Consider the following 57,671-nt stretch of genomic DNA (forward strand, 5'->3'; position numbering starts at 1 on the left):
AAATTGGAAACGTCCAAAACTAGAAGTAGACTTTTTAATGAAGCTTCCTGAAGAATTTTTGAACATCTACCTGCCTGAACTCATCGAGGAAAATGTCCGTGTGCGCTTAACAGGTGATCCAGACGGCCTCCCGCAGCATACGAAAAGAGCGGTAGAGAACGCAGTAAAGAGTACGGCGAATAACGACGGACTCGTTTTGAATTTTGCGCTCAACTATGGAGGGCGCACAGAAATCGTCTCCGCATGCAGACAAATTTCTGAAAAAGTCAAAGAAGGTAAGCTTCAAGCAGAAGACATCACAGAAGAGATGTTTTCAGCTTATTTAATGACAGAATCTCTTCAAGATCCGGATTTGCTTATTCGCACAAGTGGAGAAATTAGATTAAGTAACTTTATGCTTTGGCAAATTGCATACAGCGAGTTTGTCTTTACGGATGTGCTTTGGCCTGACTTTTCTGATGAGCATCTTATAGGCGCTATCGGAGAATACCAGCGCCGCGGCCGGAGGTTCGGTGGAATTTAGAGGGTGGTGCAGATGAAACAAAGAATTTTGACGGGTGTTTTGGCAGCTGCAGGCTTTTTACTTGCGGTTATATATGGACAGATGCCATTTACCCTGCTGATTTACTTAATGGGAAGTGTCGCTCTCTTTGAGCTTCTAAGAATGAAAAAGATATCGATTTTCAGCTTTCCTGGTATTGTCAGCTTAATATTGCTTTGGCTTTTAATGGGCGGAGAGAACAGCTTCTTCCCGAACGTAGACGCATCAAAAATGCAAATTGCTTTATTTGCAGTCTTAATCCTTTTAACTTATACAGTGTTGAGCAAAAACTCTTTCACATTCGATGAGGTTGCTTTTGTTGTATTAGCGACATTATATATTGGCGTCAGTTTCTATTATTTCATCCAGATTAGAGGCTTATATGGCATGAGTGCGATCTTCTTCGCAGCAGTGATTATTTGGTCCACTGACTCAGGTGCTTACTTTATTGGGAAATCTATGGGGAAACGAAAGCTCTGGCCAGAGATCAGTCCAAACAAAACAGTAGAAGGATTTATCGGCGGAATCGTCACAGCGGTCGTGTTGTCATTTGTGTTTCAGGCGGTTACAGGATTTTTGCCATCATATCTGCTTGTTATGTTTATTACTCTTTTGCTCAGTATCTTTGGACAGCTTGGCGACCTTGTGGAATCTGCTTTAAAGCGTCATTATCACGTAAAGGATTCAGGGACAATTCTCCCTGGACATGGCGGGATTTTGGACAGGTTTGACAGCTTTTTGTTCGTTCTGCCGTTTTTATATTTACTGCTCGCAACGTTTGCCAGCTAACCTCATAGAAACTTATTGAACGAGAGAAGGAGTGGCAATTTGAAATATATTTCGCTATTAGGCGCAACAGGATCAATCGGAGAACAAACATTAGATGTGATTAGGCAGCACCCAGACAAATTTAAGCTGAAAGCCATGACATTTGGCCGAAATGTAGATAAGGCCGTTCCAATCATAGAACAGTTTCAGCCTGAATTTGTCGGATGTTTAAGTGAAGAGACTTATCAGACGCTAAAAGGTCATTCATTTGAATACGATGTCAAGATGGCTGCTGGTGATGAAGCCAACATCGAGGCAGCGACCTATGATGCAGTGGACGTTGTGGTCAATGCACTTGTAGGAAGTGTTGGGCTTGTTCCAACATTAAAGGCCATTGAACAAAAAAAGACGATTGCACTCGCAAATAAGGAAACACTTGTCACAGCTGGTCATATAGTAAAAGAGTACGCGAAAACATATGATGTACCTTTACTTCCTGTCGATAGTGAGCATTCCGCTATTTTTCAATGCCTGCAAGGTGAACAAGCTAAAAACATTGAACGCTTAATCGTGACAGCTTCAGGTGGTAGTTTCCGAGATAAAAAACGAACTGAACTTGAAGGTGTTACGGTTGAAGAAGCGCTGAACCACCCAAACTGGTCAATGGGAGCGAAAATTACCATTGATTCAGCGACGATGATGAATAAAGGGCTCGAGGTGATTGAGGCACATTGGTTGTTTGATATACCTTATGAACAAATTGATGTGCTGTTACATAAAGAGAGCATTATCCATTCGATGGTGGAATTTCACGACAAAAGCGTCATGGGTCAGTTAGGGACACCTGACATGAGAGTGCCGATTCAATATGCACTCACATACCCTGACAGGGCGCCATTACCAGAAGCGAAATCATTGAACCTTTGGGAGATTGGACAATTGAATTTCCAAAAAGCGGATTTTGACAGGTATCGCTGCTTACATTTTGCTTATGAATCAGGTAAAATAGGAGGGACAATGCCTGCTGTGCTCAATGCAGCAAATGAAATGGCAGTTGATGCATTTCTGAAAGGCAAAGTAACGTTCCTGCAAATTGAAGAATTGATTGAAAAGGCACTAAATAGACATCATGTGATTTCAACGCCTAGTTTGCAAGATATCCATGAAGTGGACAAAGATACACGAGACTTTGTTCAATCAATCCTCACATAAGGTGGTATGTTCGTGAATACAGTGATTGCGTTTATTATTATTTTTGGAACGCTCGTTTTTTTCCACGAGCTTGGCCATTTAATTATGGCGCAGCGAGCGGGGATTTTATGCCGCGAGTTCGCAATTGGTTTTGGGCCGAAGATTTTCTCCTTTAAACGAAAGGAAACCGTTTATACCATTAGACTTCTCCCTATTGGCGGATTTGTTAAAATGGCAGGAGAGGACCCTGAAGTCATTGAAATTAAACCAGGTCATACAGTGGGGCTCTTATTCAATGAGCAAAATGAAGTAGAAAAAATCATTTTAAATGACAAAGAAAAATATCCTGATGCACTTGTCATCGAAGTTGAGCAGATTGATTTAGATCATGCCATGAGAATCTCAGGATATGAAGCTGGAAATGAAGATACTTTGACTGGCTACAATGTCAGTCAAACAAGCTTTTATATTGCAGATGGTGAAGAAATTCAAATCGCACCATACAATCGTCAATTTGGATCAAAAACGGTATGGCAGCGTATTAAAGCGATCGCAGCTGGACCGATTATGAACTTTATCCTGGCGTATGTGATTTTGGTTGCTTTAGGCTTTATTCAAGGGGTAACCGTTGATGATCCTGTACTCGGCAAGCTGACGAAAGACGGCCGAGCGGCAGAAGCTGGACTCATGCAGGGTGACCACATCGTGTCCATTAACGGGGATAAAATGAATTCTTGGACAGACGTCGTTCAAACCGTTCAAAAGAACCCTGAGAAAAAAATGAATGTCGTCATTGACCGAGACGGCAAAGAAAGCACTGTGCAGGTTGTACCAGAAGCTGTGAAAGCAGACGGAAAAAGCATTGGCCGTTTCGGATCTTATCCGCCAACGGAAAATGGATTTCTGAAGGTTATTTCATCCTCAGGAACGACTGTGATTTCAACAGCAGGACTGATTTTAACGAACTTGCAAAAAATTGTCACAGGACAATTTTCACTAGATATGTTAGCGGGTCCTGTTGGGATCTATGACATGACAGGAGAAGTAGCCAAGCAAGGTGTGTTAACATTAATGCAGTTTGCGGCGTTCCTTAGTATCAACTTAGGCATCGTGAATTTATTACCGATTCCTGCACTAGACGGAGGACGTTTACTATTCTTGTTTGTTGAAGCCATTCGTGGTAAACCAATTAATCGTGAGAAAGAAGCACTTGTTGTCTTTATCGGTGTTGCATTCCTCATGCTGTTAATGCTAGTGGTTACGTGGAATGACATCCAGCGATTATTTTTATAAAAACCAATGTCTCTTGTTTCTCATTACGGGAAACAAGAGTTTTTGTGAGAAGTCCTATTTCATAAATGAGGTGTAACGACATGAGACAATCCCTGACTTTCATTCCAACTCTTCGAGAGGTGCCGGCAGATGCTGAGGCAAAAAGTCATCAGCTCTTAGTAAGAGCTGGGTTCATTAGACAAAATACAAGCGGAATCTATCATTATCTGCCGCTTGCTCATAAAGTCATCCAGCATATTCAATCCATTGTTCGCAAGGAAATGGAAAAGGCAGGAGCAGCTGAGCTGTTAATGCCAGTGCTGCAGCAGGCAGAAATGTGGCAAGAGTCAGGAAGATGGTATACATACGGTCCAGAATTGATGCGTATGAAAGATCGTCATGGCCGCGAGTTCGCACTTGGCCCAACGCACGAAGAGGTGATCACATCACTCGTACGCAGCGAAGTAAAATCGTATAAGAAGCTTCCTTTAACTCTTTATCAAATTCAATCAAAATTCCGCGATGAACAGAGACCGCGTTTTGGGCTGCTGCGCGGACGTGAATTTATTATGAAGGATGCGTACTCATTCCATTCTTCACCAGAAAGCCTTGATGACACATACAACAAGATGTTTACAGCTTACTCCAATGTATTCTCAAAAGTAGGTCTTAATTTTAGACCAGTCATTGCAGATTCTGGTGCAATGGGAGGAAAAGATACACATGAGTTTATGGCACTGTCAGAAGTAGGAGAAGATACAATTGCATACTCTGACACATCTTCCTATGCTGCGAACATTGAAATGGCTGAAGCTGTTTATCACGGAGAAGAAGCAAATCCTGCGGACTTCAAAGAACTTGAAAAAGTCCACACACCGCAAGTAAAAACGATTCAAGACATCGCTGGATTTTTAGAAGTTGATCCTTCTCTTTGTATCAAGTCTGTTTTGTTTAAAGCAGATGATGCGTATGTTCTAATCCTGACTAGAGGCGACCATGAAGTAAATGATGTGAAAGTGAAAAACTTGGTAGGAGCACAGCTTGTAGAGCTTGCTACTCGCGAAGAAGTACTAGAAGTCATTGGAACAGAGCCTGGATTTGTTGGTCCAGTGAAGCTGGAAGCAGAAGTCGATATTTATGCCGACCTTGCGGTTAAAGGCATGACAAATGCTGTCGCAGGTGCAAACGAAGCGGATTATCACTATGTCAATGTCAATCCTGCGCGCGATGTGTCAGTGAAAGAATTCACAGACCTTCGTTTGATTCAAGAAGGAGACGTTTCTCCAGATGGAGAAGGCACAATCCAGTTTGCTAAGGGGATTGAAGTAGGACAAGTCTTTAAACTAGGCACTCGTTATTCTGAGTCAATGGATGCGACGTACCTGGATGAGAATGGTCGAGCGCAGCCAATGATTATGGGCTGCTATGGTATCGGTATCTCCAGAACACTTTCAGCGATTGTTGAACAGCATCACGATGAGAAAGGAATCATTTGGCCGGAAGCTGTTGCGCCATATGATCTTCATCTCCTTGCATTAAATATGAAAAACGATGCTCAAAAAGAGCTCGCTGAAACGTTATACGAACGATTAGAAAATGAAGGCTTTGACGTACTTTTCGATGACCGCCAGGAGCGTGCCGGAGTGAAATTTGCAGACAGTGATTTAATTGGGCTGCCAATTCGCATTAGCTGCGGAAAACGTTCAGAAGAAGGCATTGTTGAAGTGAAGTTTAGAAAATCAGGTGAATCACATGAAGTATCTGTTGATGAGCTGATTTCATTTATACGCCAAGCATAAAAACGAACAAAAAAATGAAGGTACCTCCTGTAGAAAAGAGGTACCTTTCTGATTGACAAAAGGAGGGTCCTGTCTTGGATGAACAATTACCGATCACACGGCGGCAATTTCATATATTACTCAATCAGATTCAAATGACAGATGATGACCTCAGTCGTTACTTTGAAGAAGGAGAAATCGTCAAATTGACGGTGCATAAGGCGACGAAAACGTGGCATTTCCTTTTTAAATTTAAGGCGCTTCTGCCTTACAAGGTATATGCCATGTTTCTCAGCAGGCTGACAAATGCATTTTCTCATATTGCACAAGTCACTTGTACGATTGAAGTCAATGATCCAAACATCTCTGAAGAGCTCGTTCAATCGTATTGGTCACATTGTGTGGAAGAGCTTCAAGGAATTTCTCCTCCAATCATCAGCTTGCTTCAGCAGCAAAAACCATCGCTGTCTGGACATAAAATCATCATCAAAACGAAAAACGAAACAGAGGCTTTGGCCATCAAGAAGAAGTACAGCCCAATGCTCCAGGCTGCTTTTAAACAAGTGGGCTTTCCAGAGCTGCAATTCGATACAGAAATTTTTGTATCAGATCAAGAGATTCAGAAGTTCAGAGAACAAAAGCTTGCTGAAGATCAAGAAAGAGCGATGCAAGCCCTCACTGAGATGGAGAAGAAGGAAAGTGAGGAGCAGGATGAAGCTCCGTCTGGTCCTCTCATGATTGGCTATCAAATTAAAGACAATGAAGAAATTCGTACGCTTGATAGTATTATGGATGAGGAACGAAGAATCACCGTTCAAGGCTACGTATTCGATGCAGAAACGCGTGAGCTGAAAAGCGGCAGAACGCTTTGTATCTTTAAGATTACAGATTATACAAACAGTATTTTAATCAAAATGTTTGCAAGAGAAAAAGAAGATGCCCAGCTGATGAAATCATTGAAAAAAGGCATGTGGGTCAAAGCAAGAGGAAGCATTCAAAACGATACGTTTGTCAGAGACCTTGTCATGATTGCCAATGACGTCAATGAAATGAAACCTCAGCTGAAAGAGGATACGGCACCTGAGGGTGAAAAACGTGTCGAGCTTCATTTGCATTCCCCAATGAGCCAAATGGATGCTGTCACTGGCATTGGCAGGCTGGTGGAACAAGCAAAAAAATGGGGACATGAAGCGATTGCCCTGACGGATCATGCGGTTGTACAATCCTTCCCAGATGCGTATGCAGCAAGTAAAAAACATGACATCAAAATGATGTACGGTGTGGAAATCAACTTGGTCGACGACGGAGTACCCATTGCCTATAATCCGGAGCACCGTTTGTTAGATGACGCGACGTATGTCGTATTTGACGTAGAGACAACTGGACTTTCAGCCGTTTATGACACGATCATTGAGCTGGCAGCAGTGAAAATAAAAGGCGGGGAAATCATTGACCGCTTTGAGGCATTTGCAAATCCTCATCACCCATTATCAGCGACAACGATCGAATTAACGGGTATTACGGATGATATGGTCAGAGATGCTCCAGATGTCGTCGATGTCGTGCGCGATTTCAAAGAATGGATTGGACAAGATATCCTTGTTGCGCACAATGCAAGCTTTGATATGGGCTTTTTAAATGCAGCGTACAAACGCCTGTTAAAAACAGATAAAGCGTCAAACCCTGTGATTGATACACTTGAACTCGGCCGATTTCTTTACCCTGAATTTAAAAATCACCGGCTGAACACACTTTGTAAAAAGTTCGATATAGAACTGACGCAGCATCACCGGGCCATTTACGATGCAGAGGCGACAGGCTACCTCATGCTGAAGATGCTAAAAGATGCGGCTGAAAAAGGAATTGCCTATCACGATCAATTGAATGAAAACATGGGTCAGTCTAATGCCTACCAGCGCTCACGTCCTCACCATGCCATTCTGATCGCACAAAATGAGACCGGTCTGAAAAATTTATTCAAACTTGTTTCTCTTTCTCATATTCATTATTTCTACCGGGTGCCGCGCATTCCGCGCTCACAGCTTGAGAAATATCGAGAAGGTTTAATTATCGGGTCTGCCTGTGATAAGGGTGAGGTCTTTGAAGGGATGATGCAAAAATCACCTGATGAGGTGGAAGACATTGCAGCATTTTACGACTATTTAGAAGTTCATCCGCCAGAAGTGTATCAGCATCTGCTGCAGCTGGAGCTTGTTCGAGATGAACGTGCGTTAAAAGAAATCATCACAAACATTGTGAAGCTTGGCGAAAAGCTCAATAAACCAGTCGTGGCAACTGGAAATGTGCATTATCTGCATCCAGAAGACAAAATTTATCGTAAAATCTTAATTTCATCACAGGGTGGAGCAAATCCGCTTAACCGTCACGAACTGCCAAAAGTTCATTTTAGAACGACAGATGAAATGCTTGAAGCATTCTCCTTCCTAGGAGACGAAAAAGCGAAAGAGATCGTCGTGGCGAATACGAAAAAAGTATCTGAGATGGTCGAAAGCATTAAACCAATCAAAGATGACCTATACACACCAAAAATTGAAGGTGCAGATGAAGAAATACGGGAAATGAGCTATCAAATGGCGCGCAGCATCTACGGAGATGATTTGCCGAAAATTGTAGAAGACCGTATTGAGAAAGAATTAAAAAGTATTATCGGCCATGGATTCGCCGTTATTTACTTAATCTCTCATAAGCTTGTAAAGAAATCACTTGATGATGGATATCTTGTTGGTTCAAGGGGATCTGTCGGCTCATCTCTTGTTGCAACATTAACAGAGATTACCGAAGTGAACCCACTTGCCCCGCATTATGTATGTCCAAGCTGTAAGCATTCAGAGTTCTTTAATGACGGATCTGTTGGTTCAGGCTTTGATCTTCCTGACAAAAACTGCCCAGAATGTGGTACGCCGTACAAAAAAGACGGACATGATATTCCGTTTGAAACGTTCTTAGGTTTTAAAGGAGACAAAGTCCCTGATATCGACTTGAACTTCTCAGGTGAATATCAGCCGATTGCACATAACTATACGAAAGAGCTGTTTGGTGAAGAGTATGTATACCGAGCAGGTACGATTGGTACTGTTGCAGAAAAAACAGCTTATGGTTACGTGAAAGGCTACGCAGGAGATCATAATCTTCATATGAGGGGCGCAGAAATCGACCGGCTTGTCCAAGGCTGTACAGGGGTCAAACGGACAACGGGCCAGCACCCAGGCGGTATTATCGTAGTGCCGGATTATATGGACATTTATGATTTCTCACCAATTCAATATCCAGCAGATGCGACAGGTTCTGATTGGAAAACGACGCATTTTGATTTCCATTCAATCCATGACAACTTGCTCAAGCTGGATATACTAGGGCACGATGATCCAACGGTTATTCGTATGCTTCAGGATTTAAGCGGAATTGATCCAAAAACGATTCCAACAGACGATCCTGAAGTAATGAAAATTTTCCAAGGAACAGAGCCTCTAGGTGTAACAGAAGAGCAAATTGGCTGTAAAACAGGTACACTCGGTATTCCGGAGTTTGGGACAAGGTTTGTTCGGCAAATGCTTGAGGATACAAAACCAACGACCTTCTCAGAGCTCGTTCAGATCTCTGGACTATCACACGGGACGGATGTATGGCTCGGAAACGCGCAAGAGCTCATTCACAATAAAACGTGTGAACTAAGTGAAGTGATTGGGTGCCGTGACGATATTATGGTCTATCTCATCTATCAGGGCTTAGAGCCGTCACTCGCATTTAAAATCATGGAGTCTGTTCGTAAAGGAAAGGGGCTTCCCCCTGAATGGGAAGAAGAAATGAAGAATAATAATGTACCGAACTGGTATATTGATTCTTGTAAAAAGATCAAATACATGTTCCCTAAGGCCCACGCAGCTGCTTACGTATTAATGGCTGTACGGATCGCCTACTTCAAGGTGCATCATGCACTTTTATACTATGCGGCTTACTTTACCGTTCGTGCAGATGACTTTGATATCGAAACAATGACAAAAGGATCGAATGCGATTCGAGCAGTCATGGACGATATTAACTCAAAAGGTCTAGATGCATCACCGAAAGAAAAGAACCTATTAACTGTACTAGAGCTTGCGCTTGAAATGTGTGAAAGAGGCTACCATTTCAAAAAAGTGGACCTCTACCGATCAAGTGCAACAGAGTTTATCATTGATGGAGATGGATTAATTCCGCCATTCAACTCGATCCCTGGACTCGGAACAAACGTTGCGTTAAATATTGTTCGCGCACGACAAGACGGGGAATTCCTTTCAAAAGAAGATTTACAAAAACGCGGAAAAGTGTCGAAAACGATCCTAGAATATTTAGATCGTCAAGGCTGCTTAGAAGCACTTCCCGATCAAAACCAGCTTTCTTTGTTTTAATGCGATTCATGAAGAGCGTCCTTAAAGGGGCGTTCTTTTTTTCATATACAATAATTTTATTATGTTAACTAATAAAGATTTTCCACCAAATGGAATCATTTTCTTATTCATTCATATACCTTGATTTAACGTGATGTTTTAAGAGAAGAGATTGTATGTCATTCTTTCTACCCAAATAGAGCAAAAAAGAGAATTTCGCCGTCTGAAATGTTCTCATGCGACATATGATCATTCTGGGTACAGTCACAAAAAGAATCAAGAGAAAAAACCTTCGATGAGCGTAAAGCTGATTGCTGTTTACTATGCTTATTTTTGAAACGTATTTGATTCTTTTCAAAACTGTTCAAATCACGTTCTGAATAAAAGGAGGTGGCTTGTCTATTCATGTTTGACTAAAAAGAAGGAGTGAGTCATACGGAAATGGCATCTTATAATTATGTAGAGGTTCTTCAAAAATCCTTGTTGTTTTATGAAGCGCAGCGGTCTGGAAAGCTTCCCGAAAGCAGCCGTCTCAACTGGCGGGGAGATTCTGGACTAGAGGACGGGAAGGATGTAGGGCATGATTTAACTGGCGGCTGGTATGACGCAGGTGATCATGTGAAATTTGGGCTTCCGATGGCCTACTCAGCAGCTGTGCTTGCATGGACAGTATATGAATACCGAGAAGCCTATGAAGAGGCAGAACTGCTAGATGACATCCTCGATCAAATCAGGTGGACAACGGATTATTTTTTGAAAGCACATACAGGTCCGAACGAGTTTTGGGCGCAGGTAGGTGATGGGAACGCCGATCATGCTTGGTGGGGACCGGCAGAAGTGATGCCGATGAGCCGGCCAGCTTTTAAAATTGATGAAAATTGTCCAGGAACAGAAGTAGCCGCACAAACTGCTGCAGCTTTAGCAGCGGGTTCTATCATTTTTAAAGAGACAGATGCCCCTTATGCAGCAAAGCTTCTGACCCACGCGAAACAGCTTTATGCATTTGCTGACAGGTATCGCGGCGAGTATACAGATTGTGTCACAAACGCTCAGCCGTTTTACAACTCCTGGAGCGGCTATATTGATGAACTCATTTGGGGCGGAATCTGGCTGTACTTGGCAACAAATGAAGAGACCTATTTAAATCAAGCACTAAAAGCAGTAGAAGAATGGCCAAAGGATTGGGATTATACGTTTACCATGTCATGGGACAATACTTTCTTCGCTTCACAAATCTTACTCGCAAGAATCACGAAGGAGAATAGATTTATAGAATCGACAGAGCGTAACCTCGATTACTGGACCACAGGTCTTGTTCAAAATGGAAAAGTCGAAAGAATCACTTATACGCCTGGCGGTTTGGCATGGCTAGATCAATGGGGATCGCTTCGTTATACAGCAAATGCAGCATTTTTAGCCTTTGTCTATGCTGATTGGGTTTCAGATGAAGAAAAAAAGAATCGATATCAAACGTTTGCGATCAAGCAAACTCACTATATGCTAGGTGATAATCCGCTAAATAGAAGCTATGTCGTTGGGTTTGGCCAGAACCCGCCGAAGCATCCACACCATCGAACTGCACATGGCTCATGGTCTAACCAGCTGACAAATCCTCCGTATCATCGGCACACTCTTTATGGAGCGCTTGTTGGTGGGCCTAATGCACAGGATCAATATGACGATGACATCTCTGATTATGTATCAAACGAGGTGGCGACGGACTATAATGCCGCCTTTACTGGAAATATAGCCAAAATGGTGCAGCTGTTTGGAAAGGGGCAATCTAAGCTTCCAAATTTCCCGCCTAAAGAACAGGCTCAGGATGAGTTTTTTGTAGAGGCAGCTCTGATGAATAACGATACAACATCAACTCAGGTGAAGGCGGTTCTATACAATCGTTCCGGCTGGCCGGCAAGAAGCAGTCAAACGCTGTCCTTTAGATATTATGTCAATCTAAGTGAGGTCTTTGCAAAGGGATTCACTGAAAAAGATATTCAAGTGACAGCAGCCTACAATGAAGGCGCTTCCTTATCTCCGCTGAAGGTATATGACGCATCAGCCCACGTATATTATGCAGAAATTGATTTTACGGGCTTAGCTATTTTTCCTGGAGGAGAATCAGAGCATAAGAAGGAAATACAATTTCGATTATCTGCACCAAATGGGGCGATTATATGGGATGCCTCAAATGATTATTCCTTTCAAGGCTTAACATCTAATATGCAAAAAACAGCGAGGATTCCTGTTTTTGATGATGGTGCTTTGGTATTTGGTGCACTTCCAGACAAATAAAAATCAAGATTTATTGAAAGGGTGAAGGACTTGTCAAACAAAGAACGGTTTTTAACGCTTTATCATCAAATTAAAAGTGATGCGAATGGATATTTTTCACCAGAAGGAATTCCGTATCATTCAATCGAGACGCTCATTTGCGAAGCGCCTGATTACGGGCATATGACAACGTCAGAAGCGTATAGCTATTGGCTGTGGCTTGAGGTGTTGTACGGACATTACACAGGAGATTGGAGCAAATTAGAGGCAGCCTGGGACAATATGGAGAAGTACATCATCCCAGTAAATGAAGATGGAAATGATGAGCAGCCGCATATGAGCGCCTACAACCCTTCTAGCCCAGCCACATACGCAGCAGAAAAACCATACCCGGATCAATACCCTAGCCAGTTAAGCGGTGCTCGTCCTGCGGGTCAAGATCCGATTGATGGTGAATTGAAATCAACCTATGGAACGAATGAAACGTATTTAATGCACTGGCTGCTTGATGTCGATAACTGGTATAAATATGGAAACTTGCTCAACCCATCACATACAGCTGCATATGTGAACACATTCCAGCGTGGTCCACAGGAATCCGTATGGGAGGCCATCCCTCATCCTTCACAAGATGATAAATCTTTTGGAAAGCCGAATGAAGGCTTTATGAGCTTGTTCACAAAAGAAAATCAAGCACCAGCTGCTCAGTGGCGCTATACCAATGCGACGGATGCTGATGCGCGTGCAATACAAGTGATGTATTGGGCGAAGGAACTCGGCTATAATGAGTCAGCCTATCTTGATAAAGCGAAAAAAATGGGGGATTTTCTTCGTTACGGTATGTACGATAAATATTTTCAAACGATTGGAAGCGGCAAACAGGGGAATCCGTACCCTGGAAACGGAAAGGGTGCCTGTCATTACTTAATGGCGTGGTATACCTCTTGGGGCGGAGGACTTGGCGACCATGCCAACTGGTCATGGCGTATTGGAGCTAGCCATTGTCACCAAGGGTATCAAAACCCTGTCGCCGCTTATGCTTTATCCTCAGACAAAGGAGGCTTAAAGCCATCTTCCGCTACTGGTGCAAGCGATTGGGAAAAAACATTAAAAAGGCAGCTTGAATTTTATGTATGGCTTCAATCTAAAGAGGGAGCGATTGCAGGAGGTGCAACCAATAGCTGGAATGGAGACTATAGTGCTTATCCGGCGGGAAGAAGTACTTTTTACGATATGGCATATGAGGATGCACCTGTTTATCTTGACCCGCCTTCTAATAACTGGTTTGGGATGCAGGCATGGCCGATGGAGCGCGTAGCAGAGCTTTATTACATTTTTGTGAAAGACGGAGACAAAACATCTGAAAATGTCCAAATGGCCAAATCTTGCATCACAAAATGGGTCGACTATGCATTAGATTACATTTTTATCGGCAGCCGTCCTGTGTCGGATGAAGAGGGTTATTTCTTAGATGACCAAGGACAAAGAATTCTAGGAGGAACAAATGCTGCTGTTGCTACAACGAGTGCACCTGGCGAGTTTTGGCTTCCTGGAAATATTGCTTGGAGCGGACAGCCTGACACTTGGAATGGGTTCCAGTCTGCAACAGGAAATCCAAACTTAACAGCTGTAACAAAAGATCCAACTCAGGATACGGGCGTACTAGGGAGTCTAGTCAAGGCTTTAACTTTCTTTGCTGCTGCCACTAAGCTAGAAACAGGAGATTATACAGCGCTTGGTGTCAGAGCGAAAGATGCTGCCGCACAGCTCCTTGAGGTTGCGTGGAATTACAATGATGGCGTGGGCATTGTAACAGAAGAAGAAAGAGAGGACTATGACCGCTTCTTTAAAAAAGAAGTGTATTTCCCAAATGGTTGGAACGGGACATTTGGTCAAGGGAATCAGATTCCTGGAGCCAGCACTATTCCTTCTGATCCGCAGCGAGGAGGTAATGGGGTCTATACGAGTTTTGCTGATCTTCGTCCGAACATTAAACAAGATCCAGCATGGTCTTCACTCGAGAGTAAATATCAGTCTTCATTTAATGAAGCAACAGGCAAATGGGAGAATGGGGCACCGGTTTTCACCTATCACCGTTTCTGGTCTCAAGTGGATATGGCCACTGCCTACGCTGAATATCATCGTCTCATCAACTAGCAGGTCAAATTTAAGCTGCCGGTTTCTTTGAGCCGGCAGTTTGATTAGGAAATATAAATCCAGTGAAGATAAGGGTGTTTTTACATGGTCAAAGAAAGAAGTTTTCTTCATCAATCATTAAACAAGGGCGAAAATGGGCAGATAAATCTGAAGTGGAAAAAAGAGGAGAATGATCGAATTTCAGAGCATAGACAAAGAGATCTTGAAATAAATGTCACAAATCACGAAAAAAAGCCAATAGCAGGTATAGAGGTTGAGATTAAGCAAAATAGGCATGAATTCGCATTTGGTTCAGCGATGAATGACCAAGTGTTGTTTAATCAACAATATGCCGATTTTTTTGTGAAGTATTTTAATTGGGCTGTTTTTGAAAATGAGGCAAAATGGTATGCGAATGAACCTGAAAGAGGGAAAATCACTTACGAAAAAGCAGATGCGATGCTGAATTTTGCAGATAAACATCAACTTCCAGTGAGAGGGCACGCTTTATTTTGGGAGGTAGAGGATGCGAATCCAAGCTGGCTGAGGTCACTACCGAATCACGAAGTGTATGAATCGATGAAAAACCGGCTTGAGCATGCGGGTAATCATTTTAAAGGGAGATTCCGTCATTGGGATGTAAACAATGAAATGATGCATGGTTCATTTTTTAAAGATCGCTTCGGGAAAAATATTTGGAAGTGGATGTATGAAGAAACGAAAAAAATTGACCCTCAAGCACTATTGTTTGTGAATGATTATAATGTGATCTCATATGGTGAGCACCACGCTTATAAAGCGCATATCAATGAACTGCGTCAGTTAGGCGCACCTATTGAGGCGATTGGTGTTCAAGGACATTTTGAAGAACGGGTCGATCCAGTCGTTGTAAAAGAGAGGCTCGATGTGCTTGCTGAGCTTGGTCTTCCTATATGGGTTACAGAGTACGATTCTGTTCACCCTGACGCTAATAGAAGAGCGGATAACCTAGAGGCTTTATATCGCGTCGCATTTAGTCATCCAGCCGTAAAAGGAGTGCTAATGTGGGGATTTTGGGCAGGTGCCCATTGGAGAGGTGAGCATGCGGCCATCGTGAATTATGATTGGTCTTTAAATGAAGCAGGCCGACGTTACGAAAAGCTTCTAAATGAGTGGACGACACAAAGAGTTGAAAAAACAGATGCGAATGGCAATGTGACATGTCGAGCATTTCACGGGACATATGAGATTCGAATCGGTAAAGAAAGTAAACTGTTAAAACAACAGACAATTGAACTTGATTCAAATGAACAAACACCGCTTCGGCTAGATGTGATCGTACCTGAAGAAGGCTAGATTGTGAGGGGAATTTAAATGAAGAAATGGACTCAAAGAGTGTCTTGCTTCATACTTGTGGCCGCTATATGGGCCGGCTGGTTTTCACTTACGATTAAGGCCGCCTCTTATGTACAGACGTCTGGTACACAATTTACGCTGAACAATCAACCATTTTACTTCGCTGGCACAAATAATTACTATTTCCATTACAAATCTAAAAAGATGGTAGATGCTGTGTTCGATGATATGAAAGCAATGAATTTAAAGGTCATACGTATTTGGGGATTTCACGATGGGGCCCCTCAAGAAAACTCAGTCTTACAATCTAGTCCAGGGGTCTATGAAGAATCGGGTTTTCAAAAACTAGATTATGCGATTTATAAAGCGGGACAGGAAGGAATAAAACTTGTCATCCCACTAGTGAACAATTGGGATGATTTTGGCGGGATGAATCAATACGTAAAGTGGTTCGAGGCAGGAGCGCATGATGCCTTTTATACAGATCCTCGTATACAAAAAGCTTACAAAAATTATGTGCGCTATGTATTAGAAAGAACCAATACGTACACAGGTGTTCAATATAAGGACGATCCAGCTATTATGACTTGGGAATTAGCTAATGAGCCGCGTGTGCAGTCAGATCCAACGGGAAATATACTAGTCAAATGGGCAGATGAAATGAGTACGTGGATCAAATCGCTGGATCGTCACCATCTTGTTGCAGTAGGAGATGAAGGGTTCTTTCGCATACCAGGACATGAAGACTGGTTTTATGGAGGCGGAGAAGGCGTTGATTGGGATCGTTTGACGGCTCTCTCTAATATCGATTATGGAACCTATCATCTGTACCCAGATCACTGGAACAAGTCAGCTGCTTGGGGAGTGAAATGGATCGAAGACCATATCACCCGCGGGAAGTCAATCGGAAAACCAGTTGTGTTAGAAGAGTTTGGCGTTCAAAATCAATCAGCGCGTCCTGACGTATATCAAAGCTGGCTGTCAGCGGTTGAGCGGCTCGGAGGAGCTGGCAGTCAATTTTGGATTTTAACAAGTATTCAGGACGATGATTCGCTCTATCCGGATTATGACGGTTTCCGCATCATAAAGGGGAGCAGAGAGGCAGCACTTATCAGTGAACATGCGAAAAGAATGAACGAAAAGAACTGATGGCGAATGCCTGCTGAATAAGGAACTTCATTTGCATAAAAAAATTGGATATGGTATAGTTTTTATGGAAATGCTAACGATTACCGAGACAAGAGTGGGGAAACCCGCTCTTTTGTATTGAACAGGCAATTTTTGTCTCGACATTATTCATCCGTTTTCTGCTCCCCCTGCTCACATAAAGCAGGGTTTTTATGCAGAATGATTGATAAGAGCGTTTATCGAAAGCACAAGGAGGAAGAGAATGAGCAAAAAAGTAGTGGATGTCGTAAGCGAAATGGTGCAGCCAATTTTAGATGGCTTACAGCTTGAACTCGTTGATGTTGAATTTGTCAAAGAGGGTCAAAACTGGTTCCTTCGCGTGTTTATTGACTCTGATAAAGGTGTCGATATCGAAGAATGTGCCAAAGTGAGCGAAGCCTTGAGCGAAAAGCTTGATGAGGCAGATCCGATTAGCCAAAACTACTTTCTTGAAGTGTCCTCTCCTGGAGCGGAGCGCCCATTAAAGAAAAAAGCTGATTTTGAAAAAGCACTTGGAAAAAATGTTTTCATGAAAACATATGAACCAATTGATGGTGAAAAAGCATTTGAAGGTGAGCTTACAAGCTTTGATGGTGAGATTGCAACAGTGACAGTGAAGATCAAGACAAGAAAGAAAGAGATCAATATTCCATACGAAAAAATAGCTAACGCAAGATTAGCAGTTTCGTTCAATTAACCTTTTCATTGATATAAGGGGGAACCATAAAAATGAGTAGTGAGTTGTTAGATGCCCTGACTGTTCTTGAGAAAGAGAAGGGTATTAGTAAAGAAATTATTATTGAAGCGATAGAAGCTGCACTCATTTCTGCATATAAGCGTAACTTTAATCAAGCACAAAATGTTCGTGTTGATTTAAACCGCGAAACGGGAACGATTCGCGTATTTGCAAGAAAAGATGTTGTAGATGAAGTGTATGATTCTCGCCTTGAAATCTCTGTAGATGATGCAGCCAATATCAACCCGAATTACATGGTAGGTGACGTCGTTGAAATTGAAGTCACGCCAAAAGACTTCGGACGCATTGCAGCTCAGACTGCGAAACAAGTGGTGACGCAGCGAGTGAGAGAAGCAGAGCGAGGTGTGATCTACACTGAGTTTATCGATCGCGAGGAAGACATTATGACGGGAATCGTTCAGCGAATTGACAGTAAATTCATTTACGTGTCACTTGGCAAAATCGAAGCCCTTCTTCCGGTCAACGAACAAATGCCAAATGAGGATTACAAACCACATGACCGCATTAAGGTGTTTATTACAAAAGTCGAAAAAACAACAAAAGGACCACAAATTTATGTGTCTAGAACACATCCAGGTCTTTTAAAGCGTTTATTTGAAATTGAAGTGCCAGAAATTTATGATGGTACTGTAGAGCTTAAATCGGTTGCTAGAGAAGCTGGGGACCGTTCTAAAATATCTGTTCGTACAGATGATCCTGATGTTGACCCAGTTGGTTCTTGTGTTGGACCAAAAGGTCAGCGTGTACAAGCAATTGTCAACGAGCTAAAAGGCGAAAAAATTGACATTGTCCATTGGTCTAATGACCCGGTTGAATTTGTTGCCAATGCATTAAGTCCATCAAAAGTACTTGATGTCATTGTAAATGAAGAAGATAAGGCGACAACAGTTATTGTCCCTGATTATCAGCTGTCGTTAGCCATTGGTAAAAGAGGTCAAAATGCTCGTCTTGCAGCAAAGCTGACTAGCTGGAAAATTGACATTAAAAGCGAAACAGATGCAAGGGAACTCGGTATTTTCCCAAGAACTGAAGACTCTGAATCTCTTTTCTTAGAGGCTGAACCAGTAGCTGAGGAATCTGACGAATAAGAGGTGATGTAAAAGGTGAATAGCCGAAAAAAAATCCCGCTTAGAAAATGTGTCGTGACGGGAGAAATGAAACCAAAGAAAGAACTGATCCGTGTTGTTCGATCTAAAGAAGGTGAAGTGTCTGTTGACGCAACCGGAAAAAAGAACGGACGCGGAGCTTACCTTTCTCTCGATAAAGAAACCATTCTTGCGGCAAAGAACAAACGCAGTTTACAGCAGCAATTTCAGACACAGATTGACGAACACATATTTGAAGAATTACTAGAACTAGCTGAAAAGGTGAAAAAACCAAATGACTCAATCTGAATGGTATCCTTTGCTTGGTCTAGCAAATCGAGCTCGTAAAGTCGTGTCAGGAGAAGATCTTGTGATCAAAGAAATTAGACATGCGCGTGCTAAGCTGGTTCTTCTTGCAGCAGATGCCTCATCGAACACAGAGAAAAAGGTATCTGACAAATGCAAATTTTATAATGTTCCGGTTAGAAAAGTTGAAGACCGTTCCGTTCTCGGACGTTCTATTGGGAAAGAAGCTCGCGTAGTTGTCGCTGTCACTGACCAAGGCTTCGCTAAGAAGCTGATAAGCTTGCTCGATTAATTTATTTGGGGGTGAACGAATGGCTAAAGTGAGAGTATATGAATACGCAAAAGCCATAGATGTTTCAAGTAAAGATATTATAGCAGCGCTTAAGGATATGAACGTGGAAGTGAACAACCACATGGCGACGCTTGAAGACGACACTGTGAAAAAGCTAGACGCTATCTATAAAAAAGCCAAAGCAAAAGAGACAGCTAACGAGAAACCCGCAGAACAAAAAAAACAATCATCTAACAAAAACAATGATAGAAAGAAGAATGACGTGCAGAATAATCAATTTAATAAAAACAAAAAAAACAACAACCAAAACAAAAACAAAAATAAACGCGGTGGGAATAACAAACCGCAGCATCAGCAAGCTAGACCTGTGAAGCCTAAGAAAGAGCTTCCTGAAAAAATTGAATTTACAAATTCAATGACAGTCGGCCAGTTGGCTGAAGAGCTTGGAAAAGAAACAGCTGAAATTATCAAAAAGCTGATGATGCTTGGTGTTATGGCAACCATTAACCAAGAGCTGGATAAAGATACAGTTGAATTAATCGCTTCTGAATATGGCGTTCCAGTAGAGGAAGTCATTATTTTAGAAGAAACTGAACTTGAAAAGTATGAAGTTGAAGATAAAGAAGAAGATATGCAAGTACGCCCTCCAGTTGTGACGATCATGGGACACGTTGACCACGGGAAAACAACGCTTCTTGACAGCATTCGTAAGACGAAAGTCGTCGAAGGCGAAGCTGGTGGAATCACGCAGCATATCGGTGCTTACCAAATTGAAGAAAACGGCAAGAAAATCACGTTCCTTGATACACCTGGACACGCAGCATTTACAACGATGCGTGCACGTGGTGCTGAGGTAACAGATACGACAATTCTGGTCGTTGCAGCAGATGATGGCGTGATGCCGCAAACGATTGAAGCCATTAACCATGCGAAAGCGGCAGAAGTGCCAATCATTGTCGCTGTCAACAAAATTGACAAACCAACAGCGAACCCTGACCGTGTGATGCAGGAATTAACGGAGCATGGTTTAGTACCAGAAGCTTGGGGCGGCGAAACGATCTTCGTTCCTCTATCTGCAAAAACAGGTGAAGGCATTGACGAATTGATCGAAATGATCCTTCTTGTCAGCGAAGTAGGAGAACTGAAAGCCAACCCAAATCGTGCGGCAAAAGGGACTGTCATCGAGGCTGAGCTTGATAAAGGAAGAGGATCTGTTGCAACCCTTCTTGTTCAAACTGGTACACTTCATGTAGGTGATCCAATCGTTGTCGGAAATACATTTGGCCGCGTTCGTGCAATGGTTAATGACATCGGACGCCGCGTGAAAACAGCAGGACCATCTACACCTGTTGAAATCACTGGTTTAAATGATGTACCGAATGCAGGGGATCAGTTCCTCGTATTCAAAGACGAAAAAACAGCTCGTCAAGTGGGTGAGGCGCGTGCTTCGAAACAGCTTGATGAACAGCGTTCAGACAAAGCAAAATTATCTCTAGATGACCTATTTGAGCAAATCAAACAAGGTGAAGTGAAAGATATCAACTTGATCGTGAAAGCAGACGTACAAGGTTCTGCTGAAGCACTGACGGCCGCTCTTCAAAAAATTGAAGTAGAAGGCGTAAAAGTGAAAATCATCCATACGGGTGTTGGAGCGATTACAGAATCTGATATTATTTTAGCAAGTGCTTCTAATGCGATCGTGATCGGATTTAACGTACGTCCTGATGGAAATGCGAAGAGCACAGCTGAAACAGAAAACGTAGATATCCGCTTACACCGCATTATTTATAAAGTCATCGATGAAATTGAAGCTGCGATGAAAGGGATGCTTGACCCTGAATATGAAGAAAAAGTCATCGGTCAAGTTGAAGTTCGTCAAACGTTCAAAGTTTCTAAAATCGGTACAATTGCTGGTGGCTATGTCACTGAAGGAACCATTACAAGAGATAGTGGTATCCGCTTAATCCGTGACGGCGTCGTTATATTTGAAGGCGAAGTCGACGTATTAAAACGATTCAAAGATGACGTGAAAGAAGTTTCACAAGGCTATGAATGTGGTATTACCATTAAGAAGTACAATGATATCCGTGAAGGTGATGTCATGGAATCATTCGTTATGCAAGAAATCGAAAGAAAATGATCGGTTATACCGAATGTGAGTGCATCATCTATGATGCCTCCTCACTGAAGGAAAAACGTGCGGTTCTTCAGCGTATATTGACAAGAACGCGCCATAAATTCAATGTAACCATGGCTGAAATGGATTACCAGGACACATGGCAGCGTACATCAATTGGAATCGCCGTGATTTCCTCCTCTCGGGTTCAAGTGGAAAAGGAATTGCAGCGTGTTTTAAGCTTTATTGATTCTTTTCCTGAAATTGAACGAACGATCACGAAAACTGAGTGGTTTTAATTAGAGGTGATAAGATCATGAGTATGAGAGCAACCCGCGTGGGTGAGCAGATGAAAAAAGAATTAGGTGACATCCTAGGCAGAAAGCTAAAAGATCCAAGAATTGGCTTTTTGACTGTAACCGATGTTGAAGTATCCGGTGATTTGCAAATTGCGAAAGTTTACATTTCTGTTCTCGGTGACGAGAAAAAAAGAGAGGAAACCTTAAAAGGCCTTGCAAAGGCTAAAGGGTATATCCGCTCTGAAATTGGCAATCGAATTAGACTTCGCAAAACACCAGAACTGCACTTTGAATTCGATGAATCCGTAGATTATGGAAATCGAATTGAAAGCCTGATTGCTGAACTAAACACAAAAGATCATGAATAAGACGTTGAAATAAGGATAGGCGATGATCGTCTGTCCTTTTTCATCGTTTATGAAAGGAGAGAACGCAGATGATAAATGGTGTTCTTTTATTACATAAAGAAAGAGGAATGACCTCTCACGACTGTGTGTTCAAAGTGAGAAAGATCTTGCATACAAAAAAAGTCGGACATACAGGCACTCTCGACCCGGAGGTATCAGGTGTTCTGCCCATTTGTATCGGAAGAGCAACGAAGATTGTCGAATACTTAACAGATAAATCGAAAACGTATGATGCAGAAATCACGATTGGCTTTTCTACAACAACAGAAGACCAAACAGGTGAGATCGTAGAAGAAGAAAAGGTGCAAAAACCCATCTCAGAAGAAGAAATTGATGCTGTGCTGAAACAGTTTCAAGGAACCATTGAACAAATTCCTCCCATGTTTTCTGCTGTGAAAATTGGCGGAAAAAAACTCTATGAATATGCAAGAGAAGGCATTGAAATTGAGCGGCCGAGCCGTGAAATTACGATTCACCGTATCGAGCGGACAACACCTGCTTTATTTGAGAATGGAAAGGTATCATTTAGATTCACCGTTTTATGCTCAAAAGGAACGTATGTCAGAACCTTAGCGGTTGATATTGGAAAGAAACTAGGGTTTCCAGCCCATATGTCACATCTCATTCGCACAGGGTCAGGTGATTTTACGCTAGATGAATGCATCACCCTTGATGAGCTCCGAAATATAAGCGAGGAAGGAGCAGTAGATGAGCACCTTGTCCCGATCGAACGCGCGCTCAATCATTTGCCGAAATGGGAGATAAATGATACATTAGCAAGTAAAGTGGAAAACGGTGCAGTCCTGCCAATGCCTGATGAATTCGCTCATTTCGCAGAGGAAGATCGTGTCGCTGTCTTTGCCTCTTCAGGTCGCTGTATGGCGATATATATGAAGCACCCGACCAAACAGAATCTGATGAAGCCGGCGAAGATCTTATCTCAGGACAAGCAATCTTAAAGAAAAGGTGACCATCTCGTGAAGACTATACATATTTCACACCCACATACATTGAATCAAAAGGATCAAGACCCTTCTGTTATGGCTTTAGGGTATTTTGACGGTGTTCACCTCGGACATCAAAAAGTTATTGACGCAGCGAAAAGCATTGCGAGAAAAGAAGGATTGGCTTTAGCAGTCATGACCTTTCATCCGCATCCATCACATGTTTTGCAAAAAGCACGTGAACCAAAGGACTTAATTACACCGCTTGAGGATAAAATTGATTTCATCGAACAGCTGGGCGCTGACTATTTATACATTGTGCAATTCAGCGAAAGCTTTGCAGCGCTGTCTCCTCAAGAGTTTGTGGACCAATATTTGGATGAGCTGAATGTGAAGCACGCAGTAGCCGGTTTTGATTTTACGTTTGGCCGTTTTGGTGCAGGCACAATGGAAACATTCGATGAGTACGGAAAAGGGCGTATTACGGCCACCATCGTTCCTAAGTTGTCCAACCAAGACCGAAAAGTCAGCTCAACACTCATACGCTCCGCATTGAAAAATGGGGATGTTGAATATGTAAGTGAGCTTTTAGGAAAACCTTATCAGCTGCGCGGTATTGTCATTCATGGAGATAAGCGAGGACGGACGATCGGCTTTCCGACTGCAAATGTCGGTTTATCTGCTGAATACATTATTCCGCCAACAGGGGTTTATGCAGTAAGAGCAGAAGTCAAAGGCAAAGTGTATGACGGTGTTTGTAACGTTGGCTATAAACCAACCTTTTATGAAAAGCGCCCTGATCAGCCTGCCATTGAAGTAAACCTCTTTGATTTTAACGAAGAAATATATGGTGAACCGATTAAATTACAGTGGTTCAAACGCATTCGCAGTGAACAAAAATTTAACGGAATCCAGGAGTTAACAGCTCAAATCAGTCAAGATAAAGAAGAAGCGATTCAGTTTTTTCAAGATCAGCTAAGGCAAACAAAAAATTCATAGAAAAACAGCTCTACCATTTGCAAATTCAGCATATTTTTAGTATGATTATTCCTGTAGCTTTAAAACCACTTACTTGGCAGGCCGACTTCACCGACGGTTGCGAGGTAGATGGGGCTAACATGATTTGGAGGTGAAACAGGATGGCTATTACTCAAGAGCGTAAAACTCAATTAATTAATGAGTTCAAAACACACGAATCTGATACTGGATCTCCAGAAGTTCAGATCGCTGTCCTAACAGAATCAATTAACAACTTGAACGAGCATTTACGTACTCATAAGAAAGATCACCACTCACGTCGCGGTCTTTTGAAAATGGTAGGTAGACGTCGTAATCTTCTTACGTATCTACGTAATAAAGACGTAACTCGTTACCGTGAGTTAATTAACAAACTAGGCTTACGTCGATAATCGTAAAAAGCGGGAGGATTCCCGCTTTTTTATCGTATAATCACTAATATTTTATGGTTAAAATGTTGAAAGAATGGCAAAAACCCTTCTACATACACCTTTCACATTGATATGTGAAAATCATTTTGTTCATAATAAGAATTAACTAAAATTTCAAGATAAGAGAGGAGTTTTTCTCAGAATGGGACAAGAGAAACATGTCTTCACCATAGACTGGGCTGGACGTCAACTGACAGTTGAAACTGGCCAGCTTGCAAAGCAAGCAAACGGAGCGGTCCTCGTACGCTACGGAGATACAGCTGTGCTTAGCTCAGCAACAGCTTCTAAAGAACCAAAACCACTTGATTTTTTCCCGCTCACTGTGAACTACGAAGAAAGATTATACGCAGTAGGTAAAATTCCTGGAGGCTTCATTAAAAGAGAAGGCCGTCCAAGTGAAAAAGCGATCCTTGCGAGCCGCTTAATTGACAGACCAATCCGTCCATTATTTGCAGATGGATTTAGAAACGAAGTACAAGTCATTAGTATCGTCATGAGTGTGGATCAAGATTGTTCATCTGAAATGGCTGCAATGTTTGGCTCATCTTTAGCATTATGTGTGTCTGACATTCCATTTGAGGGACCAATCGCCGGCGTTACAGTAGGACGAGTTGATGGAAAGCTGATCATCAATCCAAATGTAGAGCAGCTTGAACAAAGTGACATCAACCTTGTAGTCGCTGGAACAAAAGATGCGATCAACATGGTCGAAGCTGGTGCTGATGAAGTACCAGAAGAAACAATGCTTGAGGCCATCATGTATGGTCACCAAGAGATCAAACGCTTAATCGAATTCCAAGAGGAAATTGTCAAGGCAGTCGGTAAAGCAAAAATCGATATTCCTTTATATGAAGTAGATCAAACGTTAGCAGACGAAGTAAAAGCACTTGCTGAAACAGATCTGCTGAAAGCGATTCAAGTACATGAGAAGCATGCACGTGAGGATGCAATCAGTGCTGTGAAAAAAGCTGTGGTTGAGAAATTTGAAGAAGAAGATCGCGACGAAGCGACGATTAAACAAGCGAAGGATGTATTAAACAAGCTTGTCAAAAACGAAGTTCGCCGTCTGATCACTGAAGAGAAAGTACGTCCAGATGGACGCGGTGTAGATCAAATCCGTCCACTTTCTTCAGAAGTAGGACTTCTGCCAAGAACGCACGGTTCAGGTCTATTTACAAGAGGACAAACACAGGCGCTCAGTATTTGTACATTAGGTGCACTTGGCGATGTGCAAATTCTTGACGGCCTAGGCGTTGAAGAATCGAAACGCTTCATGCACCATTACAACTTCCCTCAATTCAGTGTTGGTGAGACAGGTCCAATGCGTGGCCCAGGCCGCCGCGAAATCGGGCATGGTGCGCTAGGTGAACGTGCATTAGAACCAGTGATCCCATCTGAAAAAGATTTCCCTTATACGGTTCGCCTTGTCTCTGAGGTATTGGAATCAAACGGATCTACTTCACAAGCAAGTATTTGCGCAAGCACACTTGCGATGATGGATGCGGGTGTTCCAATTAAAGCACCAGTTGCAGGGATTGCAATGGGACTTGTGAAATCTGGTGAATACTACACAGTGCTGACAGACATTCAAGGAATGGAAGATGCACTTGGCGATATGGACTTTAAAGTTGCAGGTACATCAAAAGGTGTAACAGCGCTTCAAATGGATATCAAAATCGATGGTCTATCAAAAGACATCTTGGAAGAAGCTCTCCAACAAGCGAAAAAAGGAAGAATGGAAATCTTAGAAAGCATGCTCTCAACGATTCCTGCTTCTAGAGGAGAATTGTCTCGTTATGCACCAAAAATCTTAACGATGAAGATCAATCCTGATAAAATTCGTGATGTCATTGGACCAAGCGGTAAACAAATCAATAAAATCATTGAAGATACCGGTGTGAAAATCGATATTGAACAAGATGGTACAATCTTTATCTCTTCTACAGAAGAAGACATGAACCAAAAAGCGAAGAAAGTCATTGAAGATCTTGTGAGAGAAGTTGAAGTGGGGCAACTTTACTTAGGTAAAGTAAAACGCATTGAAAAATTCGGTGCTTTCCTTGAAATCTTCAGCGGCAAAGATGGACTTGTTCATATTTCTGAGCTTGCGCTTGACCGTGTAGGCAAAGTAGAAGATGTCGTGAAGATCGGCGATGAATTACTTGTCAAAGTCACTGAAATCGATAAACAAGGCCGTGTGAACCTTTCTCGCAAAGCTGTTTTACGTGAAGAAAAGGAAAAAGAAGAAAAACAGTCTTAATGAAATGTGTTAGAAGCCAGGTATCCGTACCAGGCTTCTTTCTTTTCTTGCGTTAACAATAGTTCTAGCTTGTTTCTCCCCATCATAATTTGTGATAAAGGGGAGGGACAGCCATTGAAAAAAACGTTACCATTCATTGTGTTTGTATTTTTACTGCTCGTGTCATATCAAACGATGAAGCAGCCGGCTGCTGTTACATATATTGAATCAATGAAAGAGCATGCTGAGGTTGCATCTGTTTCAAAAGATATTTTATATCAAGAGATTGAATCGAAGTCTTCTGACTATGAAGTGAAGGCGCAAAATGCTAAGATTGATAAAGTGTGGAAAAAGATGCCTGGTCTAAATGGACAGACAGTCAATATCGATGCCTCTTATGAAAAAATGAAAAAACAAGGGTCATTTGATGAAAAGCTGCTTGTTTTCAATGAAACAAAACCTTCTATTCATTTACACGAACTTGGTGCTGAGCCCATTTACAAGGGACATCCAGATAAAAAAATGAATGCTTTCCTCATCAACGTGGCTTGGGGTGACGAGCATTTAATCAAGATGTTAAAGACACTGGAAAAGCATCGGGTCAAGGCGACCTTTTTCTTAGAGGGCAAATGGGTGAAAAAAAGCACGGATCTTGCTAAAAAAATCGTGGCAGATGGTCATGAAATTGGAAACCATTCATACAATCACCCGGATATGCGCACACTGACAAGAGAACGAGCATTAGAGCAGATTACCAAAACGAATCGTCAAATTGAAGAATCCCTTGGAAAAAAACCGAAGTGGTTCGCCCCTCCTAGCGGCAGCTTTAAAGAAGAAACAGTGAAACTCGCTGCTGAAGAAGGAATGGAAACCATTATGTGGACGGTAGACACCATTGACTGGCAAAAACCGTCACCAGACATATTACAAAAACGGGTGCTTGGGAAAATCCACAATGGGGCGATGATATTAATGCATCCAACAGATTCGACGGCGAAAAGTCTTGACGTACTTATCACTCAAATCAAGGAAAGAGGATATGAATTAGGAACGGTTTCAGACCTCCTAAGTGAAAAAAGACATCCGTGATCCGATCTGTTTGTTGAATAGGAGGAGCAAAACTTGGTCAAAACGTATACATGCCAAAACGGAGTAAGAATTGTACTTGAAAACAATCCCACTGTAAGATCTGTCGCAATTGGCGTCTGGATTGGAACTGGTTCTAGACATGAGACACCAGAAATTAATGGAATCTCACACTTTCTGGAGCATATGTTCTTTAAAGGGACAAAGACGAGATCTGCACGTGATATCGCAGAATCCTTTGACCGCATTGGTGGTCAAGTGAATGCCTTTACGTCAAAAGAATACACTTGCTACTATGCAAAGGTGCTTGATTCACATGCTGGCTACGCCCTCGATGTATTAAGCGACATGTTCTTCCACTCCGCTTTTGATGAAGAAGAGCTGAAAAAAGAAAAAAATGTAGTCTATGAAGAAATCAAAATGTATGAGGATACACCTGATGATATCGTTCATGATCTGTTGAGCAAAGCGATTTATGGTGATCATTCTTTAGGGTTCCCGATTTTAGGAACAGAAGAAACACTTTCTACTTTTAACGGTGACTCTCTTAGAGCTTATATGGATGAATTCTACACGCCGGACCGCGTCGTCATCTCTGTTGCAGGGAATGTGGATGACACCTTTATTCGCGAGGTTGAAAAATTGTTCGGTTCATATGAAACGAAAGGGAAAAAACAGCCTTTAGAAGCGCCGCAATTTCACTATGACAAGCTCACACGCAAAAAGGAAACAGAGCAAGCGCATCTATGCATGGGCTTTAATGGCCTCCCAGCTGGAGATAAAGGCATCTATGACTTAATCGTCTTAAACAATGTTCTTGGCGGAAGCATGAGCAGCCGCTTGTTCCAGGATGTAAGAGAAGACAAAGGACTCGCTTATTCCGTTTTCAGCTATCACAGTTCATTTGCAGATAACGGCATGCTGACGATTTATGGCGGGACTGGAGCGAAGCAGTTAAACCTGCTCTCTGAAACCATCTTACAAACATTAGACGTCTTAAAACGTGAGGGAATCACGCAAAAAGAGCTTGAAAACTCTAAGGAGCAAATGAAAGGGAACCTCATGCTCAGCCTTGAAAGCACAAACAGCAAGATGAGCCGAAACGGTAAAAATGAACTGCTCCTTGGCAAACATCGTACACTCGATGAAATTATTGACGAAATCAACCACGTCACATTAGACGGCGTGAATAACTTATCAAAACGAATCTTTACAGAAGATTATGCGCTCTCGCTTATTAGTCCGACGGGTGATCAGCCATCATAATGTAAACAACACGGCAGGCTTCTAAGAGGTCTGCCGTTTTATTGTATATAAAGAAGAAAGGAGCACTGCTTTCATGGAACATGAAAAACTGAAACGCCTCTCTCCGCTTCTGACACAAGCCATCTCCTTTCAGCCGATGACATCTGGCTTTTCAGGAAACCGTACTTATCTCGTCACAACATCCTCTAGTGAAAAGCTAGTGCTCAAGCTATCAAACCTCAAAACGTATTCCAGCTTTAAAAGAAAAGCGTCAGTTCAGCGAAAGTTAAAAGATCGAGGGCTTCTATGTTCTGAAGTGATGGAGATTGGAATGAGTGCTGAATTTAACTGTACCTATCGTATTTTCTCCTTGATTGAAGGAGAGAATGCTAGAGCATCCATCCATCTGCTCACAAATGAAGAGCAGTATGAAATCGGAAGGCGGGCAGGCAGAGAGCTGAGTTTCATGCATACATGTCACGCACCTTCTCATGTCGCGCCATGGGATGAGAGAGTCATGGCGAAACATGAACGGTATGTACATACCTATCAATCAAGTGGAGTAACTTTTGCTCAAGATCAATTCGTATTAGATTTTATCAAATCACATGTTGATGCGGTAAAGGCGAGACCGAACCAGTTCCAGCATGATGATTTTCATTTAGGGAATATCATCATTCAAGGAGGTGAGTATGCCGGCGTGATTGATTTTGATCAATCTGACTGGGGTGACCCGGTTCATGACTTTTATAAATTGTCCTTATTTAGTCGAGAAAGCAGTGTTCCGTTTTCAGCAGGACAACTGGATCACTATGTAAGTACGCAGGCTACAGACGATTTTTGGCTTCTTTTTTCCATCTATACAGCAATGAGCTGCTTTTCTTCTATTGTATGGACGCTTTCTTATGACCCTGAACATGTAAAAGATATGGTGAACCGAGTGGAGAGAATGCTGGCAGACCATGATCGCTTTCATCTACTGAAACCAGCTTGGTATTCAAATTGGCATCATTCATAACTTGAAAAAGCGGGACGGTCTATTTCTTCTTGTGGCTGCATATATGATACGGAAGGGAAGTGATGCGATTTTGAGGCTAAGTGAGCTGTCAGGAAAAGAGATCGTCGATATCAAAAGAGCGGAGCGGCTTGGCGTGCTTGGACAAACCGACCTTGAAATCAATGAACAGGACGGTCAAATAACAGCACTCATCATACCTTCGGTGAAGTGGTTTGGCTTTCGAAAGCAAGGAAATGACATCCGCGTCCCGTGGAATCACATTCAAAAAATAGGATCAGATATGATCATTCTCGATGTGCCTGAAGCACTTCAGCCACCCGGAGAAAAAGAGCATCCATCATAAATGGGTGCTCTTTTTCTTTTCTCTCTCCGATTTGTTCACAGGCTGAATCCTCTCCTCATATGCTAGAAGGGAGATTCAGAAAATATTACAGACTTTTTTAAATAAAGAAGGTGAACGGTCAGTATGTTGAGCGGTTTAACGGTTGCGGTGATCGGGGGAGATGCAAGGCAGCTTGAAATTATTCGCAAGCTGTCACAGCAGCATGCCAAAGTGTTTTTGGTTGGATTTGATCAGCTGGATCACGGATTTATCGGTGCTGAAAAGCTGAAAATGTCAGAACTTCCATTCGAACAGGTAGACAGTATGATCCTGCCAGTATCAGGGGCAACGGATGAAGGTGTTGTTGCGACAGTTTTCTCAAATGAGCAGGTTTTGCTGGAAGCAACATATTTAGAAAGAACCCCTGCCCATTGTACCTTGTACTCAGGTATTTCTAATACGTACTTAGACAATCTGGCAAAGCAGGTGAACCGAAAACTTGTGAAGCTGTTTGAGCGAGATGATATTGCCATATATAACTCTATTCCAACAGTTGAAGGGATTATCATGATGGCCATTCAGCAAACGGATTATACGATTCATGGATCACGTGTTGCTGTTCTCGGGCTCGGAAGAACAGGACTCACCATTGCCCGCACATTTCGGGCACTCGGTGCGGACGTAAAAGTAGGGGCAGCAGATACAGCTCATTTAGCGCGGGCCTTTGAAATGGGAATTGATCCATTTTCAATGGACCGGTTAAAAGAAGAAGTAACGGATGTAGATATCATCATCAATACCATTCCAAGCCTTGTATTAGATTCATCTGTCATCGTCAGCATGACACCAAAGACACTCATTTTGGATATCGCCTCCCGCCCAGGAGGAACAGACTTTGACTTTGCACAAAAACACGGAGTGAAGGCGCTTCTTGCACCAGGACTCCCGGGTATTGTTGCACCAAAGACAGCAGGGCAAATCATTGCAAAAGTGCTTTCTGGGCTCTTATGTGAACTTGCAGAGGAAAAAAGGGGGATGGAATCATGACAACATTAAAAGGGAAAAGAATCGGCTTTGGCTTAACTGGTTCCCACTGTACGTACGAAGCTGTTTATCCGCAAATCGAAGCACTTGTAAAAGAAGGAGCAGAAGTGCGTCCAGTGGTGTCATATACGGTCCAGAGTACGAATACAAGATTCGGAGATGGGGCTGACTGGATTGAGCGGATTGAGAAGCTGACTGGCTTTAAGGCGATTGACTCAATCGTTAAAGCAGAGCCGCTCGGACCTAAGCTGCCACTTGATTGTATGGTCATTGCTCCATTAACAGGGAACTCGATGGCGAAATTCGCAAATGCCCTGACAGACAGCCCTGTTTTAATGGCTGCAAAAGCAACCATTCGAAATCATCGTCCTGTCGTTTTAGGAATTTCAACAAATGATGCGCTAGGCTTAAATGGTACAAATCTGATGAGGCTGATGTCGACAAAGAATATTTTCTTTATTCCATTTGGCCAAGATGATCCATTTAAAAAACCGACCTCCATGGTCGCAAACATGGATTTGCTTTCTCAAACAGTAGAAGAGGCGCTCCAGCATAGACAAATTCAGCCGATTTTAATTGGAGCAAACGAATAATAGATTCACTAGAAAATCATGAAAGATTCAAAAAAGATGCTTCAAGCCTTGCTTTTCTATGGTAAAATAAAATGTAAAAAGTCATAGGATGGCCATCCGAAAGAAAAGAATCATGGATGGGTCGGAAGGAGTTTTACTGATGGGAAGAGGATTGCATGTAGCTGTAGTTGGAGCGACTGGAGCTGTCGGTCAACAAATGTTAAAAACACTAGCTGACAGAGATTTTGAAATGGATACACTGACTCTACTATCCTCAAAACGTTCTGCTGGAACAAAAGTGACATTCAGAGGTCAAGAGTATACCGTTCAGGAAGCAACACCTGAAAGCTTTGAAGGAGTGAACATTGCATTATTCAGTGCTGGAGGAAATGTTTCCAAGGCGCTAGCTCCTGAAGCAGTCAAACGAGGTGCGATTGTTGTAGACAACACAAGTGCTTTTCGTATGGACGAAAACATCCCTCTTGTCGTACCAGAGGTAAACGAAAAAGACTTGCATGACCATCAAGGAATCATTGCAAACCCTAACTGTTCAACGATTCAAATGGTAGCGGCATTAGAACCGCTTCGTCAGGCGTATGGCATGAAAAAAGTCATCGTGTCCACTTACCAAGCCGTATCAGGTGCAGGACATGAAGCCATTGACGAACTATACAGCCAATCACAAGCCATTTTAAATAAAGAAGATGTAAAGCCGGAAGTCATGCCTTATCAAATTGCATTTAATGCGATTCCGCAAATTGATAAATTCCAAGACAATGGCTATACATTTGAAGAAATGAAAATGATCAACGAAACGAAAAAAATCATGCATATGCCAGAGCTAGAAGTAGCGGCAACATGTGTGAGACTTCCAATTGAAACAGGACATTCAGAATCTGTCTACGTCGAACTAGAATCAAATGACGCAACAGTTGACGACATTAAGTCAATTCTTAAAGATGCACCAGGCATTACACTGCAAGATGATCCGTCTCAGCAAATTTATCCAATGCCTGCAGATGCTGTTGGAAAAAACGACGTATTTGTCGGCCGCATTCGGAAAGATTTGGACCGTCCAAACGGGTTCCATATGTGGATTGTATCTGATAACCTGCTAAAAGGCGCTGCATGGAACTCAGTTCAAATTGCAGAAAGCTTAAAAGCATTAAAATTAGTTTAACATTCAATGGATGATGAGGACGAACAGAAGAGAGTTAGGCATCTTTCGCCTGCTCTCTTCTGTTACGTCAGAATGAACTTGGAGTGAAAACAGTGAAAATAATTGTCCAAAAATTTGGCGGTACATCTGTCAAAGATGATCAAGGTAGAAAAAGGGCACTTGCACATATCTTATCGGCAAAAGAGAAAGGCTATAAGTCGGTTGTCGTCGTTTCCGCAATGGGACGAAAAGGCGACCCTTATGCGACAGATACGCTGCTTGGTCTGCTTTACGGCAGCGCGCAGCATATGACAAATCGAGAAAAAGACTTGCTCGTTTCCTGCGGAGAGAATATTTCAGCTGTTGTGTTTTCAAGTATGCTGAATGAAAACGGGCTAAAGGCTGTAGCAATGACAGGCGCACAGGCGGGCTTTGTGACAGATAAGGAGCATACGAGTGCGAAAATTATTGATATGAAGTGTGAACGTCTCGAGGCGGCACTGTCTGAACATGATGTTGTCGTTGTTGCTGGGTTCCAAGGAGCTGCGAAAAATGGGGACGTGACCACAATCGGACGAGGCGGCAGTGATACGTCCGCAGCTGCTTTAGGTGCTGCATTACAGGCAGACTTCATTGATATTTTTACAGATGTAGAAGGCGTCATGACAGCAGATCCCCGCATTGTTGAAAATGCAAAGCCGCTCAGAGTCGTGACATATACGGAAATTTGCAACCTTGCATATCAAGGGGCGAAAGTCATTCACCCGAGAGCTGTCGAAATTGCGATGCAAGCAAAAGTACCAATGAGGGTCCGTTCAACATACTCTGATGATGAGGGCACACTCGTCACGTCACACTACTCAGATAAAATGAGCCATGATGTGTACGACCGCCTCATTACGGGTATTGCACATGTCAATGATGTGACGCAAATCAAGGTCCCGGCAAAAGAAGGGCAGTACAGCGTCCAAACAGAGGTCTTCAAGGCTATGGCTAACGCACAAATCAGTGTCGACTTCTTCAACATTACACCGAGTGAGATTGTGTATACAGTGACAGGTGCAATGACTGAAAAGGCAACGTCAATTCTAAAAGATCTTGGCTATACGCCAATTGTGACAACAAATTGTGCAAAAGTATCAGCTGTTGGCGCAGGCATCATGGGTGTACCAGGTGTCACATCTAAAATTGTATCGGCTCTATCCGAGCAAAACATTCCGATTTTACAATCGGCTGACAGCCATACGACCATTTGGGTGCTAGTGAACGAAGAAAACATGAGAGCGGCTGTCAATGCCCTGCACGAAGTGTTTGAACTTTCAAGATAAATGTGATTGAATCATGATGAGGTGAAAAAAATGAATTTCGGAAATATCGCAACAGCTATGATTACACCTTTTGATAAAAAGGGCAACATTGATTTCCAAAAGCTATCAATTCTCATTGATTACTTATTAAAAAACGGCAGTGACTCTTTAGTCGTTGCAGGGACAACAGGCGAATCGCCAACTTTATCGACTGAAGAAAAAGTCGCTCTTTTTCAGCAATCGGTGAAATTAGCAAATGGTCGTTGTAAAATCATTGCAGGAACAGGCAGTAATAATACAAATGCGTCTATCAAACTAACGAAAAAAGCAGAAGAAGCGGGCGTTGATGCAGTGATGCTTGTCGTACCTTACTACAACAAGCCATCACAGGAAGGCATGTATGCACACTTTAAAGCCATTGCCGAGTCTACATCTCTTCCTGTCATGCTTTACAATGTACCAGGGAGAACGGTTGCGTCATTAGCCCCAGAAACAACCATTAAACTTGCGCAAATACCTAACATTGTCGCGATCAAAGAAGCAAGCGGTGATCTTGATGCCATGACAAAAATCATTGCAGAGACACCAGAAGATTTCGATGTATATTCAGGTGACGACAGCTTAACACTTCCAGCTGTATCTGTTGGTGCAAAAGGAGTTGTCTCTGTGGCGTCTCATATCGTAGGACTTGATATGCAGCAAATGCTGAAAAGCTATGCTTCAGGTCAAACGGCCAATGCCGCATTGATCCATCAAAAGCTGCTCCCAATCATGAAACAGCTTTTCACAGCGCCAAATCCAACGCCTGTCAAAACAGCTCTTCAGCTAAAAGGACTAGATGTCGGATCGGTTCGTCTTCCGCTTTTACCTTTGTCAGAAGAAGAGAGACTGGATTTAAGCAGCGTCTTAAACAGCTGATCAAAACAAAAAATTTCGTAAGCGGTCATTCTCAGATGTCCCTGAGTATGACCGTTTTTTATACATAAACACTTTCTTAAAATGTGACTTCATCTTGTTTTCTAAAATTAGATTCAGTTATAATAGCATTAAGCGATGATGGACGGGCTTGAGACTAGGAGGATAAGAATTTTGAAAAAGAAAAATACAGAGAACGTAAGAATTATTGCACTGGGAGGCGTTGGAGAAATCGGGAAAAACCTATATGTCATTGAAATTGATTCTGACATTTATGTGGTAGATGCAGGCTTGATGCATCCAGAAAACGAAATGCTAGGCATTGACGTCGTTATTCCTGATATCTCTTATTTAACAGAACGTGCTGATCGGGTGAAAGCAATTTTTCTTACCCACGGACATGATGAAGCAATCGGAGGCGTATTCCATTGCTTAAGCAAATTGTCTGTACCAGTTTACGGAACGAAGCTGACCCTTGCGTTACTTCGAGAAAAATTAAAGCAGTATGGCTTCAATCAAAAAGCTGACTTGCGTGAGGTACATGCAAAATCAGTCATTACGTTTGAAACAACAAAGGTATCATTCTTTAGAACGAATCACAGCATCCCTGATTCAGTTGGGATCAGCTTTAAAACCTCTCTTGGTTCAATCGTATGCACAGGTGATTTTAAATTTGATCAAACCCCAGCGCTTAACCAAGCCTGTGACATCGGAGAGATTGCGAAAATTGGAAACAATGGCGTTTTAGCACTTCTTTCAGACAGTGCGAATGCTGAAAAACCAGGTTATACACCTTCTGAGGCGCTCGTCCAAGACGAAATCTCAAATGCGATGTACAATGCTGAAAATCGAGTAATTGTCGCTGTATCTTCATCTAACATTAACCGCGTGCAGCAGATCATTAATGCAGCGAATCAAAATGGCCGTAAGCTTGCCGTAGCAGGGAAGAATATGATGACGACTCTTCAGCTGGCGATCAAACTTGGTTATGTCACAGCAGACGAAGAATTATTTGTACCAGTTCAAGAAGTGAAGAAAATGGCGAAAAACGATGTGGTCATCCTGACAGCTGGAAGCCACGGAGAGCCTCTTGCTGCTTTAACAAAAATGGCAAAACAAAATCACAAACAGCTTCATATTGAAAAAGATGACACTGTTGTGATTGCATCTACACCTCTTCCAGGACAAGAACTCACATATTCAAAAACAGTGGATTTCCTCACAAGAAGCGGCGCACAAGTCATTTTTGCGCAAAAACGTGTGCATGTCTCTGGACATGGCTGCCAAGAAGAGTTAAAGCTGATGCTGAACTTACTAAAGCCAAAGTATTTAATTCCGGTGAATGGCGAATATCGTATGCAAAAAGCACATTCTCGTATTGCTGAAGAAGTGGGAATGAAACGAAGTGACATTTTCTTGATTGATAAAGGGGATGTTGTAGAGTTTAGAGGACAGAACGTAAAAATCGGTGAAAAAGTTCACCAAGGCAATATTTTGATCGATGGTCTTGGCGTTGGTGATATCGGGAACATTGTGCTACGCGATAGACGCCTATTGTCTCAAGATGGTATCTTAATTGTCGTTATTACGCTTGATAAACAAAAGAAACAATTAATTTCTGGACCTGAAATCATCACAAGAGGATTTGTGTATGTCAGAGAATCCGAAGAGCTGATTGTAAAAGCGACAGAAATGGTCAAAGGAATTGTCAAAGAGCAAACGGAAAACTCAATTGTTGAATGGTCAACATTGAAACAATCCATGCGCGATGTACTCAATCAATTCCTATATGAAAAAACAAAACGTAAGCCGATGATCATTCCAATTATTATGGAAGTGTGATGTGAAAGCCCAAGGAGCATAAGCTCTTTGGGCTTTTTTGATGTGGCACTAGGAATGCGGATTGAATACGGCCTTCTTGTTCATAATAGAAGGAGAGTTTGAGGAAAGGATGGAGACAAATGGACGAAAAGAATGAACAGCAGCCTGAGCGAAAGCCAGAAGAAAAAGACAGCATTATGAGCAAAATACAGCAGCTTGGTGAAACAGCCATACCACAGCTGCCGCAAGATACAAATATACATTGCCTCACCATTATTGGACAAATTGAAGGCCACATGCAGCTTCCGCCACAAAATAAAACAACCAAATACGAACATGTCATTCCGCAAATCGTCGCAGTTGAACAAAACCCGAAAATTGAAGGTCTTTTGATCATCTTAAATACAGTAGGCGGCGATGTTGAAGCGGGACTAGCGATTGCAGAAATGCTTGCATCTTTATCGAAACCGACTGTATCGATTGTACTTGGCGGCGGCCACTCTATTGGTGTCCCGATTGCTGTATCGTGTGACTATTCCTATATTGCAGAAACAGCCACGATGACCATTCATCCTGTGCGTTTAACTGGTCTAGTGATTGGTGTCCCGCAAACCTTTGAATACTTAGATAAAATGCAGGAAAGAGTCATTAACTTTGTAACAAGCCACTCCAATATTACAGAAGAGAAGTTTAAAGAGCTCATGTTCTCAAAAGGCAATTTGACAAGAGACATTGGAACAAATGTTGTTGGTCATGAGGCAGCAGAATACGGACTCATGAATGAAGTAGGCGGCGTAGGACAAGCGATTAAAAAGTTGAACGAACTGATTGGAGACAGGGCATCTCAAAACGAGGGGCTGATCCAATGATTTTATATACACCTATGCCATATGAAGCCATTTACGCGGAGGAACAAGGAGACCGCAAACTTCAGCAGGTAAACATCCAAGGCGTGCCAGTTATGGTTGAAATGAAAGAGGATGAAGCAGAAATTGTTCAAGTCATGAGCACCAATCCAATGGACTTTCTGAATCAAGAGCTTGCACCAGGCAAGCGATTGAAGTTACAATTAGGCACCAATCAAAACGACTCATATGAATGATTCTATGCTATAATAAAGGGAAAACTTACAACAAGATGCAGCCAAAACCAGGCTGCTTTCTTTCTGATCTTTTCGGTAGGTTATATTTTCTTTCGTAGTAAGGTGATGAGTATGGCTAAAAAGAGAAAACGGAAAACGAGAAAAAAACAAAATAAACAGCTAAAACTGAAATATGAATTAAATGGGTTAGTCTGTATTGCCATAGCGATCATTGCCATTTTACAGCTAGGCGTCGTTGGACAAACCTTCGTACATTTATTCCGATTCTTTGCAGGTGAATGGTTCATTCTCTGCCTTATCGGATTATTTCTTTTTGGCGTGACCATCTTCTGGAAAAAACAAATCCCAGATATTTTGACAAGGAGAAAAGCAGGGCTATACTGCATCATTGCGAGTATCTTGCTTTTGTCTCATGTGAAGCTCTTTCAGCACCTTTCATCTGCGGGCGCAATAGGCTCTCAAAGTGTGATAAGAAATACATTTGAGCTTTTCTTAATGGATATGAAAGGTGAGACTGGGTCACCTGATTTAGGAGGCGGCATGATCGGTGCCGTATTATTTGCTGCTTCATATTTCTTATTTGCGCAAGCAGGATCTCAAATTATGGCAATCGTTCTGATGCTGATTGGAATTGTGCTGATTACAAATCGATCTCTTCAAGAAATGGTGAAAAAAGTGTCGCTCCCTGTCTCACAATTTATGGTGAAGCAGTGGAAAGCGTTTGTTGAAGATATGAAAGGAATCAGGCAGGCGAAAAAGAGCGCGCCCTCTCAGAAAACAGGTGAAAAGAAAAAACGGTCTCGTATTCAGGAAGAGGACGATGATGATCAGATCTTGATCGAAGAGGAAACGCCGGTTTCAGACAATAGCCAGCCAATCATCTCAAGCTTTGCTGATAGAGATGACATTCTCACCCCGCTCGTTCAAAAAGAGCAGACGGCAAAAGAGACAGAGCCTCTTCAAGAGTCTGTGCAAAGTGCACCAGTTCCATCAGATACAGCCGATGAACCAAAAGAGGCGCCGCCGATGACATTTACTGAACTTGAAAACAAAGATTACGAATTGCCGTCACTTGATATTTTGGCAGAGCCCCAGCATTCAGGGCAGCAAACAGACAAGAAAAATATATACGAAAATGCAAGAAAGCTTGAAAAAACGTTCCAAAGCTTTGGTGTTAAAGCAAAAGTTACACAGGTTCACTTAGGACCGGCCGTTACAAAATATGAAGTCTATCCAGATGTCGGCGTGAAGGTAAGTAAGATCGTCAATCTAAGTGATGACTTAGCCCTTGCTCTTGCAGCAAAAGACATTCGGATTGAGGCGCCGATTCCTGGTAAATCAGCCATCGGTATTGAGGTTCCTAATGCAGAAATCGCGATGGTTTCTTTAAAAGAGGTATTAGAATCAAAGCAAAATGACCGTCCAAACGCCAAGCTGCTGATTGGACTGGGCCGAAATATTTCTGGTGAAGCTGTGCTGGCTGAAATGAACAAAATGCCGCATTTACTTGTAGCAGGCTCGACTGGAAGCGGAAAAAGTGTGTGCATCAATGGTATTATCACAAGTATTCTCATGAGAGCGAAACCTCATGAAGTGAAAATGATGATGATTGATCCGAAAATGGTTGAACTAAATGTGTATAATGGCATTCCGCATCTGCTCGCTCCGGTTGTAACGGACCCTAAGAAAGCCTCACAGGCACTTAAAAAAGTAGTCAGCGAAATGGAGCGCCGCTATGAATTATTTTCTCATACGGGGACAAGAAATATTGAAGGATACAATGATTACATTAAACGAATGAATCAATCAGAAGAGGCCAAACAGCCAGAACTTCCTTATATTGTCGTCATTGTAGACGAGCTTGCAGATTTAATGATGGTCGCTTCTTCTGATGTAGAAGATTCCATTACAAGACTTTCGCAAATGGCTCGTGCTGCCGGGATTCATTTAATTATTGCTACACAAAGACCTTCTGTCGATGTCATTACAGGTGTCATTAAAGCCAACATCCCATCCCGCATCGCCTTTAGCGTGTCCTCGCAAACAGATTCAAGGACGATCCTTGATATGGGTGGCGCAGAAAAACTGCTGGGCAGAGGGGATATGCTGTTTCTACCGGTAGGTGCAAACAAACCGGTTCGTGTGCAAGGCGCCTTTTTATCAGATGAAGAAGTGGAGCATGTCGTTGATCATGTGATCACCCAGCAAAAAGCACAATATCAAGAAGAAATGATTCCAACTGAAGAAACGCAGGATCAGCTTACAGCTGTGGATGACGATTTATATGATGAAGCAGTGGAACTCATCATCGGCATGCAGACGGCTTCTGTCTCTATGCTTCAAAGAAGATTCCGCATCGGCTATACCCGAGCGGCCCGCCTGATTGACGCAATGGAAGAGCGGGGCGTTGTCGGCCCTTATGAAGGAAGTAAACCGAGAGAAGTCCTGCTCTCAAAAGAACAATATGACGAGCTCTCTTCATAAATCGAAGAGAGTTTTCCTAAAAAAGAAGTAAACGATAGTATGATTATGTTAACTGGAAGTCAGACTATTTATTTATTTGCAAAAACATGATATAGTTGTGTTCAACTTATCTCGGAATAGAGATTTCTCATCTTATCATTTGCATTGATTAGACGGAGGGAAAACATGTCGACCAAAACAGACAATCGCCATTTATATTTGAAAGTGATTGACCGTATTAAAGAAGATATACAAACAGGCGTATATGCAGAAAAAGAAAAGCTGCCTTCTGAGTTTGAGCTCTCAAAGCTTTTAGGCGTGAGCAGAGCGACACTGCGTGAAGCCCTTCGTGTATTAGAAGAAGAGAAGTATTTAATTAGAAGGCATGGTGTGGGAACGTTCGTCAACACAAGACCACTCTTTTCAACAGGCATAGAACAGCTGGCAAGTGTCACGAAAATGATCGAGCAGGTCAATATGACGCCTGGTACCATCTTTTTATCCTCGCAAGAAGGGGAGCCAACAGAGAATGATGTGATTCGTTTTCAGTGTGATGAATCTGATGAGATTTTTTCAATGGAACGCGTTCGAACGGCAGATGGACAGCCAGTGGTATATTGTTTAGATAAAATTCCGGTCAAGCATCTTCCCGCTTCTTTTACACATGAAGAAGAGTCTCTTTTTGAGCTGTTTGGAAGAGAACCACACAGCGGGATTAAATATGCAGTTGCTGACATCGAACCAATCGGCTACCACGATCAGGTTTCACCGATACTCGAATGTGACCCTGAAACAGCATTATTATTACTGAAACAAATGCACTATGATCAGGATGATCAGCCGGTCTTATACTCGCTTAATTATTTTCGAGCGGATAAATTCAGCTTTCATGTGATACGTAAACGATTTTAACAAGCAGTCGCTTCCATAAGCGGTTGCTTTTTGTTTGCCCATACATAATACCCGTAAAACTTGCCACACTAATACGTAACAGTATATAGAATTGGGTGAATGATGTTGGGCGAGAAAACAGTCAGTAAAAAGAATATTATTGCATTATCATCAGTGCCTCTAATCATGACACTTGGGAACTCGATGTTAATACCTGTATTGCCAGAGATAGAAAAGACACTCTCCATCACTTCCTTTCAAGTCTCCCTCATTATTACGGTATACTCTGTTGTAGCGATCTTATGTATTCCAATCGCCGGCTATTTATCGGACCGAATCGGGCGTAAAAAGGTACTCCTGCCGTGTCTGTTAATCGCAGGTCTTGGTGGGGCTGTGGCAGCAGTTGCCTCAACGATCATGAAAGAACCCTACATGTGGATTCTATTTGGAAGGGTCCTTCAAGGTGTTGGCTCAGCCGGGGCAGCACCTGTCGTGATGCCGTTTATAGGAGATTTGTTTCATGATGATGAAGAAGTAAGTGCGGGACTTGGCGCCATCGAAACCTCTAACACAGCTGGAAAGGTATTAAGCCCGATTATTGGGGCGCTTCTAGCTTCATGGTTTTGGTTTGTGCCGTTTTGGTTTATTCCGTTCTTTTCAATCATCAGCTTTCTCATGGTACTGTTCATGGTAGAGTCCGCGAAAAAAGAGGAGGACCCGCCTACATTCAAAGAATTTTTAAAATCAACAAAGACCATTTTTAAACATGAGGGACGCTGGCTTTATGCCATTTTTGCAATTGGCGGTTTTATTATGTTTCTTCTTTTTGGTGTGCTTTTTTACTTATCTGATAACCTTGAGGCAGCTTATCAAATTAAGGGTGTCAAAAAAGGGCTCCTGCTTAGTATCCCGCTCCTTTTTCTATCCATCAGTTCATACATTGCTGGGAAAACGATTGGAAAAGAAAAAGGGAAAATGAGAATCTTTATAATCGTAGGCATGGCCTTGTTATCACTTTCCTATATGTTTTTATGGTGGAATCACAGCTTTTACGTATTGTTTATCTGTTTAAGCATTGGCGGTGTTGGCATCGGTATTGTACTGCCTGCACTTGATGCCCTGATCACAGAAGGAATCGAAAAAGAGCAGTGCGGAACCATTACGTCATTTTACAGCAGTATGCGTTTTATCGGTGTCGCTTTAGGACCTCCGATTTACGCCTATCTCATGGATAAAGGGGACTCCATCGTTTTTATTCTCTCGACCATTTGCAGTCTTATTTCACTATTTTTGGTCCTCTTCTTCATCCAGCCAGATGAAAAGGATGAAAGTGAACAATTAAAAACGGTTTAATCTAGAAAAAAGACGGTATTTTGCCATCTTTTTTCTTTTTTATAAATTGACATGTAAAATTTTGATAGTTAAACTAATGTATAGTAATATCTTTTAAATTATCCCAAATAGGAGGTGTTCAAAAACATTCATTTTCTGTCTTTCTTCAGGCAGAAATTGAGCTCGCGTGCTGATGATGAATATGTGTTTCTTCAACACGAAAAGACAATTGAATAGGTCATCCTGCCATTAGCACGTTGAAGGAGACGCAGTCAGCACTTCAGACACGCTCAAATACAGCAAATTGATTGATGAACTAGAAGGAGCTTGAAGCAGCTATGTTGCAAATAATTAAAGCAAGATGGATTGTATTAGTGGTGTGGATGATAACAGCTGTGATTCTGTTTATTACTGCGCCTAATTTAGAGGAATTAACAAGAGAAAAAGGGCAATTAAAGGTTCCGGAGGGGACACCAACAGCTGAGGCACTTCACTTATTGGATAAGCTATCAGATCATAACGGGAAAAAAGATACGGGTGTCATTGTATTCTCCGAACAACATCTGTTCCCTGAGAAAGAGCAGGAATTAAAAAAGGCTTTATCTGCACTCATGACTCATGCCCCAGACCTCCACATTGACGGAATTACTTCGTATTTTCATGTAGATCCGGACATTCAAAAACAACTTTTATCAAAGGATAAAAGTACACTTCTTGTTCCATTCAAATTCGACCACTACGAAACAAAAGCTGTGAAGATTAAAGAACAAATTGAGGAAGTTTTAAAGCCCTATCATGTCTCATATGAAATGACGGGTCAAAAATTTGTGGATTCAGATGTCATTAAAAGCTCTCAACAAGGTCTGAAGAAAACTGAACTTATTACGATGATTTTTATTTTCTTTATTTTAATCATTGTTTTCAGATCGATTTTGGCACCTGTTGTTCCGCTCATTACGATCGGCATTTCTTATGCCGTCAGCCGGTGTATTGTGGCTTTTCTAGTAGAATATATGCAATTTCCTCTATCTAATTTTACTCAGATTTTTATGGTAGCTATTATGTTCGGTATAGGAACAGATTATTGTATTTTGCTGTTAAGCCGTTTTAAAGAAGAGATCGGTCAAGGTCGTGATGTCAAAGAGTCGATTATCATCACATATAAATGTGCAGGGAAAACGGTCTTTTTCAGTGGCTTAGCCGTGTTAGTCGGCTTCTCAAGCATTGGGTTTGCCAAATTTCAATTGTATCAATCAGCTGTTAGTGTTGCTGTTGGAGTTGGCATACTGCTGATTGCCCTAGTCACCATCGTTCCCTTTTTTATGTCTGTTTTCGGACAATCCCTTTTTTGGCCATCTAAAAGAGAAAACATTCGCCACCCGCAAAGTAAAATGTGGGAATGGGCTGGGCGTTTTTCATTTAAAAGGCCGCTGATCAGTTTAGGTTTAGTTGCACTAATTACTGTGCCTCCTATTTTGATGTACGACGGAACTCTTTCTTATAACAGCTTAAATGAGATTGGGACAAAGTATGAATCAGTGTCTGCATTTAATACGATATCAGAGCAATTTGGCTTTGGGGAAGCGCTGCCCCTGAATGTACTTGTTGAAAGTGACAATAAGTTAGATAACCAAGAAAAGATTGTCATGATTGAAAAACTGACCCGTAAATTAAATGACATTGACGAAGTAAAAACAGTCCGCAGTGTCACTAGGCCTGTTGGAGACGGGCTAAGTCAGCTTTACGTCACCTCTCAAGCAAAAGAGCTGGGAGGAGAACTTGGCAAAGGCCACGAAGGAATCGGGAAAATTTCAGATGGCCTGACCGAAACAAATCTTGCCCTTCTTAAACAAAAACCAAAAATTCAAGAATCCGCTAAAGGCATTGACCAGCTGATTGATGGAACAAAAGCGATCAAAAGCGGAATTGGAGAAGTAAGGGAGTCCTTGATCTCTTTAGAAGATGGGGTAAGGCGCAGTAAAGATGGCGTCGGGACCATCCGAAGTAAAATCAAAGAAGCAAAAAAGGAATTAGAGCAAGAATATCGCAGCAGTGAAGTGATGATTCAAGAGCTTAAGCGAATGGTGAGTACGCTGGAACGTCATGCGAAATCGAATCAGCAGCTGATGACCACCATTAAAAAAGTAAAAAAATCCTATGAAAATGTATCGTTTGAAGCACTTGAAAAACGGCTTCCAGAAGTAAAAGATATGGATGAATATAAAGAAATCAAGAAAGTATTCAAAGACACAAAAGGAATGCTTGATCAAGCAGGGGACCAAATGAGTGTGTATGAAGAGGAAGCCTCTCACTTTAAACAAAAGATCAAAAAAGCAGATCAAGTAATTCAAACCTTATCAAGCAAGCAAAAAGACGTAAAACGCCAAGTGCAAGCACTCATGGACGGGCTCGATCAAATTTATGACGGTCTTGAACAAACAAATGAAGGACAAAAACAATTGATCAAAGAAATGCCTAAAATTGAAGATGGAGCAGATCAGCTGACAGACGGCCAAAAAGCCATCAAAAAAGGATTTAACCAGCTTTCATCAAAACTCACATTGTTAACAGATGGTTTAGATGAAAGTATTGAAGGGCTCGAGCAGGTCAAAAGCGGCTTCACAGAGGCGGACGGCTACTTAAAGCAGCTTCAGCAAGCGCCAGATGAAGAAATAACGGGCTGGTTTATTCCAGAAGACGTGCTGAAACGTCATGAATTTAAACAAATCTTTCATACGTATATGTCTCCAGATCGTAAATTAACAACCTTTGAAGTCATATTAAATGTGAATCCATACAGCAATGAAGCGATGAAAGGCGTTGCGAAAATTGAGGACACCCTTGATCAATATTTACCTGTCAGCGGGTTAAAGAATGTAAATTACGGTGTGTCTGGTATCTCAAGTTTAAATGTAGATTTAAAAGAAACATCTGACGGTGACTTTATTCGAACGGTCATTTTCATGTTAATTGGCATCTTTATCATTTTAATTATATTATTACGGTCAATCGTCATGCCGATATACTTAACACTTTCACTTATTTTAACGTATTTTACATCCATCGGTTTAACTGAATGGATCTTTAAAACCTTTTTTGGCTACGACGGTGTCAGCTGGGCTGTCCCATTTTTCAGCTTTGTCATTCTTGTCACCCTTGGCATTGATTATTCGATCTTTCTGATGGATCGCTTTAATGAATGGAAGGGAGAGCATGTGCAAGCATCAATGATATCAGCGATGAGAAATATGGGTTCCGTCATTATTTCAGCAGTCGCGATATTAGCGGGGACCTTCGCCGCCATGCTGCCGTCTGGTGTATTATCACTTATTGAGATTGCAACGGTCATACTCATTGGACTTTTATTATATGCTTTTGTTGTATTGCCGCTCTTTATCCCGGTCATGGTTCGTATTTTCGGTAAATGGAATTGGTGGCCTTTTAGAATGAAATAACACCGGCGTCTCTGCTTATAGCAGAGGCGTTTTTATTTCCTATCCTTTCCTCTGATTGATATAATGTCTATTAAATGGCTGTTTCACGTATATATCAGCTATGTTCTAATACATAATAAATAGGATGAACAAAGGAGGTTTCTCATGACGTACTTACAAGAGAAGACACTAGACACACCTGGTCTTCATACTCATATTGTCAAAACAGAAAAATTTAAAACGGTCACAATTCTTTTTAAAATGCTTGCGCCTCTATCGAAAGATGATGTCACCATGCGTTCACTTTTCCCGCATGTGCTGTTAAGAGGAACAGAGAAAATGCCGAAAACGGGAGAATTGCGTGCTTATTTTGATGAGCTTTATGGTGCAACTGTTTCGGCAGACATGGCGAAAAAAGGGGAAAATCACATCATTACCTTCCGCCTGGAAATGGCGAATGAAAAATATTTAAAGGATCAAACCCCTTTACTAGAAAAAGGAATTGCTTTACTATCTGATCTACTATTCCATCCGTATGTTGAAGATGGAGCGTTTAGTCAATTATATGTAGATCAAGAAAAACGTACTTTAAAACAGCGAATTCAAGCAGTGTATGATGATAAAATGCGTTACTCGAACTTAAGGCTTGTGCAGGAAATGTGCAAAGGTGAACCATATGCACTGCACGTCAATGGAGAAATGGAAGATATCGAAACGATCACAGCTCACTCGCTTTTTGAAGCTTATGAGCATGCGCTTCAATCAAATCAGCTTGATCTTTATGTTGTGGGAGATGTTGACGAACAAGACATCAGCCGAATGGTCTCTCAATACTTCAAAACAAGTGATAGAGAACCGGTCAAACAACACGCTGACTCAACAAGAACGCAAAAAGAAGCAAAAGAAGTCATTGATGAAGAGGACGTGAAGCAAGGCAAGCTGAATATCGGCTTTCGCACGCATACGACGATTGCAGATGAAGATTATCCGGCGCTGCATTTGTTTAATGGCATATTTGGCGGCTTCTCGCATTCGAAGCTATTCATCAATGTTCGGGAAAAAGCAAGTCTTGCGTACTACGCTGTGTCTAGACTTGAGAGCTTTAAAGGCTTGATGATGGTCATGTCAGGAATTGAAGTCGGCAACTACCGGCAGGCAGTAGACATCATTAAAGAACAATTTGAAGCAATGCAAAAAGGTGATTTTTCAGATGAAGCGATTGACCAAACAAAGGCTGTCGTCAAAAATCAGCTGCTTGAAACGATTGATACATCTTATGGGACAGCAGAATATTTGTATCAGCATGCCGTTGTGCCAACAGGGGAAACCCTTGATTCCTTTTTAGAAGCATTAGACCGAGTGACAAAAGAGGACATCATCAAAGTGGGTCAGAAAATCGAATGGGATACGACCTATTTTCTTAAAGGAACGGAGGGTGCTTCATGACAGTGAAAACAATTCAATTCGACCAGCTGCAAGAAACGGTCTATCACGAAAAAATGGAGAGCGGACTTGACGTCTATGTGCTGCCAAAGCAAGGGTTTAACAAAACCTATGCGACCTTTACAACCAAATATGGCTCTGTCGATAACGAATTTGTGCCGCTTGGCAAAGAAGACATGATTCGAGTGCCTGACGGAATTGCCCATTTCTTAGAGCATAAACTGTTTGAAAAAGAAGATGGAGACGTATTTCATACATTTAGTAAGCAAGGAGCATCCGCAAACGCTTTTACAACGTTTACGAGAACAGCTTACTTATTCTCAAGTACCTCAAATGTCGAACAAAACCTTGAGACACTCATTGATTTTGTTCAAGAGCCTTATTTTACTGAAAAAACGGTCGAAAAAGAAAAAGGCATCATTGGCCAAGAGATTAACATGTATGATGACAATCCGGACTGGCGTTTATTCTTCGGTCTGATTGAAAATCTATATCAAGAGCATCCCGTGAGAATTGATATTGCTGGAACAGTAGAAAGTATTGCTCCGATTACAAAAGATCATTTGTATGAATGCTATGAAACGTTCTATCACCCGAGCAATATGCTTCTATTTGTTGTCGGTCCCGTTGATCCAAAGCAAATATTAGATCAAGTCAGAGCGAATCAGGCGAAAAAGCCATTTACAGACCAGCCAGAGATCAAACGAAAAGACATCAATGAGCCTGAAGGTGTGTACCGAAAAGAATACGAACTTCCTATGAACGTACAAGGCTCGAAATGTATGTTCGGGTTGAAAACAAAGAATCCTCATAAAAAAGGAAATCAGCTGCTAAAACATGAGCTCGGGATGAATCTCATTTTAGAGACGCTGTTTGGTAAAAGCTCCTTACAATATGAACAAATGTATGAAAAAGGCTTAATTGATGAGACCTTCAGCTACGATTATACGGAAGAAGGCGGCTTTGGCTTCACGTCCGTTGGCGGAGATACAAATGATCCTGATCAACTGGCAAAAGAATTAAAAGAAACCCTTCTTCAAGCAAAGAACCTGATGTCAGAAGAAAAAATTGAGCTAGCGCGCAAGAAGAAAATCGGCAGCTTTTTAAAAGCCATGAACTCTCCCGAATACATTGCGAACCAATTCACTCGATATGCATTTTTAGACATGAGCTTATTTGATGTCGTGACCATGCTGGAACAAATCCAATTAGCCGACATTCAGCAAATTTTAGAGGAAGAAATTGATGAAGAACGGATGTCCGTTTTCAAAGTCGTCCCGAAAACAAAATAAATAAAAAAAGACAAACTCAGATCAAATGAGTTTGTCTTTTTTATGTCTAATTGATAAAAGCATGTTATTAGTGAGGATTTTCATTGACAATCAATTTGTTCGTTAGTTAAACTCTTTAATAGTTAAACACTTAAACTAAAAAGGAGCAGCGTATGGAACAAAATAAAATTGCACAGCTCATTCAGAGATATGCAGACGTCTATCTCATGATGGAAAAAAAGGTATCGAGTATGATCACGGAAAAGCTTGATAAAGAGCTGACGCTTGATCAGTATTACTCGCTTCGATACATCAATTTACATCCTGGATGTACATCAACTGACCTTGCAAATGTATGTAATGTGAACAAAAGTGCTGTAACCTCCATGACAAATCGTCTTTTTACGAAAAACTATATTGTCCGTGAGCACGATCAAGCCGATCGAAGAAATGTTCACCTATACGTCACGCCAGAGGGCAAAGACGTGGTCAGCCGAATGGAAAAGCAGCTTCAGGATCTAGTTCGATCTTATTTTGAAAAGCTGGAAGAAAAAGAAATGGAATCATTTATTCAAACATATGAAAAGATCTATCAAGTGATCATCGAAGAGGAGGCACAAAGTACTAATGAGAGCAATCATAAAGGGTAGATGGCTGATCACGATTCTATGGATCGTATTAGCGGCAGTGTTACTCATCACCGCTCCTAATATGGCGCAATTAACAAAAGAAAAAGGGCAAATTTCTGTACCAGACGGCTATCCGTCCTCATATGCGGATCAGTTATTAAAGAAAATGTCTGAAAACGGCGATACAGAAAAATCAATCGTCATTGTCTTTCAAGAAAAGAACATCGTAAAAGAAAGAGAAACATCTTTAAAAAAGGCAATGGAGATTATAGAAAAAGATCAAGATCTTCATGTAGAGGACATCACTTCTTATTTTGAAGCCAATAAAGATATCAAAAAACAAATGCTCTCTAAAGATGAAACAACGCTTCTTGTTCCAGTTACATATGACTCAAACAAAATCAAAGCTTCTGATTTTAAAGAAAAAGTCAATGAAAAGCTGAAGAGCTTAAATCTGACATTTGAAATGACAGGACAGCCATTAATTGATGATGATGTGATCACAAGCTCGCAAGAAGGTCTGAAGAAAACAGAGTTCATTACGATTGGGTTTATTCTCATCGTCCTTGTCCTTGTCTTTAGATCAGCTGTGGCGCCTTTCGTTCCGTTAGTCGCAGTAGCTCTGTCTTACTTGGTGAGTCAATCCATCGTGGCTTATTTAGTCAAATATCTCGACTTCCCGCTCTCGACCTTTACCCAAATCTTCATGGTCGCGATCATGTTTGGAATAGGAACGGACTACTGCATTCTGCTTCTCAGCCGCTTTAAAGAAGAGATCGCACACGGTAAAGATAAAATTGAGGCGATTCTGATTACGTATAAAACAGCAGGAAAGACCGTTTTATTCAGCGGAATTGCTGTGCTGATCGGTTTTACCTGTATAGGCCTGGCGCAATTCCAGCTCTATAAATCAGCTGTTGCAGTAGCAGTTGGTGTCGCTGTGCTGATTGTGGCGCTTCTCACGATTGTTCCGTTCTTTATGGCGGTTTTAGGAAAAGTGTTATTTTGGCCGATTAAAGGTGATATTGCTCATCCGCAGTCAAAAATGTGGGAAACAGCAGGACGCTTTTCCTTTAAGAAACCACTTTTTAGTTTATTAATCGTAGGAATCATTACGCTTCCGCCCATTCTCATGTATAAAGGAACGCTTTCGTATAACAGCTTAGATGAAATCGGTAATAAATACGAATCAGTCAATGCATTCAATACCATTTCTGACAAATTTGGGCCAGGAGAAGCACTGCCGGCAACGATTGTCGTGAAATCAGCTGATTTGTTAGACAACAATAAAGGATTGATTGCCGTTGAAAAGCTCAGCCGTGCAATTGAACAAACAGATGGCGTAAGTAAAGTGAGAAGTGCGACACGTCCTGTCGGTAAAGGGCTGAGTGATCTGTACGTGAAATCACAAGCCAAAGAGCTGAATACCGGACTTGATAAAAGCAATGAAGGCTTGAAAAAAATCCAAGATGCACTGACGACAATGAGTAAATCTATTGAAGATCAAACGCCGCAGATCAAATCATCTGGAAAAGGCATTAACCAGCTGATTTCTGGCACTGAATCAGTACAAACAGGCATTCAAAATGTCGAGAAAATGTTAAGAAAACTGCAAAGCGGAATCGATCAAAACAAAAACGGTGTAGCAGAGATTAAAGAAAAAATTAAAAGTGCGAAAAAGGAATTAACGGCTCAAGTCGCACAAGTGAATCAGCAAGTGTCGCTGTATAAAAGCATTTCCAAAGAATTAAAGGCAGCATTAGCGCAAGTTGATACGTCATCCTCTGCCGCAGCGGATGTAAAAGCATTAATCACACAAGCAAATAAACAATTTAGTACACTCGAAAAACAAATTCCGCAGGTAAAAGAAAATCAATCGTATCAAGCCATCAAAGCTTCATATAATGAACTTTCTACGACCTTGCAAGAAGGGGCGAAACAGGCAGACAGCTATGCCAAACAAGCAAAAGAAGCCAAAAAACAGCTTGAAGCAGCGGATGCCTTTATCGCAAAAGCTTCAGAGCAGCAGAAAGTCTTGACGAGTCAAATCGATGAGCTCATTGCTGGCTTAGACGCAATTGAAACTGGACTTGATCAAACGTCTAAAGGTCAAGGACAGTTAGCTGATAATATGCCGAAGCTTGCAAATGGAGCTGGCAAAGTGATTGATGGTCAAAAACAAATGAAAGAAAAGATTGGCGGCTTTGGTGATGACCTGACCAAGCTGACAGATGGGCTGAACAAAAGCGCAAGTGGACTGGAGAAAATTTCAAGCGGGTTAATGGGTGCAGGTGACTACTTAGACGAACTGAAAAATGCACCAGATCAAGACATGGCCGGCTGGTTTATCCCAAAAGACGTGCTGAAAAATAAAGCATTCAAGCAAGTATTTGATTCATACATGTCGGATGACCGCAAGATGACAAAAATTGATGTCATTTTAGAAAAAAATCCATATGGCAATGAAGCCTTGTCGACGATCAAACAAGTAGAAGCTTCTGTCGAGCGGGCACTTCCTGAAACGAACCTAAAAGATGCATCATTCGGCGTTTCAGGTGTATCAAGTATGAACGCTGATTTAAAACAGCTGTCAGACCAAGATTTCAATAAGACGGTTCTTTACATGATGATCGGTATTTTCCTCATCCTGGTGATCCTGTTCCGTTCGCTTGTTATGCCGCTGTACTTGGTAGGTTCACTTATTTTGACTTACTTTACAGCTATCGGGATGACAGAATTTATTTTCACCCATTTCTTCGGATACCCGGGCATTAACTGGGCTGTTCCATTCTTTGGATTTGTCATATTAATGGCGCTCGGAGTCGATTATTCGATTTTCTTAATGGAGCGGTTCAATGAATACAAAACAAAAGACATTCAGTTTGCTATGACCGAATCAATGAAGAATATGGGCTCTGTCATTATGTCTGCTGCTGTTATTTTGGCAGGAACCTTTGCAGCAATGCTTCCTTCAGGAGTGCTGTCTCTCCTGCAGATTGCAACACTTGTTCTAACAGGACTTTTGCTGTACGCACTTGTTGTGCTACCATTGTTCGTACCTGTGATGGTGAAATTGTTCGGATCAGCTAACTGGTTCCCATTTAAACGAAAAGAATAGATATTTCAAATAGAAAGTAGGAATCCATGTGATGAGTCGTTGGGCGCTGATAACAGGTGCCAGTGGCGGGATTGGGCAGGCTGCAGCCAAAAAGCTTGCCCAAAAAGGCTGCCACGTGATGCTCCATTATCACAAAAATGAACAGGCAGCCGTGCAGCTTGCCGCTCAGCTGGAAGAAACATGTCATATTCAGACGCACGTCGTTCAAGCGGATTTAGCTAAAATGGGCGGAGCAGATGAGCTCGTCAGCCGTCTGCCTGTATCCCCAGATATTCTTGTATTAAATAGCGGTAAAAGTCATGTCGGATTAGTGACAGATACAGAAAAAGATGTATTAGCCAGTATGGTGCAGCTGCATGTCACAAGTCCATATGAGCTCACCCAACACCTATTGCCAGCCATGATTCAAAAAAAAGCAGGTCATATTGTTGTAGTAAGCTCGATATGGGGAGAAACAGGTGCATCGTGTGAAGTGCTGTACAGCATGGTGAAGGGAGCGCAAAATGCGTTTATTAAAGGTCTGGCAAAAGAGCTTGCCCCAAGTGGAATTAGAGCAAATGCTGTTTCGCCAGGTGCTGTCCGTACAGACATGATGAAAAGCTTCACACAAGAAGATATTGCAATGCTTGAGGAAGAAATCCCGCTTGGCCGGCTTGCATCACCTGAGGAGATTGCAAATGTCATTTGGTTTCTCGCCTCAAAGCAGTCAAGTTATATGACAGGTCAAATTTTATCCGTTAATGGCGGCTGGTACTGTTAAAAAACGTGTATAATTCGTCTCTCCATGACAAAAGCTATGGCTGTAATTCATCTTTTCGAATGGAGGAATCGACATGTCAGTACTTGAGAACTGGGACCATTGGAAAAACTTTTTAGGTGACCGTTTAAATCATGCGCAGGATAAAGGTTTAAAAGATGATACCATCAATAACCTTGCGTATGAAATTGGCGGATATTTAGCTAACGAAGTTGAAGCAAAGAACGAGCAAGAAAGAGTACTTGCTGACCTTTGGAGCGTTGCATCAGAAGATGAGCAGCGCGCTATTGCCAATATGATGGTCAAGCTGGTTGAAAATAATAGCTCGCACTAAACAAAAAGAGGGGTCGTTTGTGCCTCTCTTTTTATTTTAACCGTTTAGCAACATTGTGCTTTCTAAAAATGTGAAAATGCTTTATGATAAAGGAAGGTAAAAATTTGCCACAATGAAGGGGGTAATATCATTTGGCAAAGCTCGAATGGTATTTTGAATATGAGATACAGGTAAACCGTCCCGGACTATTAGGAGACATTTCTTCTCTAATGGGGATGCTTTCAATTAATATTGTGACAATTAATGGTGTTGATGTATCAAGACGCGGAATGCTTTTGCGCTGTGACCACACAGATCAAATTAAGCGCCTTGAATCAATTTTAAATACAATGGAAACGATAAAAGTAACGAAATTAAGACAGCCAAAACTTCGTGACCGCTTAGCGGTTCGTCACGGCAGATATATTCAGCGTGATGCGGATGACAAAAAGACGTTCCGTTTTGAAAGGGACGAGCTTGGTCTTCTTGTAGATTTTATGGCTGAACTATTTAAAAAAGAAGGACATAAATTGATTGGGATTCGCGGGATGCCGCGTGTCGGAAAAACAGAATCAATTGTGGCTTCAAGTGTATGTGCCAGTAAGAGATGGCTTTTTGTATCGTCCACTCTTTTGAAACAGACGATCCGAAGTCAGCTGATTGCGGATGAATACAGCCCAGATAACGTCTTTATTATTGATGGGATTGTGTCGACGCGAAGAGGTTCTGAGAAGCACTTGCAGCTTTTAAGAGAAATTATGAGACTGCCGGCAACGAAGGTGGTTGAGCATCCAGACATCTTTATTCAAAATTCAGAATATACAATGGATGATTTCGACTATATCATTGAATTGCGTAATAGTGCAGATGAAGAGATTACATATGAGCACGCTGAAGAACCACAAGTGTTTGATCATTCTGGTTTTTCTGGCTTCGATTTTTAATATGGTAATGGTAGGTGTTTGTTTTGACTGAATTGGGAAAACGGCTCATTGAGGCCAGAGAGGAAAAAGGGATGTCGCTGGAGGATCTTCAGACGGTGACCAAAATCCAAAAGCGCTACTTGCTAGCAATCGAACAAGGAAACTATGATATTATTCCAGGTAAATTTTACGTCAGAGCGTTTATTAAACAATATGCCGAAGCCGTTGGACTAAATCCTGAACAATTGTTCGAAGAATTTCGTAAAGATGTACCGAGCACGTATAACGATGAAGTATCTGATAAATTAGCAAATATTAAGCCGCAAAGAGAGCTGCCAAAGCCTGCCTCGAAGGTGCTTGAGCTGCTGCCGACCATCTTGATTATTGGAGGCGTCCTTGTGGTCATCGCGATCATTTATGTAATTGTGCAGGCGGTCAATCATGATAGCGGGCAGAAGAACAATCAGACGGCTCCTCAGCAGTCAGAATCTAAATATGAAGTATCTGAGGATTCATCTCTTGCAAAGGATCAAAAGAAAAAAGAAAAAGCTTCGTCAGATGATCAAGAAAAATCACTTAAAAAAGATGACTCATCAAAGGATTCATCCAAAGACGATGAAACGGTCTCTTTGAAGGCAACGAATACGGAAGGCTCAACGACAACGTATGAAGTGTCAGGTGCAGATGAGATGGAGTTAACCATTTCTGCAACAAAAGCTTCATGGCTGCGCGTCAGAGACGAATCTGGAAAAGTGCTGAAGATGGGTGAACTAAAAGATGGCGAATCGTTTAAAACAGACTTGTCTGAGCTCTCTCAGGTCGATATCCGTCTAGGCAATGCGACTGGAATTGATATCAAGGTGAATGACGAAACGCTTAAGTACGAATTAGACCCTAAAAACACCATGACACAAAACATTGTGATTGTGAATAAAGGAAAGGAAAAGTCATCTTAAGCAAGTAGATGACTTTTCTTTTGTTCCTACTATTATATATACATAAAAAAATGGCTTATTGGAGGATTGAATTTCATGTTTAACTTACCGAATAAAATAACTCTTTCTAGGATCGCCTTGATCCCTGTTTTTATGATCATTATGCTTGCACCTTTAGATTGGGGTGTTGCGCGTTTTGGTAACGTCAGCATCGAAGTGACGCATCTTGTTGGAGCAATTCTGTTTATTGTCGCTTCGACAACTGACTGGATTGATGGGTACTATGCGCGTAAACTGAACTTAGTGACAAACTTTGGTAAATTTTTAGATCCGCTTGCAGATAAATTGCTTGTTTCAGCTGCTTTAATTATACTTGTTCAATACAACCTCACACCGGCATGGATGGCGATTGTGATCATTAGCCGTGAATTTGCTGTAACCGGTCTAAGGCTTGTATTAGCCGGAGGCGGTGAAGTGGTAGCAGCTAATATGCTTGGAAAAGTGAAAACATGGGCGCAAATCATTGCGATTTCAGCACTTCTATTGCATAACCTGCCATTTGAACTTGTATCATTCCCGTTTGGTGACCTTGCGATGTGGGTAGCAGTGTTCTTCACTGTTGTGTCAGGCTGGGATTACTTTGCAAAAAACTGGGAAGCTTTAAAGAATTCTAACTAAAAAGGACGTGTACGCTTTGAAGTCAGAGAGAAAAGCAGAAATTATTGCAGTCGGGTCCGAACTTTTGCTAGGGCAAATTACGAATACGAATGCACAATTTATCAGCAAACAGCTAGCTGAAATTGGTGTGAATGTTTATTACCACACAGCAGTTGGTGACAATCCAGAGCGTTTAAAAAGGGCCATTCAAGTGGCGCAGGAAAGATCGAATTTTATTATCTTCTCAGGTGGTCTTGGACCAACCAAAGATGATTTAACAAAAGAAACCATTGCGAGTACGCTCGGAAAAGAGCTCGTGCTAAATGAAGAAGCATTTGAATCCATTCAAGACTACTTTCGAAAGACTGGACGAGACATGTCGCCGAATAACCGTAAGCAGGCACTCGTTCTAGAAGGATCTGATGTGCTCGTAAACCGGTTTGGGATGGCCCCAGGTATGTTTATTCAAGAAGACGATACATTTTATATGTTGCTTCCTGGACCGCCAAGTGAACTGCATCCGATGTTTGAGAACGAGGCGAAGCCGCTGATTTCTGAGAAACTGGGTTTAAAGGAAAAAATCGTGTCTGTTGTTCTCCGCTTCTTCGGAATCGGTGAATCACAGCTTGAAACAGACCTAGAAGATTTAATTGATGCTCAAACCAACCCGACGATTGCACCTCTCGCATCTGACGGTGAAGTGACACTTAGGCTCACGGCTAAGCATGAGGATGAAAAAGAAACGGAGCGTCTGTTAAAAGAAACAGAAGCGAAAATTTTAGCGCGGGTAGGTGAGTACTTCTACGGGTATGATGATACATCACTTGTCCGTGAAGCTTCCAAGGCCTTGCACGAACACGGGAAAACAGTGGCAGCGGCTGAGAGCCTGACTGGCGGAATGTTTTCTGAATGGCTGACAGATCTTGAAGGTGCATCGTCGATTTTTAGCGGCAGTGTCGTTTGTTATACAAATCAAGTCAAACAGCAGGTGCTTGGCTGCCGGGAGGAAACGTTGTCTTCTCATGGTGCTGTCAGCAAAGAGTGTGCTCTAGAGCTTGCTGAAGGTGCTAGAAAGCTCGCGGGAAGTGATATTGGCATTAGTTTTACGGGTGTAGCAGGCCCTGATACCCACGAGGGACAGCCTGTCGGAAAAGTGTTCATTGGGCTATCTACG

General features: G+C 41.9%; 47 protein-coding genes (2 of these 47 only partly in view). All 47 read left to right on the forward strand.

Translation table 11 applies throughout. From position 1 onward, the window contains the following. A protein-coding gene (locus GKC25_RS07695) for an isoprenyl transferase (protein WP_034662319.1) crosses the window boundary here: on the forward strand, positions 1–523 show its 3' portion. It extends 260 nt beyond the left edge of the window; the window shows 523 of its 783 coding nt (coding positions 261–783); the start codon falls outside the window, past its left edge; its stop codon occupies positions 521–523. A gap of 12 nt (positions 524–535) precedes the next feature. Next, a complete protein-coding gene (locus GKC25_RS07700) occupies positions 536–1,330 on the forward strand; it encodes a phosphatidate cytidylyltransferase (protein ID WP_034662316.1) in 795 nt (264 codons plus the stop codon). Positions 1,331–1,369: 39 nt separating this feature from the next. After that, entirely contained in the window at positions 1,370–2,521 is a 1,152-nt protein-coding gene (gene dxr, locus GKC25_RS07705) for a 1-deoxy-D-xylulose-5-phosphate reductoisomerase (protein WP_342689955.1), read from the forward strand. 6 nt (positions 2,522–2,527) lie between these two features. Beyond that, on the forward strand, positions 2,528–3,793 hold the full coding sequence (rseP, locus tag GKC25_RS07710) for an RIP metalloprotease RseP (RefSeq protein WP_342689646.1): 1,266 nt from the start codon (positions 2,528–2,530) through the stop codon (positions 3,791–3,793). Positions 3,794–3,873: 80 nt separating this feature from the next. After that, positions 3,874–5,571: a proline--tRNA ligase gene (locus GKC25_RS07715; RefSeq protein ID WP_106037762.1), complete on the forward strand. Its 1,698-nt coding sequence runs from the start codon at positions 3,874–3,876 to the stop codon at positions 5,569–5,571. 134 nt (positions 5,572–5,705) lie between these two features. Next, positions 5,706–9,959, forward strand: coding sequence for a PolC-type DNA polymerase III (locus tag GKC25_RS07720; protein WP_262417229.1), 4,254 nt, complete (start codon positions 5,706–5,708; stop codon positions 9,957–9,959). Positions 9,960–10,379: 420 nt separating this feature from the next. Continuing rightward, complete coding sequence (locus GKC25_RS07725) at positions 10,380–12,230, forward strand: glycoside hydrolase family 9 protein (protein WP_187704504.1); 1,851 nt, start codon at positions 10,380–10,382, stop codon at positions 12,228–12,230. A 30-nt stretch (positions 12,231–12,260) separates the two neighbouring features. Then, complete coding sequence (locus GKC25_RS07730; protein ID WP_034662298.1) at positions 12,261–14,366, forward strand: glycoside hydrolase family 48 protein; 2,106 nt, start codon at positions 12,261–12,263, stop codon at positions 14,364–14,366. A gap of 84 nt (positions 14,367–14,450) precedes the next feature. Continuing rightward, positions 14,451–15,680 (forward strand): endo-1,4-beta-xylanase, encoded by a 1,230-nt coding sequence (locus GKC25_RS07735; RefSeq protein WP_342689956.1) that lies wholly within the window; start codon positions 14,451–14,453, stop codon positions 15,678–15,680. 18 nt (positions 15,681–15,698) lie between these two features. After that, the gene (locus tag GKC25_RS07740) at positions 15,699–16,829 is read left to right on the forward strand and encodes a glycoside hydrolase 5 family protein (RefSeq protein ID WP_334749123.1); all 1,131 of its coding nucleotides are present in this window, start codon (positions 15,699–15,701) and stop codon (positions 16,827–16,829) included. A 241-nt stretch (positions 16,830–17,070) separates the two neighbouring features. Continuing rightward, positions 17,071–17,544 (forward strand): ribosome maturation factor RimP, encoded by a 474-nt coding sequence (gene rimP, locus GKC25_RS07745; RefSeq protein WP_003211398.1) that lies wholly within the window; start codon positions 17,071–17,073, stop codon positions 17,542–17,544. Positions 17,545–17,576: 32 nt separating this feature from the next. After that, on the forward strand, positions 17,577–18,692 hold the full coding sequence (gene nusA, locus GKC25_RS07750) for a transcription termination factor NusA (RefSeq protein WP_007499530.1): 1,116 nt from the start codon (positions 17,577–17,579) through the stop codon (positions 18,690–18,692). 15 nt (positions 18,693–18,707) lie between these two features. Next, entirely contained in the window at positions 18,708–18,998 is a 291-nt protein-coding gene (gene rnpM, locus GKC25_RS07755) for an RNase P modulator RnpM (RefSeq protein WP_058013969.1), read from the forward strand. After that, positions 18,985–19,287 (forward strand): YlxQ family RNA-binding protein, encoded by a 303-nt coding sequence (locus tag GKC25_RS07760; protein ID WP_034662287.1) that lies wholly within the window; start codon positions 18,985–18,987, stop codon positions 19,285–19,287. The genes rnpM and GKC25_RS07760 overlap by 14 nt, the downstream gene beginning before the upstream one ends. Before the next feature lie 19 nt (positions 19,288–19,306). Next, entirely contained in the window at positions 19,307–21,427 is a 2,121-nt protein-coding gene (gene infB, locus GKC25_RS07765; protein WP_066030896.1) for a translation initiation factor IF-2, read from the forward strand. Beyond that, positions 21,424–21,702 (forward strand): DUF503 domain-containing protein, encoded by a 279-nt coding sequence (locus GKC25_RS07770; protein WP_012009994.1) that lies wholly within the window; start codon positions 21,424–21,426, stop codon positions 21,700–21,702. The genes infB and GKC25_RS07770 overlap by 4 nt, the downstream gene beginning before the upstream one ends. A 17-nt stretch (positions 21,703–21,719) precedes the next feature. Then, positions 21,720–22,070, forward strand: a complete 351-nt coding sequence (gene rbfA, locus GKC25_RS07775; RefSeq protein ID WP_007499525.1) for a 30S ribosome-binding factor RbfA — start codon at positions 21,720–21,722, stop codon at positions 22,068–22,070. 68 nt (positions 22,071–22,138) lie between these two features. After that, positions 22,139–23,068, forward strand: coding sequence for a tRNA pseudouridine(55) synthase TruB (truB, locus tag GKC25_RS07780; protein ID WP_268495186.1), 930 nt, complete (start codon positions 22,139–22,141; stop codon positions 23,066–23,068). An 18-nt stretch (positions 23,069–23,086) separates the two neighbouring features. Then, on the forward strand, positions 23,087–24,052 hold the full coding sequence (gene ribF / locus GKC25_RS07785) for a bifunctional riboflavin kinase/FAD synthetase (RefSeq protein WP_034662277.1): 966 nt from the start codon (positions 23,087–23,089) through the stop codon (positions 24,050–24,052). 140 nt (positions 24,053–24,192) lie between these two features. Next, positions 24,193–24,462 carry a 30S ribosomal protein S15 gene (gene rpsO, locus GKC25_RS07790; RefSeq protein WP_008354438.1) on the forward strand — a complete coding sequence of 90 codons (270 nt, stop codon included), beginning with the start codon at positions 24,193–24,195 and terminating at the stop codon, positions 24,460–24,462. Positions 24,463–24,643: 181 nt separating this feature from the next. Then, positions 24,644–26,761, forward strand: a complete 2,118-nt coding sequence (pnp, locus tag GKC25_RS07795; protein WP_034662272.1) for a polyribonucleotide nucleotidyltransferase — start codon at positions 24,644–24,646, stop codon at positions 26,759–26,761. Positions 26,762–26,875: 114 nt separating this feature from the next. Continuing rightward, the gene (locus GKC25_RS07800) at positions 26,876–27,829 is read left to right on the forward strand and encodes a polysaccharide deacetylase family protein (RefSeq protein WP_034662270.1); all 954 of its coding nucleotides are present in this window, start codon (positions 26,876–26,878) and stop codon (positions 27,827–27,829) included. A gap of 33 nt (positions 27,830–27,862) precedes the next feature. Then, positions 27,863–29,092, forward strand: coding sequence for a M16 family metallopeptidase (locus tag GKC25_RS07805; RefSeq protein ID WP_034662267.1), 1,230 nt, complete (start codon positions 27,863–27,865; stop codon positions 29,090–29,092). Between the two features lie 73 nt (positions 29,093–29,165). Continuing rightward, positions 29,166–30,089 (forward strand): aminoglycoside phosphotransferase family protein, encoded by a 924-nt coding sequence (locus GKC25_RS07810; protein ID WP_106037759.1) that lies wholly within the window; start codon positions 29,166–29,168, stop codon positions 30,087–30,089. A gap of 70 nt (positions 30,090–30,159) precedes the next feature. Continuing rightward, a complete protein-coding gene (locus GKC25_RS07815) occupies positions 30,160–30,432 on the forward strand; it encodes a YlmC/YmxH family sporulation protein (protein WP_012010001.1) in 273 nt (90 codons plus the stop codon). Between the two features lie 123 nt (positions 30,433–30,555). After that, positions 30,556–31,458 (forward strand): dipicolinic acid synthetase subunit A, encoded by a 903-nt coding sequence (gene dpaA / locus GKC25_RS07820; RefSeq protein WP_034662261.1) that lies wholly within the window; start codon positions 30,556–30,558, stop codon positions 31,456–31,458. After that, on the forward strand, positions 31,455–32,048 hold the full coding sequence (gene dpaB, locus GKC25_RS07825) for a dipicolinate synthase subunit B (RefSeq protein ID WP_034662258.1): 594 nt from the start codon (positions 31,455–31,457) through the stop codon (positions 32,046–32,048). The genes dpaA and dpaB overlap by 4 nt, the downstream gene beginning before the upstream one ends. Positions 32,049–32,187: 139 nt before the next feature. Beyond that, the gene (asd, locus tag GKC25_RS07830) at positions 32,188–33,207 is read left to right on the forward strand and encodes an aspartate-semialdehyde dehydrogenase (protein WP_034662256.1); all 1,020 of its coding nucleotides are present in this window, start codon (positions 32,188–32,190) and stop codon (positions 33,205–33,207) included. Between the two features lie 92 nt (positions 33,208–33,299). After that, entirely contained in the window at positions 33,300–34,514 is a 1,215-nt protein-coding gene (gene dapG, locus GKC25_RS07835) for an aspartate kinase (protein WP_034662253.1), read from the forward strand. 30 nt (positions 34,515–34,544) lie between these two features. Further along, the gene (dapA, locus tag GKC25_RS07840; protein WP_044142095.1) at positions 34,545–35,411 is read left to right on the forward strand and encodes a 4-hydroxy-tetrahydrodipicolinate synthase; all 867 of its coding nucleotides are present in this window, start codon (positions 34,545–34,547) and stop codon (positions 35,409–35,411) included. A 171-nt stretch (positions 35,412–35,582) separates the two neighbouring features. Further along, positions 35,583–37,250, forward strand: coding sequence for a ribonuclease J2 (rnjB, locus tag GKC25_RS07845; RefSeq protein WP_066030894.1), 1,668 nt, complete (start codon positions 35,583–35,585; stop codon positions 37,248–37,250). Positions 37,251–37,369: 119 nt separating this feature from the next. After that, a complete protein-coding gene (locus GKC25_RS07850; RefSeq protein ID WP_034662249.1) occupies positions 37,370–38,098 on the forward strand; it encodes a ClpP family protease in 729 nt (242 codons plus the stop codon). Then, complete coding sequence (locus GKC25_RS07855; protein ID WP_034662246.1) at positions 38,095–38,331, forward strand: YlzJ-like family protein; 237 nt, start codon at positions 38,095–38,097, stop codon at positions 38,329–38,331. Before GKC25_RS07850 ends, GKC25_RS07855 begins: the two co-directional genes overlap by 4 nt. A 111-nt stretch (positions 38,332–38,442) precedes the next feature. Beyond that, complete coding sequence (locus GKC25_RS07860) at positions 38,443–40,815, forward strand: FtsK/SpoIIIE family DNA translocase (protein WP_034662241.1); 2,373 nt, start codon at positions 38,443–38,445, stop codon at positions 40,813–40,815. 165 nt (positions 40,816–40,980) lie between these two features. Beyond that, positions 40,981–41,706, forward strand: coding sequence for a GntR family transcriptional regulator (locus GKC25_RS07865; RefSeq protein ID WP_034662237.1), 726 nt, complete (start codon positions 40,981–40,983; stop codon positions 41,704–41,706). Positions 41,707–41,808: 102 nt separating this feature from the next. Further along, positions 41,809–43,038 (forward strand): MFS transporter, encoded by a 1,230-nt coding sequence (locus tag GKC25_RS07870; RefSeq protein WP_223249876.1) that lies wholly within the window; start codon positions 41,809–41,811, stop codon positions 43,036–43,038. A 317-nt stretch (positions 43,039–43,355) separates the two neighbouring features. Continuing rightward, entirely contained in the window at positions 43,356–46,472 is a 3,117-nt protein-coding gene (locus tag GKC25_RS07875) for an MMPL family transporter (RefSeq protein ID WP_095285184.1), read from the forward strand. A 144-nt stretch (positions 46,473–46,616) separates the two neighbouring features. Continuing rightward, positions 46,617–47,897, forward strand: a complete 1,281-nt coding sequence (yfmF, locus tag GKC25_RS07880; protein WP_187704509.1) for an EF-P 5-aminopentanol modification-associated protein YfmF — start codon at positions 46,617–46,619, stop codon at positions 47,895–47,897. Further along, positions 47,894–49,186 carry an EF-P 5-aminopentanol modification-associated protein YfmH gene (gene yfmH, locus GKC25_RS07885; RefSeq protein WP_095285186.1) on the forward strand — a complete coding sequence of 431 codons (1,293 nt, stop codon included), beginning with the start codon at positions 47,894–47,896 and terminating at the stop codon, positions 49,184–49,186. The genes yfmF and yfmH overlap by 4 nt, the downstream gene beginning before the upstream one ends. Before the next feature lie 152 nt (positions 49,187–49,338). After that, the gene (locus GKC25_RS07890) at positions 49,339–49,815 is read left to right on the forward strand and encodes a MarR family winged helix-turn-helix transcriptional regulator (RefSeq protein ID WP_012010014.1); all 477 of its coding nucleotides are present in this window, start codon (positions 49,339–49,341) and stop codon (positions 49,813–49,815) included. Beyond that, entirely contained in the window at positions 49,793–52,912 is a 3,120-nt protein-coding gene (locus tag GKC25_RS07895) for an MMPL family transporter (RefSeq protein ID WP_187704510.1), read from the forward strand. The genes GKC25_RS07890 and GKC25_RS07895 overlap by 23 nt, the downstream gene beginning before the upstream one ends. 31 nt (positions 52,913–52,943) lie before the next feature. Next, entirely contained in the window at positions 52,944–53,672 is a 729-nt protein-coding gene (ymfI, locus tag GKC25_RS07900; RefSeq protein WP_034662220.1) for an elongation factor P 5-aminopentanone reductase, read from the forward strand. A gap of 73 nt (positions 53,673–53,745) precedes the next feature. Beyond that, entirely contained in the window at positions 53,746–54,003 is a 258-nt protein-coding gene (locus GKC25_RS07905; protein ID WP_003211590.1) for a DUF3243 domain-containing protein, read from the forward strand. 131 nt (positions 54,004–54,134) lie between these two features. Next, on the forward strand, positions 54,135–54,926 hold the full coding sequence (locus GKC25_RS07910) for a DUF3388 domain-containing protein (RefSeq protein ID WP_003211480.1): 792 nt from the start codon (positions 54,135–54,137) through the stop codon (positions 54,924–54,926). Positions 54,927–54,949: 23 nt separating this feature from the next. After that, positions 54,950–55,861 (forward strand): helix-turn-helix domain-containing protein, encoded by a 912-nt coding sequence (locus GKC25_RS07915; RefSeq protein ID WP_034662218.1) that lies wholly within the window; start codon positions 54,950–54,952, stop codon positions 55,859–55,861. Between the two features lie 75 nt (positions 55,862–55,936). Next, the gene (pgsA, locus tag GKC25_RS07920; RefSeq protein WP_034662216.1) at positions 55,937–56,518 is read left to right on the forward strand and encodes a CDP-diacylglycerol--glycerol-3-phosphate 3-phosphatidyltransferase; all 582 of its coding nucleotides are present in this window, start codon (positions 55,937–55,939) and stop codon (positions 56,516–56,518) included. 16 nt (positions 56,519–56,534) lie between these two features. Further along, on the forward strand, positions 56,535–57,671 hold the 5' portion of the coding sequence (locus GKC25_RS07925; protein ID WP_034662214.1) for a competence/damage-inducible protein A. It continues 114 nt past the right edge of the window; 1,137 of the gene's 1,251 nt are visible here — the first part of the coding sequence; its start codon is at positions 56,535–56,537; its stop codon lies beyond the right edge, outside the window.

Source organism: Bacillus pumilus (genome assembly GCF_038738535.1).
Taxonomy (GTDB): Bacteria; Bacillota; Bacilli; order Bacillales; family Bacillaceae; genus Bacillus.

Coding starts and splice junctions, on each gene's coding strand:
- rbfA (WP_007499525.1), top strand. CDS start 21,720: ATGAGTATGAGAGCAACCCGCGTGGGTGAGCAGATGAAAAAAGAATTA.
- GKC25_RS07860 (WP_034662241.1), top strand. CDS start 38,443: ATGGCTAAAAAGAGAAAACGGAAAACGAGAAAAAAACAAAATAAACAG.
- dpaB (WP_034662258.1), top strand. CDS start 31,455: ATGACAACATTAAAAGGGAAAAGAATCGGCTTTGGCTTAACTGGTTCC.
- pnp (WP_034662272.1), top strand. CDS start 24,644: ATGGGACAAGAGAAACATGTCTTCACCATAGACTGGGCTGGACGTCAA.
- GKC25_RS07895 (WP_187704510.1), top strand. CDS start 49,793: ATGAGAGCAATCATAAAGGGTAGATGGCTGATCACGATTCTATGGATC.
- GKC25_RS07850 (WP_034662249.1), top strand. CDS start 37,370: ATGGACGAAAAGAATGAACAGCAGCCTGAGCGAAAGCCAGAAGAAAAA.
- nusA (WP_007499530.1), top strand. CDS start 17,577: ATGAGTAGTGAGTTGTTAGATGCCCTGACTGTTCTTGAGAAAGAGAAG.
- GKC25_RS07700 (WP_034662316.1), top strand. CDS start 536: ATGAAACAAAGAATTTTGACGGGTGTTTTGGCAGCTGCAGGCTTTTTA.
- infB (WP_066030896.1), top strand. CDS start 19,307: ATGGCTAAAGTGAGAGTATATGAATACGCAAAAGCCATAGATGTTTCA.
- dpaA (WP_034662261.1), top strand. CDS start 30,556: ATGTTGAGCGGTTTAACGGTTGCGGTGATCGGGGGAGATGCAAGGCAG.
- yfmF (WP_187704509.1), top strand. CDS start 46,617: ATGACGTACTTACAAGAGAAGACACTAGACACACCTGGTCTTCATACT.
- yfmH (WP_095285186.1), top strand. CDS start 47,894: ATGACAGTGAAAACAATTCAATTCGACCAGCTGCAAGAAACGGTCTAT.
- rseP (WP_342689646.1), top strand. CDS start 2,528: ATGTTCGTGAATACAGTGATTGCGTTTATTATTATTTTTGGAACGCTC.
- GKC25_RS07905 (WP_003211590.1), top strand. CDS start 53,746: ATGTCAGTACTTGAGAACTGGGACCATTGGAAAAACTTTTTAGGTGAC.
- rpsO (WP_008354438.1), top strand. CDS start 24,193: ATGGCTATTACTCAAGAGCGTAAAACTCAATTAATTAATGAGTTCAAA.
- GKC25_RS07865 (WP_034662237.1), top strand. CDS start 40,981: ATGTCGACCAAAACAGACAATCGCCATTTATATTTGAAAGTGATTGAC.
- GKC25_RS07720 (WP_262417229.1), top strand. CDS start 5,706: ATGACAGATGATGACCTCAGTCGTTACTTTGAAGAAGGAGAAATCGTC.
- GKC25_RS07740 (WP_334749123.1), top strand. CDS start 15,699: ATGAAGAAATGGACTCAAAGAGTGTCTTGCTTCATACTTGTGGCCGCT.
- GKC25_RS07875 (WP_095285184.1), top strand. CDS start 43,356: ATGTTGCAAATAATTAAAGCAAGATGGATTGTATTAGTGGTGTGGATG.
- GKC25_RS07770 (WP_012009994.1), top strand. CDS start 21,424: ATGATCGGTTATACCGAATGTGAGTGCATCATCTATGATGCCTCCTCA.
- truB (WP_268495186.1), top strand. CDS start 22,139: ATGATAAATGGTGTTCTTTTATTACATAAAGAAAGAGGAATGACCTCT.
- asd (WP_034662256.1), top strand. CDS start 32,188: ATGGGAAGAGGATTGCATGTAGCTGTAGTTGGAGCGACTGGAGCTGTC.
- GKC25_RS07855 (WP_034662246.1), top strand. CDS start 38,095: ATGATTTTATATACACCTATGCCATATGAAGCCATTTACGCGGAGGAA.
- GKC25_RS07760 (WP_034662287.1), top strand. CDS start 18,985: ATGACTCAATCTGAATGGTATCCTTTGCTTGGTCTAGCAAATCGAGCT.
- pgsA (WP_034662216.1), top strand. CDS start 55,937: ATGTTTAACTTACCGAATAAAATAACTCTTTCTAGGATCGCCTTGATC.
- GKC25_RS07715 (WP_106037762.1), top strand. CDS start 3,874: ATGAGACAATCCCTGACTTTCATTCCAACTCTTCGAGAGGTGCCGGCA.
- GKC25_RS07870 (WP_223249876.1), top strand. CDS start 41,809: ATGTTGGGCGAGAAAACAGTCAGTAAAAAGAATATTATTGCATTATCA.
- GKC25_RS07725 (WP_187704504.1), top strand. CDS start 10,380: ATGGCATCTTATAATTATGTAGAGGTTCTTCAAAAATCCTTGTTGTTT.
- GKC25_RS07735 (WP_342689956.1), top strand. CDS start 14,451: ATGGTCAAAGAAAGAAGTTTTCTTCATCAATCATTAAACAAGGGCGAA.
- ymfI (WP_034662220.1), top strand. CDS start 52,944: ATGAGTCGTTGGGCGCTGATAACAGGTGCCAGTGGCGGGATTGGGCAG.
- GKC25_RS07810 (WP_106037759.1), top strand. CDS start 29,166: ATGGAACATGAAAAACTGAAACGCCTCTCTCCGCTTCTGACACAAGCC.
- GKC25_RS07890 (WP_012010014.1), top strand. CDS start 49,339: ATGGAACAAAATAAAATTGCACAGCTCATTCAGAGATATGCAGACGTC.
- rimP (WP_003211398.1), top strand. CDS start 17,071: ATGAGCAAAAAAGTAGTGGATGTCGTAAGCGAAATGGTGCAGCCAATT.
- dapA (WP_044142095.1), top strand. CDS start 34,545: ATGAATTTCGGAAATATCGCAACAGCTATGATTACACCTTTTGATAAA.